General features: G+C 71.7%; 50 protein-coding genes (2 of these 50 running past the window's edge). 18 read left to right on the top strand and 32 right to left on the bottom strand.

Annotation, left to right across the window (positions count from 1 at the left end):
- The 5 genes from ACU610_RS01710 to ACU610_RS01690 all read right to left on the bottom strand — a co-directional run.
- A protein-coding gene (locus ACU610_RS01710) for a DODA-type extradiol aromatic ring-opening family dioxygenase (protein WP_446765998.1) crosses the window boundary here: on the bottom strand, positions 1–830 show its 5' portion. It extends 49 nt beyond the left edge of the window; only the first 830 of its 879 coding nucleotides appear in the window; its start codon is at positions 828–830; the stop codon falls past the left edge of the window.
- A gap of 168 nt (positions 831–998) precedes the next feature.
- Positions 999–1,394: a nuclear transport factor 2 family protein gene (locus ACU610_RS01705; protein ID WP_446765997.1), complete on the bottom strand. Its 396-nt coding sequence runs from the start codon at positions 1,392–1,394 to the stop codon at positions 999–1,001.
- A gap of 74 nt (positions 1,395–1,468) precedes the next feature.
- The gene (locus ACU610_RS01700; protein ID WP_446765996.1) at positions 1,469–1,678 is read right to left on the bottom strand and encodes a hypothetical protein; all 210 of its coding nucleotides are present in this window, start codon (positions 1,676–1,678) and stop codon (positions 1,469–1,471) included.
- A 505-nt stretch (positions 1,679–2,183) separates the two neighbouring features.
- Positions 2,184–3,134, bottom strand: coding sequence for an NADP-dependent oxidoreductase (locus ACU610_RS01695; protein ID WP_446765995.1), 951 nt, complete (start codon positions 3,132–3,134; stop codon positions 2,184–2,186).
- Positions 3,135–3,245: 111 nt separating this feature from the next.
- Positions 3,246–3,620 carry a DoxX family protein gene (locus ACU610_RS01690; RefSeq protein WP_446765994.1) on the bottom strand — a complete coding sequence of 125 codons (375 nt, stop codon included), beginning with the start codon at positions 3,618–3,620 and terminating at the stop codon, positions 3,246–3,248.
- Positions 3,621–3,737: 117 nt separating this feature from the next.
- On the opposite strand from ACU610_RS01690, the gene ACU610_RS01685 reads away from it, so the two are divergent.
- A complete protein-coding gene (locus ACU610_RS01685) occupies positions 3,738–4,241 on the top strand; it encodes a MarR family winged helix-turn-helix transcriptional regulator (RefSeq protein WP_446765993.1) in 504 nt (167 codons plus the stop codon).
- Positions 4,242–4,337: 96 nt separating this feature from the next.
- Here the strand turns inward: ACU610_RS01685 and ACU610_RS01680 are convergent, their stop codons facing one another.
- Positions 4,338–4,574 carry a hypothetical protein gene (locus ACU610_RS01680; protein ID WP_446765992.1) on the bottom strand — a complete coding sequence of 79 codons (237 nt, stop codon included), beginning with the start codon at positions 4,572–4,574 and terminating at the stop codon, positions 4,338–4,340.
- 646 nt (positions 4,575–5,220) lie between these two features.
- On the opposite strand from ACU610_RS01680, the gene ACU610_RS01675 reads away from it, so the two are divergent.
- Entirely contained in the window at positions 5,221–6,381 is a 1,161-nt protein-coding gene (locus tag ACU610_RS01675) for a serine hydrolase domain-containing protein (RefSeq protein WP_446765991.1), read from the top strand.
- Positions 6,382–6,411: 30 nt separating this feature from the next.
- On the top strand, positions 6,412–7,170 hold the full coding sequence (locus tag ACU610_RS01670) for an SDR family NAD(P)-dependent oxidoreductase (protein ID WP_446765990.1): 759 nt from the start codon (positions 6,412–6,414) through the stop codon (positions 7,168–7,170).
- A 172-nt stretch (positions 7,171–7,342) separates the two neighbouring features.
- On the opposite strand, the gene ACU610_RS01665 is transcribed toward ACU610_RS01670, so the two are convergent.
- The 6 genes from ACU610_RS01665 to ACU610_RS01640 all read right to left on the bottom strand — a co-directional run bounded on the left by ACU610_RS01665 (position 7,343) and on the right by ACU610_RS01640 (position 14,586).
- The gene (locus tag ACU610_RS01665) at positions 7,343–8,287 is read right to left on the bottom strand and encodes a sulfotransferase domain-containing protein (RefSeq protein ID WP_446765989.1); all 945 of its coding nucleotides are present in this window, start codon (positions 8,285–8,287) and stop codon (positions 7,343–7,345) included.
- Positions 8,288–8,461: 174 nt separating this feature from the next.
- A complete protein-coding gene (locus ACU610_RS01660; protein ID WP_446765988.1) occupies positions 8,462–9,034 on the bottom strand; it encodes a DoxX family protein in 573 nt (190 codons plus the stop codon).
- A gap of 44 nt (positions 9,035–9,078) precedes the next feature.
- A complete protein-coding gene (locus ACU610_RS01655; protein ID WP_446765987.1) occupies positions 9,079–10,155 on the bottom strand; it encodes a maleylacetate reductase in 1,077 nt (358 codons plus the stop codon).
- Positions 10,152–11,099: an intradiol ring-cleavage dioxygenase gene (locus ACU610_RS01650; RefSeq protein ID WP_446765986.1), complete on the bottom strand. Its 948-nt coding sequence runs from the start codon at positions 11,097–11,099 to the stop codon at positions 10,152–10,154. The genes ACU610_RS01655 and ACU610_RS01650 overlap by 4 nt, the downstream gene beginning before the upstream one ends.
- Entirely contained in the window at positions 11,096–12,871 is a 1,776-nt protein-coding gene (locus tag ACU610_RS01645; RefSeq protein ID WP_446765985.1) for an FAD-dependent oxidoreductase, read from the bottom strand. The genes ACU610_RS01650 and ACU610_RS01645 overlap by 4 nt, the downstream gene beginning before the upstream one ends.
- A gap of 146 nt (positions 12,872–13,017) precedes the next feature.
- Positions 13,018–14,586: an FAD-binding oxidoreductase gene (locus ACU610_RS01640; RefSeq protein ID WP_446765984.1), complete on the bottom strand. Its 1,569-nt coding sequence runs from the start codon at positions 14,584–14,586 to the stop codon at positions 13,018–13,020.
- Positions 14,587–15,242: 656 nt separating this feature from the next.
- Here ACU610_RS01640 and ACU610_RS01635 point away from each other — a divergent pair.
- Positions 15,243–16,055: an IclR family transcriptional regulator domain-containing protein gene (locus ACU610_RS01635; protein ID WP_446765983.1), complete on the top strand. Its 813-nt coding sequence runs from the start codon at positions 15,243–15,245 to the stop codon at positions 16,053–16,055.
- Between the two features lie 482 nt (positions 16,056–16,537).
- Here the strand turns inward: ACU610_RS01635 and ACU610_RS01630 are convergent, their stop codons facing one another.
- From ACU610_RS01630 to ACU610_RS01620, 3 genes are all read right to left on the bottom strand, one after another.
- Positions 16,538–17,698, bottom strand: coding sequence for an acyl-CoA dehydrogenase family protein (locus tag ACU610_RS01630; RefSeq protein ID WP_446765982.1), 1,161 nt, complete (start codon positions 17,696–17,698; stop codon positions 16,538–16,540).
- Between the two features lie 3 nt (positions 17,699–17,701).
- Positions 17,702–19,012: a CaiB/BaiF CoA transferase family protein gene (locus ACU610_RS01625; protein ID WP_446765981.1), complete on the bottom strand. Its 1,311-nt coding sequence runs from the start codon at positions 19,010–19,012 to the stop codon at positions 17,702–17,704.
- A 96-nt stretch (positions 19,013–19,108) separates the two neighbouring features.
- Complete coding sequence (locus ACU610_RS01620) at positions 19,109–19,648, bottom strand: MaoC family dehydratase (protein ID WP_446765980.1); 540 nt, start codon at positions 19,646–19,648, stop codon at positions 19,109–19,111.
- A 237-nt stretch (positions 19,649–19,885) separates the two neighbouring features.
- On the opposite strand from ACU610_RS01620, the gene ACU610_RS01615 reads away from it, so the two are divergent.
- Complete coding sequence (locus ACU610_RS01615) at positions 19,886–20,698, top strand: IclR family transcriptional regulator domain-containing protein (protein ID WP_446765979.1); 813 nt, start codon at positions 19,886–19,888, stop codon at positions 20,696–20,698.
- Positions 20,699–20,775: 77 nt separating this feature from the next.
- On the opposite strand, the gene ACU610_RS01610 is transcribed toward ACU610_RS01615, so the two are convergent.
- From ACU610_RS01610 to ACU610_RS01590, 5 genes are all read right to left on the bottom strand, one after another.
- Complete coding sequence (locus tag ACU610_RS01610; protein ID WP_446765978.1) at positions 20,776–22,881, bottom strand: hydantoinase/oxoprolinase family protein; 2,106 nt, start codon at positions 22,879–22,881, stop codon at positions 20,776–20,778.
- Positions 22,878–25,286, bottom strand: coding sequence for a hydantoinase B/oxoprolinase family protein (locus ACU610_RS01605; protein WP_446765977.1), 2,409 nt, complete (start codon positions 25,284–25,286; stop codon positions 22,878–22,880). The genes ACU610_RS01610 and ACU610_RS01605 overlap by 4 nt, the downstream gene beginning before the upstream one ends.
- 251 nt (positions 25,287–25,537) lie before the next feature.
- Positions 25,538–26,536, bottom strand: a complete 999-nt coding sequence (locus ACU610_RS01600; RefSeq protein WP_446765976.1) for an SDR family NAD(P)-dependent oxidoreductase — start codon at positions 26,534–26,536, stop codon at positions 25,538–25,540.
- Between the two features lie 37 nt (positions 26,537–26,573).
- Positions 26,574–27,899, bottom strand: coding sequence for a cytochrome P450 (locus tag ACU610_RS01595; RefSeq protein WP_446765975.1), 1,326 nt, complete (start codon positions 27,897–27,899; stop codon positions 26,574–26,576).
- 64 nt (positions 27,900–27,963) lie between these two features.
- On the bottom strand, positions 27,964–28,377 hold the full coding sequence (locus ACU610_RS01590; RefSeq protein ID WP_446765974.1) for a nuclear transport factor 2 family protein: 414 nt from the start codon (positions 28,375–28,377) through the stop codon (positions 27,964–27,966).
- A 407-nt stretch (positions 28,378–28,784) separates the two neighbouring features.
- Between ACU610_RS01590 and ACU610_RS01585 the strand changes: the two genes are divergently transcribed.
- The 5 genes from ACU610_RS01585 to ACU610_RS01565 are packed head-to-tail and all read left to right on the top strand — an operon-like array spanning position 28,785 to position 33,898.
- Positions 28,785–30,167 (top strand): MmgE/PrpD family protein, encoded by a 1,383-nt coding sequence (locus ACU610_RS01585; protein WP_446765973.1) that lies wholly within the window; start codon positions 28,785–28,787, stop codon positions 30,165–30,167.
- Between the two features lie 8 nt (positions 30,168–30,175).
- A complete protein-coding gene (locus ACU610_RS01580; RefSeq protein ID WP_446765972.1) occupies positions 30,176–31,375 on the top strand; it encodes an FAD-dependent oxidoreductase in 1,200 nt (399 codons plus the stop codon).
- Positions 31,376–31,387: 12 nt separating this feature from the next.
- Positions 31,388–32,170, top strand: a complete 783-nt coding sequence (locus ACU610_RS01575) for an SDR family NAD(P)-dependent oxidoreductase (RefSeq protein ID WP_446765971.1) — start codon at positions 31,388–31,390, stop codon at positions 32,168–32,170.
- A complete protein-coding gene (locus tag ACU610_RS01570; RefSeq protein WP_446765970.1) occupies positions 32,167–33,021 on the top strand; it encodes an HpcH/HpaI aldolase/citrate lyase family protein in 855 nt (284 codons plus the stop codon). Before ACU610_RS01575 ends, ACU610_RS01570 begins: the two co-directional genes overlap by 4 nt.
- Positions 33,022–33,043: 22 nt before the next feature.
- Positions 33,044–33,898 (top strand): SDR family NAD(P)-dependent oxidoreductase, encoded by an 855-nt coding sequence (locus tag ACU610_RS01565; protein WP_446765969.1) that lies wholly within the window; start codon positions 33,044–33,046, stop codon positions 33,896–33,898.
- 61 nt (positions 33,899–33,959) lie between these two features.
- Here ACU610_RS01565 and ACU610_RS01560 read toward each other — a convergent pair whose 3' ends face one another.
- Positions 33,960–34,961, bottom strand: a complete 1,002-nt coding sequence (locus tag ACU610_RS01560; protein ID WP_446765968.1) for a helix-turn-helix domain-containing protein — start codon at positions 34,959–34,961, stop codon at positions 33,960–33,962.
- Between the two features lie 628 nt (positions 34,962–35,589).
- On the opposite strand from ACU610_RS01560, the gene ACU610_RS01555 reads away from it, so the two are divergent.
- Complete coding sequence (locus ACU610_RS01555) at positions 35,590–36,678, top strand: IS110 family transposase (RefSeq protein ID WP_446765967.1); 1,089 nt, start codon at positions 35,590–35,592, stop codon at positions 36,676–36,678.
- Positions 36,679–36,793: 115 nt separating this feature from the next.
- Here the strand turns inward: ACU610_RS01555 and ACU610_RS01550 are convergent, their stop codons facing one another.
- The 4 genes from ACU610_RS01550 to ACU610_RS01535 form a co-directional block, all read right to left on the bottom strand.
- Entirely contained in the window at positions 36,794–37,756 is a 963-nt protein-coding gene (locus ACU610_RS01550) for a PDR/VanB family oxidoreductase (RefSeq protein ID WP_446765966.1), read from the bottom strand.
- A gap of 26 nt (positions 37,757–37,782) precedes the next feature.
- Entirely contained in the window at positions 37,783–39,108 is a 1,326-nt protein-coding gene (locus ACU610_RS01545) for a cytochrome P450 (RefSeq protein WP_446765965.1), read from the bottom strand.
- Positions 39,109–39,220: 112 nt separating this feature from the next.
- Positions 39,221–40,240, bottom strand: a complete 1,020-nt coding sequence (locus ACU610_RS01540) for an alpha/beta fold hydrolase (RefSeq protein WP_446765964.1) — start codon at positions 40,238–40,240, stop codon at positions 39,221–39,223.
- 44 nt (positions 40,241–40,284) lie between these two features.
- Positions 40,285–41,496, bottom strand: a complete 1,212-nt coding sequence (locus ACU610_RS01535; protein WP_446765963.1) for an FAD-dependent oxidoreductase — start codon at positions 41,494–41,496, stop codon at positions 40,285–40,287.
- Positions 41,497–41,779: 283 nt separating this feature from the next.
- Between ACU610_RS01535 and ACU610_RS01530 the strand changes: the two genes are divergently transcribed.
- The 3 genes from ACU610_RS01530 (at position 41,780) to ACU610_RS01520 (ending at position 45,465) form a co-directional block, all read left to right on the top strand.
- Positions 41,780–42,595, top strand: coding sequence for an SDR family NAD(P)-dependent oxidoreductase (locus tag ACU610_RS01530; RefSeq protein WP_446770682.1), 816 nt, complete (start codon positions 41,780–41,782; stop codon positions 42,593–42,595).
- Positions 42,596–42,757: 162 nt separating this feature from the next.
- Entirely contained in the window at positions 42,758–44,383 is a 1,626-nt protein-coding gene (locus ACU610_RS01525) for an FAD-binding oxidoreductase (protein ID WP_446765962.1), read from the top strand.
- A 131-nt stretch (positions 44,384–44,514) separates the two neighbouring features.
- Entirely contained in the window at positions 44,515–45,465 is a 951-nt protein-coding gene (locus ACU610_RS01520) for an alpha/beta hydrolase (RefSeq protein ID WP_446765961.1), read from the top strand.
- 38 nt (positions 45,466–45,503) lie between these two features.
- Here ACU610_RS01520 and ACU610_RS01515 read toward each other — a convergent pair whose 3' ends face one another.
- The 4 genes from ACU610_RS01515 to ACU610_RS01500 all read right to left on the bottom strand — a co-directional run bounded on the left by ACU610_RS01515 (position 45,504) and on the right by ACU610_RS01500 (position 47,423).
- On the bottom strand, positions 45,504–45,635 hold the full coding sequence (locus tag ACU610_RS01515) for a hypothetical protein (RefSeq protein ID WP_446765960.1): 132 nt from the start codon (positions 45,633–45,635) through the stop codon (positions 45,504–45,506).
- Between the two features lie 119 nt (positions 45,636–45,754).
- Positions 45,755–46,258 carry a MarR family winged helix-turn-helix transcriptional regulator gene (locus ACU610_RS01510; RefSeq protein WP_446765959.1) on the bottom strand — a complete coding sequence of 168 codons (504 nt, stop codon included), beginning with the start codon at positions 46,256–46,258 and terminating at the stop codon, positions 45,755–45,757.
- Positions 46,259–46,412: 154 nt separating this feature from the next.
- A complete protein-coding gene (locus tag ACU610_RS01505) occupies positions 46,413–46,871 on the bottom strand; it encodes a DUF6069 family protein (RefSeq protein WP_446765958.1) in 459 nt (152 codons plus the stop codon).
- Positions 46,872–46,967: 96 nt separating this feature from the next.
- Positions 46,968–47,423 carry a GtrA family protein gene (locus tag ACU610_RS01500; RefSeq protein ID WP_446765957.1) on the bottom strand — a complete coding sequence of 152 codons (456 nt, stop codon included), beginning with the start codon at positions 47,421–47,423 and terminating at the stop codon, positions 46,968–46,970.
- Positions 47,424–48,041: 618 nt separating this feature from the next.
- Between ACU610_RS01500 and ACU610_RS01495 the strand changes: the two genes are divergently transcribed.
- The 3 genes from ACU610_RS01495 to ACU610_RS01485 all read left to right on the top strand — a co-directional run bounded on the left by ACU610_RS01495 (position 48,042) and on the right by ACU610_RS01485 (position 51,121).
- Positions 48,042–48,617 (top strand): DedA family protein, encoded by a 576-nt coding sequence (locus ACU610_RS01495; protein ID WP_446765956.1) that lies wholly within the window; start codon positions 48,042–48,044, stop codon positions 48,615–48,617.
- Positions 48,618–48,827: 210 nt separating this feature from the next.
- A complete protein-coding gene (locus ACU610_RS01490; RefSeq protein WP_446765955.1) occupies positions 48,828–50,303 on the top strand; it encodes a phospholipase D-like domain-containing protein in 1,476 nt (491 codons plus the stop codon).
- Entirely contained in the window at positions 50,300–51,121 is an 822-nt protein-coding gene (locus ACU610_RS01485; RefSeq protein ID WP_446765954.1) for an HAD family hydrolase, read from the top strand. The genes ACU610_RS01490 and ACU610_RS01485 overlap by 4 nt, the downstream gene beginning before the upstream one ends.
- Positions 51,122–51,230: 109 nt before the next feature.
- Here ACU610_RS01485 and ACU610_RS01480 read toward each other — a convergent pair whose 3' ends face one another.
- From ACU610_RS01480 to ACU610_RS01470, 3 genes are all read right to left on the bottom strand, one after another.
- Positions 51,231–52,493, bottom strand: coding sequence for a diacylglycerol/lipid kinase family protein (locus ACU610_RS01480; RefSeq protein ID WP_446765953.1), 1,263 nt, complete (start codon positions 52,491–52,493; stop codon positions 51,231–51,233).
- 937 nt (positions 52,494–53,430) lie between these two features.
- The gene (locus ACU610_RS01475) at positions 53,431–54,150 is read right to left on the bottom strand and encodes a GntR family transcriptional regulator (RefSeq protein ID WP_446770681.1); all 720 of its coding nucleotides are present in this window, start codon (positions 54,148–54,150) and stop codon (positions 53,431–53,433) included.
- A 436-nt stretch (positions 54,151–54,586) separates the two neighbouring features.
- A complete protein-coding gene (locus ACU610_RS01470; RefSeq protein ID WP_446765952.1) occupies positions 54,587–56,059 on the bottom strand; it encodes an NAD-dependent succinate-semialdehyde dehydrogenase in 1,473 nt (490 codons plus the stop codon).
- A gap of 107 nt (positions 56,060–56,166) precedes the next feature.
- Between ACU610_RS01470 and ACU610_RS01465 the strand changes: the two genes are divergently transcribed.
- On the top strand, positions 56,167–57,084 hold the 5' portion of the coding sequence (locus ACU610_RS01465) for a fumarylacetoacetate hydrolase family protein (RefSeq protein WP_446765951.1). 624 nt of this gene lie beyond the right edge of the window; the window shows 918 of its 1,542 coding nt (coding positions 1–918); the start codon lies at positions 56,167–56,169; its stop codon lies beyond the right edge, outside the window.

Genomic DNA, 57,084 nt, shown 5'->3' with positions numbered 1-57,084 from the left:
AAGGCCGTCGTCACCGACTGTCCGGGCGTGGTGCCCGCACCGAGGGTGAGCAGCAGGGGCACGAAGTGGTCGGCGGTCGGGTGGGCGATCTCCGCGCTCGGTCCCTTGGCGCGGTAGTCGAGCAGGGCGTCGACATCCCTGCGGGCGATGGCGTCGGTGGCCCACTCGTCGAAGGCCTCGGTGTGGCCCCGCAGCTCCGGCCGGCGGAAGACGGCGAAGCTGTGGGTCATGAATCCCGACCCCATGACGAGGATGCCTTCCTCGCGGAGCGAGCGCAGGCGCCTGCCGAGCGCCAGCAGCGCCTCGGGGTCGAGGCCGGGCATGCTCAGCTGGACGACGGGCACGTCCGCAGCGGGGTACATGGCCATCAGCGGGATGAAGGCGCCGTGGTCCAGGCCCCGGTCGACGTGGTGGTGCACCGGCGTGCTGTCGCGCAGGGTCGCCACGATGCGCCGGGCGAGGCCGGTGGCGTCGGGGGTGGCGTACTGGAGCGTGTAGTAGCGGGGGTGGAAGCCGCCGAAGTCGTAGTACAGCGGCGTGCCCGCGGCGGTGCCGGAGATGGCGAGCGGGGCGTTCTCCCAGTGGGCGGAGACCACGACGATGGCCCGGGGCTTGGGCATGGACTGCGACCAGGTGAACAGCGAGTCCAGCCACCGCGGGTCGTCCAGGGTGGGCGGCGCGCCGTGGCTGACGAACAGCGCCGGCAACGGCCCGTCGTCGGGCGTCCAGGCCCGCTGGGCGCGCGCCTGGGGCAGGACCCGGGCGAGCAGGTCGTCGTAGGCGCCGGCGGGAATGGCCGGGTTCAGGATGTCGTGCAGCTGCTGGTTCATCGCGGTGCTCTGTCTCTCGGGCAGTGGGTGAGCGGCTGGTCCCAGGTGTGGCTGCTGGACCTGTCGGCGGTCGGGTGCTCGTCACTCGCCGTGCAGCCGGTGCAACTTACTTGCCACGGCAAGCATTTCCGCGCTCAGTGTGGCGTGGGACACTGTGGCGAGGTCGGGTCAGAACATCCCGTTGCTGTTGGCCGACTCGGCGGGGACCGGCTGCATCACGTCCCAGTGCTCGACGATCTGCCCGTCCTGGACGCGGAAGATGTCGACGACGGCCTGCCCCAGGTCCTCCGGGAAGAACGTCAAGATGTAGTGCAGGACGACCAGGTCGTCCTCGGCGATGGCCCGCTTGAGGTGGAACGACGCATCCGGCGCCTGTGCGAACAGGCCGCCGATGAGGTCGGGGAAGACGGCCGCGCCGTCCGGGGCGGTCGGGTTGTGCTGGGTGTATCCCGCACCCAGGTAGCGCTCGGCGGCCTGCGCGGGCTCGCGCTTGACGAAGGCGAGATCGAAGAAGTCGAGGACGACGCGCTTGGCGTCGGACCGGTTCGGCTGGTCGGTGCTCATCTGAGGTCCTTTCGGGTGTTCCGACTCGGTGGCGCCTGTGCCGACCCGTTCGCCCTGTCGCCGGCGGTACGGGGTCAGCGGGTCCCCTGGGCAGGTCGTCGTGGTCGGACCATCTGCAGCGAACGGATCGAGTTGCCGAACCAGGTGCCGTCCACGCCGGAGGTGGTGGCCCGTCCGGTGGTGGTGCTCGCCCCCATCGTCAGGAGCAGGGGCACGAAGTGGTCTGGGGTGGCGTGCGCGATGGCGTCGGCGGCCCACTCGTCGAAGGCGGCGGTGTGGCCCACCGGTCAGGGCCGGCGGAAGACGGTGAAGCGGTGGGTCAAGGCCCCGAGCCGATGACCCGGAGGTGTAGTAGCGCGGGTGGAATCCCCCGACGTCATAGAGCAGCGGCGTCCCGGCCGGGGACGCGGAGATGGGGAGCAGGGCCTTCTCCCAGTGCGCGCAGACGACGACGGCGCGGGGCTCGGGCACGCTCCGCGACCAGGTGAACGGGGAGTCCAGCCACCGGGCGTCGTCCAGGGTGGGCGGAGCGCCGTGGGTGATGAACTGGGCCCGGCGTGGGTCCGTCGTCGGGGACCCAGGCACGGTGGGCACGCGCCCCGGGCAGCACCCGGGCGAGCAGGTCGTCGTAGGCACCGGCGGGGACGGTGGGGTGCCAAGGGCCGTCGCTCAGGGCGGCCATCGGCGGCCTGCTCTCGGGTGGGCGGCCGATGACGGGCCGGAGGGGATGTGCCCGCCGCCGGGCGGGGTCGGCGCGCCTTGCGTCGACCCCGGCCGGCGACGGTGGTGTCAGCCCTCGACGGTGACGACGAGCTTGCCGCCGGCGCCGCCGGTGGCAAGCCGGCCCAGGCCCTCGGTGGCCTGCTCGAGGGGCAGGACGTCGGCGACGGTGACCTTCAGGTCCCCGGCGGCGGCCTGCTGGGCCAGCGGGGCCAGCACCTCGCGGGTCGGCATCGCCATCACGGAGGTGCCGGTGAGCCCGGCGGCGGACAGCGTGGCCTCGTCGGGCACCGCCGCGACACCGGCGACCTTGCCGCCGCTGCGCACGGCGGCGATCGGGGTGCCCGAGGGGTCCATGCCGTGCAGGCTGACCAGCGCGTCGACGCCGTCGGGGTAGGCGGCGCGGACCTGGTCGGCCACCGGGCCGGCGGTGTGGTCGATGACCCGGGACGCACCCAGAGCGGTGAGCCGCTCGGCGTCCTCCGGCTTGCCGGTGGCCACCACGGTCACGCCGCGGGCGGCCAGCAGCTGTACCGCGAAGGAGCCGACGCCGCCGGAGGCGCCGTTGACCAGCACGGTCTGGCCAGGCTGGGGGTCGATCGCCTCGATGGACTGCACCGCGGCCGCGCCGGCCAGCGGGAGGGCGGCGGCGGTGGTGAAGTCCAGCCCGGCGGGCTTGGGCGTGACCGTGGCGGCCGGCAGAACCGCGTACTCAGCCAGCGTGCCGGCCGAGATCGGCGGGGCCAGCAGCACGTGACCGAGCACCTCGTCACCGACGGCGACGTGGTCGACCCCGGCGCCGACAGCCTCCACCACGCCGGCGGCGTCGCGGCCGATGACGACCGGGTACTCGTGCGGCAGGCCCATCTGGGTGAGGAAGCCGGCGGCGATGGCGTTGTCGATGGGGTTCAGGCCGGCGGCCTTCACCCGGATCAGGACGGTGCCCTCGGTGGGCTCGGGGGTGGGCAGCTCGCCGAGCTGGGGCTGCTCACCGGCGGCAGGGACGTGCAGAGCGCGCATGACGGGGACTCCGTATCAGGTGGTGAGGATGGGGTGCACTCCGGCCACGGGAGGCCGGAACGAGTGGTGGTGGCGCTCGGCGGTCACTGTTGCGGTCGGCCGCCGACCGGCTCAGAAGGCGTACGGGCCGAACCGGCCCCAGGCCACGAACGCGGCCAGGGCGAGCAGCACGATGTTGACGACGATGTTCGGCGACTCCTTGCGGCGGGCGTGGGTCACCGCGGCGCCCAGCATGAGCAGGGCCAGGCCGGTCGCGGCGATCGGCACCAGCACCGGGACGATGCCCAGCGCGGCGGGCAGGATCAGGCCCACGGCGCCGAGGACCTCCAGCGCACCGATGCCCTTGACCGCGCCGTCGCTGAAGTCCTCCGTCCAACCCATGCCGGAGTCGGCGAGCTTCTTCTTCGGCTGGGCGAGCTTCATCAGCCCCGCGGCGAGGAAGGCGACGGCCAGCAACCCGGCCACGATCCACAAGACGACGTTCACGTTCTGACTCCTCGCGTGCTTTACTTGACGACGCAAGCGACAGTAGTCGCTCGATGCTTGCACCGTCAAGTGTTCTTGCCGGTGTGTCGCAGTGCTCGACAAGCGAGGAGAGGTGTCGTGGAAGCGGTCGAGGAGCCGCGGTGGTTGACCGCGGAGGAGCAGCAGACCTGGCTCGAGCTGATCGGCGTGCTCACCTGGCTGCCCGACGCCATCGACGCCCAGCTGCAGCGCGACGCCGGCGTCAGCCACTTCGAGTACCAGGTGATGGCGATGCTCTCCATGGCCCCGCAGCGCACCCGGCGGATGAGCGAGGTCGCCGCCCTGGCCAACGGGTCGCTGACCCGGCTGTCCCGGACCGTCGACCGGCTGGACAAGCGCGGCTGGGTCACCCGCCGACCCGACCCGGAGGACGGCCGCGCCACACTGGCCGTGCTCACCGACGCCGGCTGGGACAAGGTCGTCGCCACCGCCCCCGGCCACGTCGCCGAGGTCCGCCGCCTGGTCCTCGACCCGCTGACCAGGACCCAGGTCCGCCAGCTGCACGAGATCGCCACCCGGATCCGGCAGGTCGTCAACCCAGGCGGATGCCTCCCGACCCTGGCGACGCCGGACACCCCCTGATTCCCCGAGTGCCGACGTCCCGGTAGGGCGCCACCGTCCGCGCCGCCGTCATCCCGCCATCGGTGGCCACCGGTCCGCAGTCCCGGTCACCGCTGCTCAGTGCGTCAGCTGCCACTTGAGCACGACCGTGGCAGCGGCGACGACCGCCAGGACGAAGCCCGCCAGGAACACCCGGGTCGAACTGCGCTCCCCGGACACCCACGCCACCACCGAGCCCAGCAGGGCCAACCGGACGTCGACCAGCACGAGCGCCAGCACGAGCACCACGTCGGCGTCCAGGAGGTCCATCCACGCCAGCAGCAGCACCGTGATGGGTGCGCCGGCGGTCGTCACGATGGGGAGTGCATCCCGGATCTCCCGCCGGACAGCAGTCGTGTCCAGCGATCGGCCCTCGCGGACCCGCAGCCCCGACCGCCTCACCCACCGTGTGCGCGACGAAGGTCGAGACCCCCACCCCCAGCAGGTAGAGCACGCCAGTGGGTCCCCGCAGCTCGTCCGGGTGCAGTGCGATCAACGCCGCCATCACCAGGACGTTGCCGTACACGTAGGCGGACACGCGGCTCGCGACGTCCTCGCGGGGCAGGTCGTCCGGTCCACCTGCCCGGCCGGCGCGCCGCGGCAACCTGAGTCTGCTCACCTGGCCGGCCCGGTGACCGATCGGCGACCCCACACGTCAGACCCTCCTGGCCGCGGCAGCTACTCCCCGACCCCCGCCAGGATCGCTGCTCGTGGCTCCACGTGCACGCCCGTCCACGGACGCCCGGTCGGTACCGGTCGCTCACCCGGTTCCCGTGTCCGGTCGAGGTCACGTCGTGTCCGGTGGGTTGTGCGGCCAGTCGACCTGCCCGCCGGTCTGTTGTGGAGGGGTGCGCCGTCACATAGGCTTCGTGCGCTCAGCGAAATTCTGTGCGACATACGAGCCTGGCGCCCAGGTCGTTGCCGAGTCCCCGAGCCCCTGGGAGGGATGTCACCGATGGAGATGACGGATCCGGGAGAGGCCGGCTTCCACCCGCAGCGGCTGCAGCGGCTCGTCGAGTCGATCCAGCACGACGTCGACACCGGCTTCTACGACGGTGCCCAGATCACAGTCGGCCGAGCGGGTCACCTGGTGGTGGACGAGGCGATCGGCTTCGCCGACCGGTCGCAGGAGCGGGCGCTGCGGACCGACGACGTGCTGGTCCCCTTCTCGATCAGCAAGCAGCTCGTGGTCGCGACCGTGCTGAGCTTCGTCGAGCGGGGACTGCTCTCGCTCACCCAGCCGGTCGCGGAGGTCCTGCCCGACTTCGGAGCCCGGGGCAAGGGCTCCGTCACGCTGTTCCACCTACTCACCCACACCGGTGGCGTGCTCGCCGACGTCCCCATGCTCCCGGTCGAAGACCTGATCTCTCTCGAGCGCTTCACCGCCTACGTGTGCGCCTCCGCACCCGAGACCCCGCCCGGGCAGCGCGTCCTCTACTCGAAGCTCGGCGCCCACGCGGTAATGGCGTCCATGCTGGTGGCGGTCGATCCCGGCAAGCGCTCCTTCGACGCCATCGTCGCGGACGAGGTCCTCCGGCCGCTCGGCATGGACAGCACGACCCTCGGGCCGCCACCGGGCGATCGTTACCTGGCGCCCGTGGTGGCCCGCTACCGGCGTCCCGCGGGCATGTTCACCATCGAGGGCATCGAGGGCTCGGGCCACCTCATCACGGCGCCCGGCTCCCAGATGCCCGGTGCGGGCTACACCACGACGGCCGAGGACTTCTACAAGTTCGCCGATCTCCTGCGCGGCGGAGGGGTCCGGAACGGCTACCGGCTGCTCTCCCCCGCCATGATCGAGCTCGCCGCCCGCAACCACACCGGCGAGATGCCCAACTCCCTGCTGGACTACGCGCTCCAGATGCGCAACTGGCTGCCGTGGCCGGCATACCACGGGCTGGGGTTCTTCGTCCGCGGTGACGCTCTCACGCCCGGTCCGCTGCCCAACCTGGGCAGCAAGGGCACCTTCGGCGGCTGGGGCGCCGGCACGTCCTGCTTCTGGGTGGACCCGGCGCGGGACGTCTGCTTCACGCTCATCACCGTCGGCTCCCTGGAGGACACCGACCACCTACCCCGGACCCAGCGCCTCGGCGACATCGTCCTCGCGGCCCTCACCGACTGACCGGTCCTGATCCGAGCAGGAGGAGAAGAGATGAGACTCGAGGACAAGGTCGCCGTGGTGACCGGAGGTGGATCCGGTATCGGGCTGGCCTCGGTACGCCGGTTCGTTGCCGAGGGCGCACGCGTCGTGGCCGTCGACCGCGACGGCAATCGTCTGAAGGACTCCCTCGACGGTGTGGACGGCGCCATCGCGTTGGCAGGCGACGTGACCCGGAGCGCGGACCTCGACGCGGCGGTCGCGACCGCCGTCGAGGAGTTCGGCCGGCTGGACGTCCTGGTGACCGCGGCCGGCATCGCGCAGCCCAGCAGCCAACGGACAACCGAGTTCGGCGGTGACATCACGGAGATCAGCGACGCGGACTTCGCGGAGGTGGTCGAGGTCAACCTGTACGGGACCTTCTACGCGCTGCGCGCAGCGGTGCCGGCCATGCGGCGCAACGGGCCCGAGGGTGGTTCGATCGTGACGATCTCGAGCGTCGGTGCCCTCGCTCTCCTCCCGTTGGTCCTGCCGTACCCGGCATCGAAGGCAGGGGTCATCGGGATGACACGCGCCGCCGCGGCGCGACTGGCCGCGGAGAACATCCGGGTGAACGCCGTGGCCCCCGGGTCGACCGACACCCCGATGCTCGCGCAGAACGGGCCCGAGGCCCGCCAGGCGATCATCGACCTGGCCCCGATGAAGCGAATGGCGTCGGCCGACGAGATGGCCAACACCATCCTGTTCCTCGCCAGCGACGAGGCGGCGTTCTTCACCGGCCAGGTGCTCTCGCCCAACGGCGGGACCGCCTGACCGGCGGTCTCCCGTCCGCCGCCGTCGTCACCCGGGTCCTGCCCGGGCGGCGACGGCGCCCCGGTGCCCCACGTCGTCCGGCCGCCGCGTGCAGGACCCGTCGCATCTTCCGTCCCTGGGCGGCGGGTCCCCGCGCGCGGGGACCGCGTCGAACTGCAGCGGTCGGCCTCGGTCACCACTCGGCTCGGTAGACCTCCGCGTAGGGGAAGTCCGAGCCCAGCCGGTGCAGCGCCGACTCGCAGTGGTCATCGATGCGGCGGCGCTGCTCAGCGGTGAGCAACTCGGCCGACCCGCCGGCCGCGCCGCGGCGGACCATGCGGGTCTGCTGTGAGCCGAGGGGGGTGAACGGGCCGAGGTCGAAGCGCTCGCCCACCGCACGCATGGCCTCGAAGGTGCAGTGCGACCTGACCCGCTCCAAGGCTTGAGGGTCGAGGTCGACACCCATCAGGTCCGCGACCTGGCCGATGCCGCCGGGCAGGTCGGCCACGAGCTCCTCGTAGCGCAGGGCCAGGACGTTGGGCCGCTGGCGCTCGGCCCACCAACCGGCGACGTGCTCCGGCCACGGCCCTCCGGAGGGGGCGAACCCCTGTTCGCTGAGGAACAGCTCCACCCACGTGCTCACGCTGGGCATCAGCGGCCCCAGCGCGATGCCGCGGACGAAGTGGTAACTGGAGACCACCACGTCCTTGGGGTCGCGGATCACCACGACATAGCGCGCGGCGTCGGTCAACGGCGCCGCCTCACGAGGCAGGTGGGTCTTCACCGGGCGCAACCCGGTGGGAGCCTCGCGCCAGGTGGGCTCCTCCAGCGGGACCGCGACGGAGGTCTGGCTGCCGGGAGCGTCCGGCCACGGCGCCACGTCGTGGATGTGGTCGAACCGGCCGAGCCCGACGGTCGCGACCTGGTGGACGATCTGCAGCATCCAGTTGGTGCCGCTCTTCTCGTAGGTGGCGACTACGACGTCGTGCTCCCCGGGCAGGTACTCGCCGAAGTCGGCCGGTCGCGGGCCGAACCGACCGAGGACGGAGAGCAGCCGCACCCACAGTCCGAGGCGCTCGACCACCCGCAGGACAGGGCTGACGCCGCGAGCCACGGCCTGCGCTCGTGGGGAGGGCACCACCTCACCGTGCGGCCCGCGCCGGTTCGAGGCGGGCCGACCGCCGGCGATCAACCGGACGGAGCGGCCGCGGCCGATGGCCTGCCGTAGCCGTTCGCGCGCCGTGGCCACACCGTCTTCTGCATGGCCGTTGGGCACCGGCTCACTCCTGGGCGGACGGGATCTGCCGCAGCACTAGGCCCCGGCCGTCGTGGGGTCCCCCGCGGTGTCCTCCGGCGGAGCGGGCACGGCGGACGGGCCGGCAGCAGAGGTGACGCCCGGGCGGCCGCGGCGCGCGACCGCCATGGTGAGGAAGGACGTGGCCACCCCGGCGGCCAGCGCGGCGACTGCCACGGCCGGCCCCTTCCGCTCGATGCCCAGCACACTGTCCAAGGAGAGGTCACCGGCTCCGGTCTCGGCCAGCGCCGTCACCGCACCGATCAGGACGGCGTTGTACTCCCACCCGCCGTTGGCCGCCCACGGGCCGTTGGGCAGGTGCACCTTGCGGATGGCGGTGGTCATCACACCGGTGAGCGCGGACGCCGCGAGCGGCGTGGCCAACCCGGCGGCCAGCAGCGCGCCGCCGGCGGTCTCGGTGACCCCGGCGAGCGTGGCGTGCACCTTCGCCGGCCGCATCTCCAGCGCCTCCATCATGCCCTCGGTGCCGGCGCGTCCCGGGCCGCCGAACCAGCCGAAGAGCTTCTGTGTGCCGTGGCCGATGAACAGCCCGCCGATCAGGAGGCGTGCTCCCAGACGTCCGATGCTCATGTCTTCTCCTCGGATTTCAGTGGGGTGACCGTGCCGCGGCTGTGTCAGGAGCCGGGGCTGCCGGGCGACCGGCCGGACCAGGCCGCCTCGAGCAGTGCGGTGACGCCCTCCTGTGTCACCGGCCGCGGGTTCGCGTAGGGGTTGGCGACCGCGAGCTCCACGATGCGCGGGATGTCGTCCTCCTGCATGCCGAGCTCGGCCAAGGACCGCGGTGCGCCGAGCCGGCCGGCCAGCTCCCACAGCTCCCGGGCGGGGTCGGCGACGCCGCCGAGCGCGCGGGACAGGGCGGCGACCGCGTCGGGGGCGGCGGGCTGGTTGTAGGCCAGTGCGTGCGGCAGGACGACGGTGTGGGTCTGGGCGTGCGGGAGGTCGAGCGTGCCGCCGAGGGTGTGGCAGAGCTTGTGGTGCAGCGACATCGTCGTCGCTGCCAGCACCGCGCCGCACAGCCAGGCGCCGTACTGCGCCTCGCCGCGGGCGTCGACGTCGGATCCGTCGGCGACCACCCGGGGCAGGGCGGCGGCCAGCGCCCGGGTGCCCTCCTCGGCCATCAACGAGACGATCGGGGTCGCGTCGGGGGCGTAGAGCCCCTCGACGGCGTGGGCGATCGCATTCATCCCGCTGGTGGCCGACAGCTGCGCCGGGAGGCTCAGCGTCAGCTCCGGGTCGTAGACGACGCTCTTGGGCAGGACGCGGAGGTCGCGGCCGGTGCGCTTGGCGCCGCCTTCGGTCAGCCCCCACACCGGGGTCATCTCCGAGCCGGCGTAGGTCGTCGGGACGGCGATCACCGGCAGGCCGTGCTCCAGCGCGATGGCCTTGCCCAGGCCGACCGCCGAGCCGCCGCCGACGGCGACGCAGCCGTCGGCGCCGAGCTCGCGGGCGAGGTCCCGGGCCCGGGTGGCCACCTCGACCGGTACGTGCATGCGGGCCTCGGCCAGGACGCCGGCAGCTCGGTCACCCAGCGCGGCGGCGACCTCCTTGCCGGTCGCCTCCTGCTCGGGTGAGCACAGGACCAGGACGCGGGTCAGCCCCAGTGCCGCGACCTCGTCCGGCAGCCCGGCCAGGGAGCCAGGGCCGAACACCACGCGCATGGGCAGCGCGGAGTAGGTGAACGGCCGGATCACGACGGCGCTCCGGGAGCTCCGCGCACCACGGTCGGCTGCGCCTGCGCCGGCTGGGCGGCCGGCGGTGCCTGGTCGGCGCGCAGCAGGGAGAGGTCGAACGTGAGCGTCCGGAAGGGGTTGGGCAGCCCGAGGTCCGCGGCCCGGGCCGGGTCGTCGACCTCGGCCACGTCCCGGATCAGGCTCTCCTTGACGCCGAACACCGCGTCGGAGTCCAAGTAGGGGCTGTCGGCGACGAAGACGTGCGTGGTCACCGGCCGATAGCCCGGAGCCGCGACGATGAAGTGCAGGTGCGCCGGCCGGTTGGGGTGCCGGCCGGTGGACGACAGCAGCTGGCCGACCGGCCCGTCGTCGGGGATCGGGTAGTACCGCGGCACCACCGACCGGAACCAGAAGCGCCCGTCCTCATCGGCGGTGAACATGCCGCGCAGGTTGCCCGGCGGCTGGATGCCGGGCTGCTGGACGTCGTAGAAGCCGTCCTCGTTGGTCTGCCACACGTCCACCGATGCGCCGGCCAGCGGCTCGCCGTCCGGGCCGGTCACCTGGCCCGACACCAGGCAGGGGGTGCCCTTGCCGTCGAGCGCGATGTCCGCGCCGAGCTCCCGTACCGGGGACTCGACCATGTGGAACGGGCCCAGCACCGTCGACTCGGTCGAGGTGCCGCCGGTCCGGTGGTTGATCGTCTCCACCAGCATCGACACACCGAGGACGTCGGAGAGCAGGATGAACTCCTGCCGCACCTCGTTGCTCATGTGCCCGGTGCGAGTCAGGAAGTCGATCGCGAACCCCCACTCCTCCTCGCTCAGCTCCACGTCCTTGACGAAGGCGTGCAGGTGGTGGACCAGGGAGGTCATCACCTGCCGCAGCCGCGGGTCCGGGGTGTCGGCGAAGCTCCCCGCGACCACCTCGGCCGACCGCTCCTCGCTGAACAGCTCCCGGTCGCTCATGCCTGTGCCTCCTCGCCGTTGCGGTCCAGCACGGTCCGCAGGGCGCTCTCCAGCGCCGCCTCGGCCTCGGTTTCCGTTGCGGCGCCGGTCTGCCGGAAGGCGACGTAGTTGTCCGGGCGGGTGAGCAGTACACCGCCGTCGTCGATGCCGCGGACCCGTGCCCAGTCGCCGTACAGGTCGTCGTACTCCCGGCCGGGGCCGATGACGACGGCGGCGACGTCGATGCCCAGCCGCTCCCCCACCACCGAGGCCGCGCGCGTCCAGCTGTCGCCGCCGATGCCGGTGAACACCGTGAACCGGCCGCGCCCCCCCAGGTCCAGGGTGGAGACCTGGCGTCGGTGGTCGGTGGTCAGCCAGGCGTGCGGCAGCTTCGCACCGGGCCGCGACGAGGTGTGGGAGTACAGCTCCGGGTCCCGGACCGGCTGCTCCGGAGGGGTGCCGTCGGGTACCACCGCGGAGGACTCGTAGCGCTGGTCCATCTCCACGCCGTGGCAGTTGAACTCGTAGTCCTTGAACGCGATCGCCTCGCGCAGCGCGGCCCGCTGCTTCTCCGCCTCCGGCGTGGCGTCCTTGCGGGCGGCCATGTGCTCGACCATCCGCTCGGGGTCGGTGGTGTTCAGCAGACCGAGGGCGTCGAAGATCCGCGACGTGTCCGCGATGCTCTGGTTGGCCCGGTCGACGATCTGCCTGCCCACCGGCGCGCGCTCGGCCGAGTAGGTGTCCAGCAGCCCCGGACCGGCCTGGCCCTTGAGGACGGCGGCGAGCTTCCAGGCCAGGTTGTAGGAGTCCTGGATGGAGGTGTTGGACCCCAGGCCGTTCGACGGCGGGTGCCGGTGGACGGCGTCGCCGGCGCAGAAGACCCGGCCGGTCGAGTACCGCTCGGCGGACAGGTGGTTGACCGTCCACGCCGAGCTGGACGTGATCGTGACCTTCACCGAGTCGTCGCCGACGAGCTTGCGCACGATGGAGAGCGCGTACTCCTCGGTCAGGTCCGGTGCCGGGCCGTTGATGTCGTAGCCCCAGACGATCAGCCACTTGTGCCAGGGCCGGACCATCCGCACCAGGCCGGCACCGATGCCGCCGACGTCGGCACCGGGCTGCAGCACCCAGTAGAGGACTGACGGGCGGTCGGCGACCAGGTGGGACAGGTCGGCCTCGAAGACGATGTTGATGCTGCCGCCGACGCCCATCTGCCCCTGCAGCGGTAGGCCGATGTCGTCGGCGACCTGACTGCGCCCACCGTCGGCGCCGATGACGTACCGGGCCCGGATGTCGTACTCGTCGCCGCGCAGCCGGTCGCGCACGTGCACCGTGACGCCCTCGTCGTCCTGCTGCATCCAGAGGTACTCGGTGTCGAAGCGCACCTTCGCGCCACGGGACTGGGCGTTGTGCAGCAGCACCGGCTCCATCAGGTCCTGCGGCATGTCGCACATGCGCGAGGGGCTGGCCGCCGAGTAGTCGGCGAACCGGTCGGGACGGGTCCCCCAGCTGTGCAGGCGGCCCAGCTCCTCACCGGCGATCGAAGTGCAGTAGACGAGGTTGCCCATCAGCTCCTGCGGCACGGCCTCGGCCATCACCTCCTCCTCGACGCCGAGGTCGCGCAGCGCTTCCATCGTGCGCTGGTTCGTGATGTGCGCCCGGGGGGTGTCGGCCAGGCGGCCGTACTTCGTGATGACCGTCGTCTGCACGCCGTAGGTCGCCAGGGCCAGCGCGGCGGCGGAGCCCGCCGGTCCACTGCCGACGACGAGGACGTCGGTGTCGAGGTCTGCCATGGGTGGCTCTCCTTGTCGCTCGAGTTCCGTCTGATCCCGACCGTGGGGCTGGGCGGCCCTGCAGACAGTGACTTCTGTCGCTCCTGCGGTGAGCCGATCGGGGACCTTCCGGACCGCGGAGGCGGAGCTGCCTCCGTGGACACGGGTCAGCGGTCGTTGCCCCTCTCGGTCCCCTGGCTCCCCCAGACGCCGTAGCGCCCGGGCGAGAGGATGCCGCGTGGGTCGACCGCGTCCTTGATCTTGCCCAGGAACCGGTGGTAGGCGCCGTCGTTGAACGACAGATGGCCGGCGACGTCGTCCATGAAGTGCAGGTGGGTGCGGTAGGGCACGTAGCCCTGCTCGCCCAGCTCGTTGATCAGGTTGTGCGCCACCGACAGGGCGGCCTTCGTCATGTCCTCGTTCGTCTTGTCGAAGTTGATGCCCGTCACCACCGCCGCCGACCGGGCGCTGATCGCCAGGATCCCGATCTGCGCCAGGAAGCCGTTGGAGACCAGCGTGGTCCGGATGATGTCGACCACCTCGGTGACGACGTCGCCCTTCATGGGTGCCACCGGGGAGACCTCGACGTGCCCGACGAAGGGCGGGAACAGCTCCAGCAGGTCCAGGTGCGGGATGCCGATCTGCACCTTCTCGGTCTGGTTGGTGATCTCGCCGTACTGATCGGGGGTGTAGACGGGACCCTCGTAGACCGACGAGCCCGGGATGCGTGACCAGACCTGGAGGATCTTGGCCCGCTTGACCGCCATGACGTCAGGGTCGTCCCACAGGGCGATGCGCACCGACCAGCGGCCGAGACCGGTCTCCCGCCCGTGGTCGTCGAGCTGCTCGTCGGTCCAGGCGGTGCCCGGCTGCATCGGCAGGTCCTTGATGATGGTGCCGTTCAACGGAGCGCCGTAGAAGCAGGGAACGCCACGCACGAGGCCGGCCAGCATCAGGTCGCGGACGGCGTCGACCGCAGCGCCCAGATCGGTGTCGTGCTCGATGTTGAGCGAGAGGGTCTGGTACGCCTCGGGGGTCGGCTGGAGCCAGACGCCCATCTTGGTCACGATGCCCAGGTTGGACTGCATGAACAGCGGGTCCAGCACCGGTCCCACGCCACGCTTGTAGACGTGCCACGCCGGGTTCCCCGGCTGCGCCCCGAGGCCGGTCCGCAGCAGCTCACCGTCGGGCAGCACGACCTCCATACCGCACGCGGCGGAGAAGTCCTGGCCGTTGGCCATGTACGTGACGCCGTTGTCCAGGGAGTTGCCGACCAGGCTGCCCCAGCCGATGTCCGGCACGGACAGGCGCAGCCGGTGTCCGCCGGCTTCGAGCGCCTCGTGCAGGTCGAGCCAGCGGACGCCGGGCTCCACCACGGCATAGGCGAGCTCGTCGTCGATCTCCAGCACCCGGTCCATCCGCCGCAGGCTCAACTGGAGCGAACCCCCGACCCGGGGCGAGGCGCCGCCGTAGCCGTTGTTGCGTCCCTGTGAGCTCGTCGAGAGCGCCACGTCGTACTCGTTCGCCAGGCGCACGACCGCCTGCACCTGCTCGGTGCTCGCGGGCAGCACCACGGCCGAGCCGCGGTACGTGGAATCGCCCGGGATCCAGTAGGGGTCCTGGAACTCCTGCACCTGCTCGTCCTCGAGCAGGACGGCCTCGGTACCGAGCAGCTCCTGCAGCCGGGACACGAGCTCCGTCGGCAAGGTGACCCGGGCAGGCTCGAGCGCAGTCATTGTTGACCTCGTTTCCGGTGGTGTGCCGTCGAGGTTGGCACCGCGAGGCTGCCGTCGGTGCTGACTGGCGGATTCTGTCCGGTCCGTGGGCGGCAATGTGCTAGCCGACGTCGGGCAGCCGAGGCGGTCGCTGCGCCGACCCGCTCGCTCGGGCCGGAGGGCCGCTCACTGGTGGTCGGGGCGGCTTGGGAGCCGAGGGTCCTCGTGCGCGGGACCGCGCCGCTCAGCGTCGGATGCACGAGGGAGGGCGAGACGGCGTGGCGAAGCGCAGGGTCCCGGCCCACTGGGAGGCCACGCCTGCCTCAGCTCCTGGCCGCGCCTGAGCCCATCACCGCGCCCGGTACCCATGACGCCCTGAGCGCGCCTGGGGGAACAGGCCGGCTTCGACGCCGTGCACGTGACCGGGTTCAGGACCACGGCCTTGCTCATCGGGCGACCCGACGTCGGGCTCCCCGGTAGCGAGAGCGACGACGTGCGGCGGATCGTCTCGGCTGCGTCCCGGTGATCGCCGACGCGGACGCCGGTCACGGCGATGCGCTGGACGTGTTGCGCACCTGTAGCTCCACGAGCAGGCCGGCGTGGCCGGCCCCCGCTCCGGGTGAGTGACGTCGACGGCATTCCTGTTCGCTGACCGAACGCATTGCTAGGCTCGGGCCATGGACCCTGCACCTCCCCCTCGAAGCTCCTCGGACGGAGGCGAGCGTCTCGAGCAGCTCGAACGCGCGATGGCGGTGCTCGAGTCCTTCGACGGCGACCACCCCGCGATGACGCTGAGCGAGGTCGCGGAGCTGACCGGCATGACCCGCGCGGCGGCCCGGCGGATCCTGCTGACCCTGCGCTCCCTCGGCTTCCTGAAGTCCGACGGCCGGGAGTTCTCGCTCACGCCCAAGGTGCTCAACGTGGGCTGGAACTACTTCGCCTCCCTGGGGGTGGACGAGATCGCCCGCCCCGTGCTCGCCGACCTGGTCAAGCGGCTCAACGAGTCCTGCTCCATGTCGACGCTCGACCTGCCCAACGTCGTCTACGTCGCCCGGGTCCACCCGCAGCGGGTGATGACCATGGGTGGCGGCGTGGGCAGTCGCCTCCCGGCCTCCACCACGGCCGCCGGCCGGGTGCTGCTGGCCACCCTCGACGACGCGGCACTGGACGAGTACCTCGCCGGCCGGCCCCTGCGGCAGTACACGCCGCGCACGATCACCGACCCCGACCGGTTCCGGGCCGCGCTCGCCGAGGTCCGCGACCAGGGCTACTGCCTGGTCGACCAGGAGCTGGAGATCGGCCTGCTGGCCCTCTCGGTCCCCGTCACCGGCCGTGACGGCCGGACCAGCGCTGCCGTGAGCGTCTCTTCGAGTGCCGCCCGGATGACACCCGCCCACTTCCGCCGTGAGTGCCTCCCCCCGCTGCGCGAGGCCGCGTCCCAGATCTCCGCCGCGCTCTCCCTCTCCGACGCACGCAGCACCATCATCTGACCGAGGCACGCTGACCCATCCAGGAGTCGGACAGCTACGCGGCGGCCGCCGACGAACAGGCAGGTGCTCACACAGCCGCCGTGCGGCCTCCCCCGTCACCGGCGCGTCCGTCAGGCCGCGGGACAGCCATCCGGACCGGTTCACCGGCCCGGCGGGTGTCCGTCCGTAGCCCCGGGAGCGCGCAGTACAGCATCGGCACCGCGATCCCCCCGACCGCAATCCGTGCCGCCCAGTGTCCGGCGCCCGTGTGGACGCCGTTGCCGAAGCGGAGATGGGGACACCCGGGCCGCCGGAGGAGAGGACCGGGGTGGTGGGTCCGCCGGGTCGGACACCAGTCCTGCCGGCGTCCTCGGGCAGGCCACCCAGCCCCTGCGCATGGGAGCACAGCGGCCCACTCCACTCCGACGTCGTCGATCGGACCGGGTCGGCCCCGACCCCGTCGGTCCCGGGTGGACCGGGGACCGACGGGGGCGAGCGTGCCGTCAGCCGACGACGGTCGTGCCGCTGAGGAGCGACTTGGCCACCACGGTGCGCAGCACGTCGTTGGTGCCTTCCCCGATGCTCATCAGCGGAGCGTCGCGATAGAGGCGCTCGATCTCGTACTCGGAGGAGTAGCCGTAGCCGCCGTGCACCTTCATCGAGTCGATGGCCGCCTCGAGCGCGACGTCGGAGCAGAAGATCTTGGCCATCCCGGTCGGACCGTCGGCCCGGCCGAGGGTCAGCCGGCTCGCCGCCCAGTACGCCATCAACCGGGCGGCTTGGACGTTGGTGGCCATCTGCGCCAGCTTCAGCTGGATGGCCTGGAACTGGGCGATCTCCTGCCCGAACGCTTTGCGCTCCTGGGAGTAGCGCAGCGCCTCGTCATAGGCGCGCTGCGCGACGCCGACCGACCGGGCGGCGATGTTGACCCGCCCCCACTCCAAGGCGGACAACACCTGCTGCATGCCGCGCCCCTCGACGCCGCCGAGGAGGTTCTCCGCCGGCACCTGCGCCCCGTCGAGCAGCACCTCGCAGGACTCCGGCCCCTTGTACCCGACCTTGGGGATGTCCTTGAGCACCGAGTAGCCGGGCGTGCCCTGCTCCACCAGCAGCACGCTCATGCCCTTGTGCGCCGGGGTGGCGGTGGGGTCGGTCTTGACCATCACCGGCAGCGGATCGGCGAACCGGGCGTTGGTGATCCAGGTCTTGGTGCCGTCGACGACGTACCCGCCGTCGGTCTTGCGGGCGACGGTCCTGATCCCCTGGACGTCGGTCCCGGCGTCGGGCTCGGTGAGCCCCAGACCGGTGCGGCGCTTCCCGGTCGCGAGGTCGGGCAGGTACCTGGCCTTCTGCTCCTCGGTCCCGTGCATGGCGATCAGCCGGCAGGACAGCGAGTGGCTCCCCAGGACGCCGGCGACGCCCATCCAGCCACGCGCCAGCTCCTCGAACACGATCGCGAAGGCCACCGGGTCCAGGTCGAGCCCGCCGTACTCCTCCGGGACGGTGATCCCGAACAGACCCATCTCCTTGAGCCCCTCGACGATCTCCGTCGGGTACCGCCCGGCCTGCTCGTACTCGCGGGCGACCGGGATGACCTCCTTGTCGACGAAGTCCCGGAGGACACTGCGGAACTGCTGCTGGTCGTCGGTCAGTTCGAAGTCCATCTGTCACTCCACGGGGACGTCGGTGGTCGGGGTGTGCGCGGGCGCCGGGCGCCCGTCCAGGTCGGGGTCCAGATCCCCGAAGGCCCCGGCCGAGGCGAGGGCGCGGATCCGCTGTTCGTCGTAGCCGGCGACGGCACGCAGGACGCGGTCGGCGTCCTCGTTGCGGGCAGGTCCCCGGCGGTACGTGAGGGCGGCCGGGTCGCCGACCCGTACCGGTGAGGCCAGCGTGCGGACCCGGCCGAACCGCGGGTGCTCGGTCTCCACCACCAGACCGCGGGCAGCGGTGTGCTCGTCGGCCAGGGCGTCGGCGACGGAGTTGATCGGGGCGACCGGGACGCCGGCCGCGCCGAGCAGCTGGAGCCACTCGTCGACCGGCCGCTGGCGGAACCTGTCCTCGAGCAGCGGCAGCAGCGCCTCGCGGTGCCGCTGCCGCCCGCCGAAGTCGCTGAACCGCGGGTCCGCGGCGACCTCGGGCAGCTCGAGCGCATCGATCAGGAGCCGCCAGAACTTCTCTTTGGGACAGGCCACGACCAGCCAGCCGTCGGCTGCCTGGAAGTTCCCGAAGGGGACCAGCGACGGGTGCGCGGAGTGCCGCGTCCGCGCGGGGACGTAGCCGGCGTTGAGGTGCCACGCCGCGGGGTAGTTCAGCATCGTGACGGCCGTGTCGAAGAGGCTGACGTCGCAGTCCAGGCCGACGCCGTCCCGCCGGGCCGCGTGCACCCCCACCACCAGGGACAGTGCGGCCACGTAACCACCGGTCCAGTCCACGAGCGACAGCCCGGTCTTGGTCGGCGGCCCCCCGGGCTCACCGGTGAGGTCCATCCACCCCGCCAGACCCTGCAGCATGTAGTCGTAGCCGGGGCCGTCGGCTCGCGGCCCGGTCATGCCGAAGCCGCTCAGCGAGCAGCAGACGATCGCGGGGTTGAGGTGCTTGAGGTCCTCGTACCGGATGCCCATCTTCGCCGGGACGTCACCGCGGAGGTTGGAGAACACCGCGTCGCTGCCGCGCACCAGGTCCTCGAAGACGGCACGCCCGGCGGGTGAGCGCAGGTCGAGGGACACACTGGACTTGTTGCGGTTCAGCGCCTCGTAGAAGAGCGAGTCCTCGCCCTCGCCGTACGGGGGCACGTACCGGCCGACGTCCCCGCCGGACGCCGGGTCCTCGATCTTGATGACCTCGGCGCCCAGGTCGGCCAGGTGCAGCGTGCCCCACGGACCGGCGCCGTACTGCTCCAGGGACACGATGCGCACGCCCTCCAGCGGCCTCGGGCGTCGTGTCGCGGGTGCCTCCTCCGCGTCGGTCGGTCGGGTCACGGCCACCGCGCTCCTCTCGATTGACTGGACTTCGCTTCACGGACAACAGGTTGGTGCGACCACGGCAGGCGGCGTGTGGGCTACAGCCGCTCCGGCTCAGGCGGTCAGCGGCTTCTTCCCGCGCGGGAAGACGCTCCGCGCGGCCTCGGCACCCCTCTTGTGGACGTAGAAGGTCCGGCGGAAGGACAGCACCTCGTCGCCGTGCTGGTTCAGCGTGCGCGTCTTGATGGTGACGATGCCCGCTCGGGGGCGGCTGCCCGACTCCCGCTTCTGGAGCACCAGCGACTCGGAGAAGAGCGTGTCGCCGGCGAACACGGGATGGGTGAGGACCAGACCGTCGAGCCCCAGGTTGGCGAACGCGTTCTGGGTGGTGTCGGTGACCGACTGCCCGATGGCGATCGCGATGGTCAGTGTGGAGACGACGAGCGGGCGGCCGAACTCCGACGCCTTGCCGACCTCGGCGTTGAAGTGCGACTGGTTGGTGTTCATGGTCAGCAACGTGAACCATGTGTTGTCCGCCTCGGAGACGGTGCGCCCCAGCGGGTGCTGGTAGACGTCCCCCGGCTGGAAGTCCTCGTAGAAGCGTCCCTCCCACCCGGGTCGGACGGTCGGGGTCACGTCAGCGTGCTGCGTCATGCGGGAACCGTTCTCCTCTTCTGCGGCGACGGGTCCGCGCAAGGACACCGAAGTTCGCTGACCGTACATTCGTGCGCTGAGGTTAGTCCCGTAGCAAGGGGGGGTCAAGGTCGGACCGTCCCGCTCGGGACGTGGCGCGGTCGGCACCCGCGCGGCACGCCGCTGTCCCAGGCGGCCACCGCACGACTCCGCGGCCGAACCGTGTTCGCTCACCGAACACGCCGCTAGGCTCTGGCCATGGACACTGCCTCCCGTCAACGCCAGGCGCCGGACGGTGGCGAGCGACTCGAGCAGCTCGAGCGGGCCGTGGCCGTGCTGGAGTGCTTCGACAGCACCCATCCGGCGATGACGCTGAGCGAGGTCGCGGAGCTGACCGGCATGACCCGCGCGGCGGCCCGGCGGATCCTGCTGACCCTGCGCTCCCTCGGCTATCTGAAGTCCGACGGCCGGGAGTTCTCGCTCACGCCCAAGGTGCTCAACGTGGGCTGGAACTACGTCGCCTCCCTGGGGGTGGACGAGATCGCCCGCCCCGTGCTCGCCGACCTGGTCAAGCGGCTCAACGAGTCCTGCTCCATGTCGACGCTCGACCTGCCCGACATCGTCTACGTCGCCCGGGTCCACCCGCAGCGGGTGATGACCATCGGTGGCGGCGTGGGCAGTCGCCTCCCGGCCTCCACCACGGCCGCCGGCCGGGTGCTGCTGGCCGCCCTCGACGACGCGGCACTGGACGAGTACCTCGCCGGCCGGCCCCTGCGGCAGTACACGCCGCGCACGATCACCGACCCCGACCGGTTCCGGGCCGCGCTCGCCGAGGTCCGCGACCAGGGCTACTGCCTGGTCGACCAGGAGCTGGAGATCGGCCTGCGCGCCATCTCGGTCCCCGTCACCGGGCGCGACCACCGGACCGGCGCTGCCCTCAGCGTCTCCTCGAACGCGGCCCGGACGACGCTCACCCATCTCCGCCGCGAGTGCCTCCCCCCGCTGCGCGAGGCCGCCGAGACGATCTCCGCCGCGCTCTCCCTCTCCGACGCACGCAGGACCGTCCTGTGACCGACGGCTGCTGACCGGACTCACGGGGCCGGCAGCTCCGCTCGACCACCACCCGTCCGTCACCGTGCGCCAGCCCGCTACACCCTGAGCACCAGGTTGCCGTACTCGTCGCAGGTGACCCACTGCCCCGGGCGGATGACGACGACCGTGTCCGGCAGCTCGACCAGCATCGGCCCGTCGAGCCGACCCTCGAGCCGCCCACCGGAGACACGCAGCACCGGCGTCTCCACGCGGGCCCGCTCCTCGGCCCAGTAGACCGGCCGGGAGGTCCGCTCGACGTCGGTGGCACTGGGCGCCCGGGCGATCCCCGGACGGTCCACGATCCCGCGCGCCCGGAGTACGAAACCGGTCAGGCTCACCCCGCCGGCCAGGTGACCGGAGCCCTCACCGTGCAGGTCGTCGTAGAGCCGGGCGAAGTCCGTCCCGATGCCCTCGACGGCCACCTCGTCGAGCGGCTCCCCCGAGATGGGCACCTCGATGGTGTGCAGCTGGGTGGTGTACTTCATCCGCACCGACCGGTCGATCGCCACTTGGCCGCCCTCGAAGCCCTCGGTGGCGAGGATGCCGCGCGCCTGCTCCTCGAGATCGGCCAGGACCGTGTTCATGCGGTCCGGGTCGACCGGCATCCGGTGCTGCTCCCAGCGCTGGACGACGTGGATGACGTCGGCCACCGTGGCACCGTAGGCCGACCATGCCGAGGCCATGTGCAGCATCGGCACGATCACCTTCCGTACCCCGACCCCACGAGCCACGGCGCCGACGTGCACCGGGCCGCCTCCGCCGTAGGCGAAGACCGTGTACTCGCGCGGGTCGAAACCGCGGAGGATGCTCATCCGCCGCAGCAGGTCGGCCATCTTGGCGTCGATGATCTGGTTGATGCCCGCCGCGGTCTCTTCGAGCGACAGGCCCAGCCGGTCCCCGAGCGCTCCGACCGCCCGCTCGGCCGCCGCGACGTCGAGCTTGCGCCGCCCGTGCAGGAAGTTGTCGGGGTCGATGACGCCGAGGACGACGTCGGCATCGGTCACGGTCGCCTCGGTGCCCCCGTTGCCGTAGCACGCCGGCCCCGGCATCGCCCCGGCCGAGTGCGGCCCGACCTGCAGCCCCCCGGCCGCGTCGAGCCAGGCGATGCTGCCCCCGCCGGCGCCGACGGTGTCGACGTAGACCATCGGCAGCGACACCTCGAAGCGCTCCAGCAGCGAGACGTCGCGGACGTCCGGCGTGAGCCCGCGGATGACGCTGACGTCGAAGGACGTGCCGCCCATGTCGGCCACCATGAGGTCCGGCTCCCCGAGGGCCGCCGCCACGTGGGCACTGCCCAGCAGACCGCTGACCGGCCCGGAGTGCACCGTGCGCACCGGCGCGACCTGCGCCTCGGCCTCGGTGATGGCACCGCCGGCGCACTGGGCGTAGAGGATCCGCCCGGCGTAGCCGCGCCGCCCGGCCTCCTGCTCGATCCGCTGCACGTAGTCCTTCATCAGCGGGCCGATGTAGGCATTGACGACGCCGGTCATGGTCCGCTCGTACTCCCCCACGAAGGAGGACACGGAGCTGGCCGCGGTGACGAAGATCTGTGGATGACGGTCGCTGATCAGCTGGACGGCCCTGTCCTCGTGGGCGCTGTTGCGGACCGACCACAGGAAGCTGACGGCGATGGCCTCGACGCCAGCGGCCACCAGCTCGTCGGCGGCGGCGGCGACCTGGGATTCGTTGAGCGGCACCACCACCTCGCCGAGGTAGTCGATCCGCTCGTCCACCTCCCGGATCAGGGCGCGGGGCACGACGGGCTCCGGCTTGTCGCTCCGCGGGAGGTCCCAGATGTGCGCGCCGTCGACGCCGGCCAGCCGGCCTTCGGCCTTCATGATGAGGGTGACGTCACCGTGGCCCGACGTGGTGATCAGGCCGACCTTGGCACCGCGGCGCTCGATGAGGGCGTTCGTGCCCGTCGTGGTGCCGTGGACCAGGAGCCGGCACCGGGCGAGCGCGTCGTCGAGCGACAGACCGAGCCCCGTCGCGGCGTCCTCGATGGAGTCGAAGAACCCACGCGCGCGGTTGTCCGGGGTCGTGGGCGACTTGCCGGGCCGCGCGGTCCCGTCGGGGAGGACGATCGCGCAGTCGGTGAAGGTGCCCCCGATGTCGACGCCGATCACGAGGTCCTGATCGTCGGCGGACTGCGTCGCGGTCATGCGTGACCCTCCTGGGCGGTCGAGAGCGTCGTGAGGTCGATGCGGACGTCGTCGCGCGGCGGATCCTCGGCCCGGCAGAAGTCCTGACCGAGGAGCCCGGCGCACGAGGGGCAGAAGTACTGGCGCAGCAAGATGGTGTCGTCCCCGAACAGGGCCGGGTCCACGTACATCCGGCCGTCCACCTCGTGCGGCGGCCGCTGGCTGCTCGCCGCCCCTGACAGGTAGGGGGCCTCGGCCGGTGCGAGCCAGGCCCTACAGTCCGAGCAGGTCCAGCAGAACGCGCCCTCGACGGACGAGAGGTCGATGCCTCCTGCCGCGCCCGTGAGGACGGGCACGACGTCGCCCACCGGCACCTCGCGCGGCGGCACCGTGGCACCGGCCAGCCGCTCCGACCTGATCTCGGCTCTGCGGCGATCGGTTGCCGCCGTATCGAGCGAGCCGGCCGCGTCGACCACGACGCCGTAGAACCGGCGCGCGGCCTCGACGCTGGTGCGCCCTCCGGCGACGTCGCGCGCCACCCGCTCGGGTTCCCGCAGCAGCGGATCGCCGTATCCCCCACCGCCGTTGTACTCGATCAGGACCGCGTCACCCTGTGGGAGAGGCATCAGCGTGGCCTGGGGGTGCAGCCGCTCGAACGCGTCGATCTCGGCCCGGATCTGCTCGCGGTCACCAGGGAGACGGCCGGCGGCCATCGCCTGACCGACGGCGCCCCCCGTCGTCCGGAAGAAGTTGCCGGCGAGCGCGAAGTACCCACCTGCCAGGCCGCTGGCGAGGTTGGCGCTGGGCTCCACGAACACCATCTGCGCATTGCTCATGAACGACTGCGGGTGCGGCACCCACGCCGCGCCGACCCCGTTGCCTCCACGCCAGCGGCCGGGCCCGCCGCTGTCCTGGACCTCGCGCCGGTACAGGACCAGGCCCACGCCCTCCTGCTCGCTGGACTCCACGTTGCCGGCGGAGGTGCCGAGCATGAACCAGGACCCTGCCGAGTCGACCCCGTCCTTGTGGGGGAAGGCTCCGATCGCACCGGCGAGGAGCGCCCCGTGCGTCGAGGCCGGCGGCGCCACCAGGGAGAAGTCGGGATTGAGCCCGAAGCCGATGTCGGCCATGGCGACCGAGAGGCCCCCGGACGCCGTCGCGCGCTGACGGAGCTCCGGTGGCGCGGCGAGGACCATGGAGCTCGCGCACAGCCCGGCCAGGTTCATCGTCACGAACACGCTGTGCAGTGCCGAGGTGGCGGCCGGCGGGTTGGCGCAGTTGCGGGTCCCGAACGTCGGCTGCATGAGGACGTGGTCCGCGATGCCGGCGAAACAGCCTTGCTGGTCCCAGGCCAGGGCGGCGGCGAGCGCGGAAACCGCCGCGGAGCGCAGTACCGAGTACGTCGAGTTCCCCGGTCCCGACTGCGGCGAGGTGCCCTCGTTGCTGCAGATGACGTGCCGGCCCCGCTTGGTGAGGGTGAAGACCTCCTGGTGGCTCTCGCGGTCGACGCCGAGCGCCCCCGTGACATAGAGGCGGCGCGACCACGTCCCGTCGGGGATCCTCTCGAGCCGGTCGCCGACCACACGGGAGGCCTCCGCGATCATCTTGCGCATCACGCCCTTGACCGTGGCAGCGCCGCGCTCCTCCACCAGCCCGGCCACACGGGCGACCATCGCGCGCACGCCGGCGATCCCGCTCTTGACGTTGAGACGCAGCGTCTCGGGGTCCCGACCGTGGTGCACCCAGAGGTCCAGGACGTCGGAGCGGAGCGTCCCGGCATCCACGATCTTCACGGGCGGCGTGGCGGCGCCGTCCTCGTACATGTCTCGTGCGTGCACCGCCCACCCGCCGGGATCCACTCCCCCGAGGTCGCCCATGTGCAGGGCGTTGTAGACCCAGGCGAAGAGCTTCCCGTCGACGAACACCGGGCCGAAGACCGCGGTGTCCGGCTGCTGGCCTGCCGCCACGTAGGGGCTGTTCTGCAGGAAGACGTCTCCCTCGGCGATCCCGGGCGACTCACTGCGGTTCTCCAGCGTCCACTTGACGACCAGATCGGCCAGGGTCGAGAAGAACTGGATGGTCGGGCTGACGACCACCGCTTCCCCGTCCTCGGTGAGCAACGCCGTGGCGAAGTCCTTCGAGTAGATGACCGGGGCGGAGCCGGTGGTCCGCTGGATGATGTCGCCGTGCTCGAGGTTCTGGTGCCACATCCGCGACCGGAGCACCTGGTAGGTGATCGGGTCGACGTCGAGGTCGGCCTCGGTGTGCAGTGCGAGCGCGGGATCGATGGTCAGCTCGGGGCGCGGGATGTAGGACCGGCGGAGCCCGTCCCACGGCCCGTCCCCGAGCCGGTCGAAGTCGGCCTGGGGGTTGCGGACGACGCCGTCGTCGGTCGCGTAGCGGAAGGCGCTCAGGAGTTCCGTCATGTCGGTGTCCTCGTCGCAGGTCGCGCTCGGTCAGGAAGTGTGGTCGAGGCTCCGTGGGACCGACGAGCCCGCGTACTCCACGGCCTCCTCCCACGACGCCCGCCGGGCGATCAGTGGCGGTACTTCGTGATCTCCGTCGGCCGGTCGACCGTCAGCGTGCCGACGAGCCGGTCGTCCTCGCGGTGGGGAGCGAGCAGGCCCCGCTCGTGCCGGTCCTCCACGACGACGATCTCGTCGGCATGGGGCGGCGCTCAGGCGCCGGCGGGGGTGGGTGCGGGCAGGGCCTCGCCACGTTCGACGGCGGCGAGCGCCTCGAGGACGGCGTCCCCGGGCTGGGGCTGGACGTACCGGGTGGAGGGCGCGATGGCGTAGCCGCGGTCGTTCCGGTCGACGTCGGACAGCGCGGCGGACAGGCTCTCGATCGTCCACTGCTCGCCGTCGTTGTTCAGGTGCGTGCTGGCGCTGAAGCCGCTGAACACGAACAGGTCGTCACCCTCCACGCCGAAGACCCGACCGGTGAACGAGCACGCCGGCGAGGCCAGGTAGGTGACCACCGCGGACACGTGCTCGGGGGCGATGCGGTCGAAGCCCTCGTGCACGGGTGCCACGACGTCCGCGAACATCGGCACGGCCTCGGTGAGCCGGGTCCGCGCGATGGGGGCGATCGCGTTGACCCGGACGCCCAGCTCGGCGAGGTCCCCGGCGGAGGTGAAGGTCAGCGCGAGCACGCCGGCCTTCGAGACGCAGTAGGCAGGGGTACCGGGCATCGGGTTGGTCCCGGCCGGGGAGCTGGTGTTGACGATGGCCCGTCCGGCCTCGGCGCCGGCCTGACGCCAGTGCGCGGCGGCCCAGTGCGTGACCGCCGCGGTCCCGGTCAGGTTGATGCCGATGACCCTGTTCCAGTCCTCGCCGGTCTCCTGGTCGATCGGGGCGAACCGGCTGATGCCCGCGTTGTTGACGACGATGTCCAGACGCCCGAAGGCGGACAGCGCGGTCTCCACGACGCCCTTGGCCCCGTCCCAGTCCGAGACGTCGGTCGCGTCCTGGACCGCCTGCCCGCCGGCTGCCTCGATCTCCGCCACGACGGACGCGGCGAGCTGGGTGTCGCGCCCGGCGCCGTCCATGCTGACACCGATGTCGTTCACCACGACGGCGGCCCCGGCCCGGGCCAGGGCCAGGGCGTGGGTCCGCCCCAGGCCGCGCCCGGCCCCGGTCACGATGGCCACCTTGCCCTGCAGAACTCCGCTCACGTCTTCTCCTCGTCCGGTCCGGGTTCCGAGCCCGGTGTCAGCCGTTCGCGCCGGCCGGTACCGGAACGTCCCACGCGACCACCAGCCCGCTGAGGACGCTCTGGACCGCTGTGCCCCACATGCGCTGGACCTCGTGCCCCGGGACTCTCCGGGCGTTCGGCAGCTGGTCGAGCAGGGCCTCGATGGCCTGCCGGGTCTCGACCCGGGCCAGCATGGCCCCCATGCAGGAGTGGCTCCCCTTGCCGAAGCCCAGGTGCCTGAGGGCGTCGCGACGGCGCGGGTCGTACTCCTCGGCGCGCTCCCACACCGACTCGTCGCGCCCGGTGGACCACACGTGCACGGCCAGCAGCGAGTCCTTCGGGATGGCGACGCCGTCGAGCTCCGTGTCGGGGACCACTCGGCGGTAGGTCATCCGGCCGACGTGGTCGTGCCGGAGCTCCTCCTCGATCATCGTGTCGAGCATCGTGCGGTCGGCATCGGCCTCGCGCCACAGCGCGCCCCCGTCGTCGAGCATCCGCATGACCATCTGCGCGATGAGGTTCACCGTGGTGTCGCCACCGGCGATGATGGACAGCAGCACGACACCGAAGACCTCGGTGTCGGTGAGGGCCTGCTCACCGTCGACCGTCGCGGTGATGAGGTCGGTGAGGAAGTCCCCCTGACCCCTCGGGTTCCGGCGCCGGTCGTCGATCATGTCGAGCGCAAAGCGGCGGAACTCCGCCTGCTCCCGGCCGAGCTCGACCAGCTCGGCATCGGTGACGGTCGGGTCGCCGAACACCCGCATGCACTCCGCGACCCACCGGTGCAGGTCGTCCTCGTGGGCCCTGTCGATCCCGAGGATGGAGAGCATCAGCCGCATGGGGATCTTGCGCGCGTAGGCGGGGATGAGGTCCGCCTCACCGGACGCCTGGAACTCGGCGATGGTCTCGTCCGCGACCCGGCGGCACAGGTCGGTCGCGCCGAGGGCGTTCCGGCGCATGAACGGCACCTGCGCGAGCTTCCGCACCCGCGGGTGGGTGGTCGAGTTCTGGAACGGGGCGATGGCGTCGGTGGCGAACCCGTCCGGGAGCAGCTCCCGGAGCTCGTCGGGCATCGGCCGGTTGATGAAGGGGATCTGCGCGAAGGTCTCCTGGTCCATGAAGACCTTCGCGACGTCCGCGTGCCTGGTCACGATGTATGCCCCGAGCTGGGGGTTGAAGAAGACCGGCGCCTCGCGGCGGGAGAACGCCATCACCGCGGACGGGTCCGCGATCTGGGCGGGCTCGAGGGGCTCGAAGCCGTGCAGCACCGGGCAACCGCCGGGGCCGTCGTGGGTGATCCTCAGTTCAGGCTCTGCCCCTGCGGCTGCCTGGGTGTCGGTCATCGGTCGCTCCTCGTCTCGCTCGGCTGGGTCGGTGGACGTCGCTGCGGCCGGTCGTCCGGGCTCATCAGGACGCCGGCATGACGCGTTCGAACAGCATTGCCATGTGCTGGGTGTCCATGTACTCGCGATCGGTCCGGACCAGCCCGTCGACGACCTCGTACACGTGCACGTAGCGGTTCTCGTACTCCGTTCCCTCGTGGAACCTGCCGCTGCCACGCACCTCGGCCACGACCCAGTCGCCCTGGGCCACCACGTGGGTGACCTCCAACTGCGGGCTGTCGGCGTCGAACACCGTGGCCACCAGACCCGGCAGCGCGGCCAGGGTGGTCGCCTTGTCCATCGGGGCGGCACCGGGCAGGTGGTAGCTCTGCAGCTCGTAGGTCAGGTCGGGGTGCAGCAGCTCGCCGAAGCGGTTCCAGTCCTTCTGGTTGAGGGCCTCGATCAAGGCGCGGACCGTCTCCTCGTTGCCACCGGCCATCACTGACGTACTCCTCACTCGTGGTCTCGTCCGGGTGGTGCGACGACGCTCGACGAGCCGAACCCGGCCAAGAACCGACGGCATGCACCCGAGACGTCCCCGGCACCACCGTGGACGGGGACCACGGCCGCTGCGGGCGGTCACGATGCCCGCGCGCTCTGGTCGCTGATGGAACAACTCTTCGCTCAGCGCACATTATGTGGGCGACACCACTCGGTCAAGGGTCCGCGACGCGCGCTGCTCCCGCGTGGAGCGGGCACCTCCTGTCGCACCGGAGGTGCATCCGTGGGCGGTCGGCGACGGGTCACGAACCCGCGGCCGCCCAGGGTCTTGCTGTGACCGTTGCAACGCCCCGGCGCCCGGTATACGTTGACAGCACAACTGGGCGGCTAGCGAACGGAGCCGGTGTGGGCACGCAATCCGAGCGACTCAGCGACTTCGTCGCACAGCTGAAGATCGAGCAGATCCCCGAGGCCACCGTGCAGCACGCGCAGCTGCACGCGCTGGACGCCCTCGGCTGCGGCGTCGCGGCGTACGCCTTTGGGGAGGCGTCGTACACCCTGGGCGCCGTGCGCGAGATCGGCGGACACGGCACGGCCACCGCGATCGGTGCCACGGACCTCACTCCGGCCGACGCTGCGTTCGTCACCGGCACGCTGTGCCACGCGCTGGACTTCGACGACACCCACCCCAACTCAGTGGTGCACGTCAGCGCCGGCGTCGTCCCGGCCGCCATCGTCGCCGCGCGCGTGGCTGGCGCGACCGGTGCCGACCTGCTGGCTGGGATCGTCGCCGGCAACGAGGTCTCGATCCGTGTCGGCAACGCGGCGGGCGGCACGTTCCACGCCCGCGGCTTCCACCCGACCGGGGTGTGCGGCGTCTTCGGGGCCACCGCAGCGGCATCCCGCGCCCGTGGCCTGGACGCCGTCCAGACGGCCAATGCGCTCGGGATCGCCGGGAGCATGGCATCGGGGCTGCTGGAGTTCCTCTCCGACGGGTCCGAGACCAAGCGGCTGCACGCGGGCTGGGCGGCGCGCTCCGGACTGACGGCCGCGGCGCTCGCGGCACACGGGGCGACCGGACCCGCGACCGTCTTCGAGGGCGCGCGCGGCTACTACGCAACCTACGTGCACGGTGCGGACAGCGACCTGGGCAACCAGGTGGGCGACCTGGGCAACCACTGGGTCACCGACGAGATCGCCTACAAGCCCTACCCGGCCTGTCACTACACCCACGCCGCGGTCGACGCGCTGGCCGAGGTGCTCGCCGCGAACCCCCTGCGAGCAGACGAGGTCACGTCGATCGTGGGGTTCACCACCGAGACCGGAGTCGCGCTGGTCAGCGAGCCCGTCGCCGACAAGGTGCACCCCCGCACGGCCTACGACGCCAAGTTCAGCCTGCCCTACTGCCTGGCCACCCGCCTGGTCACCGGCAGGCTCGACGTCGGCTCCTTCACGGAGGACGCCATCGCCGACCCGGAGGTGGCCGCGCTCACGCCGCGGATCGGCTACGAACTGCGGCAGTACAGCGCGAAACCCGACTCCTTCGGCGGGGGCGTCCGCGTCGAGACGGTCGACGGCCGGGTCCTCGAGCACGAGTTCCGCTACCAGCGAGGCGGTGCGGAGAACCCCTTGAGCACCGACGACGTCCTGACGAAGTTCCGCACGAACGCCGGGTACGGCCTCCCGTCCGAGCACGTGGCGACCCTCGAGCGGTCGACGCTCCAGCTGGCCGGGCTGCGCGACGTCTCCTACCTCGACGTCCTCGCCTCGGCGACCGAGCGAAAGTGAGTTGCCCCGTGCAGCACAGCGACGTCGTCATCGTGGGCGCCGGTCCGGTCGGCGTCCTCAACGCCCTGGGCCTGGCCCGGACCGGGCTGAGCGTCACGCTGCTCGACGCCGAGCCGGCCATCGGTCAGGCGCCGCGGGCGATGGTCTACCACTGGTCGGTCCTGGAGGGCATCGAGCGGCTGGGCCTGCTGGAGGCCGCCAAGCGGGTCGGGTTCACCAAGCAGGACTACTCCTGGTACGTCTACGCGACCGGCGAGAAGATCGACCTGAGCGTCGGCGTGCTCGAGGGGCTCGTCCCGCACCCCTACAACCTGCACATGGGCCAGCACAAGCTCGCCGACATCGCGCTGCAGGAGCTCGGCAGGTTCGACAACGCCTCCGTCAGGTTCGGCACGAGGGTCACCGGCATCACCCAGGACGACGACGGCGTCACGGTCACCGCCGAGGGCGCCCAGGGCACCGAGCAGCTCCGCGCCTCCTACCTGGTCGGAGCCGACGGTGCCAGCAGCACGGTGCGCAAGTCCCAGGGGCTGGCGTTCGAGGGGATGACCTGGCCGGAGGTCTTCGTCGCCACCAACGTCCGCTACGACTTCGAGGCGCACGGCTACGCGCGGTCCACGCTGCAGATCGACCCGACCTACGGCGCGATCATCGCCAAGATCGACAACACCGGTCTGTGGCGGGTCACCTATGCCGAGCACCCGGACACGCCCGAGGACCAGATGGGCGACCGCATCCCCCAGTGGTACGAGAAGCTGCTGCCGGGCGACGAGGGTTACGAGCTCGACGCCTACCGCCCCTACCGCATGCACCAGCGCGCCGCCTCCAGCATGCGCGCGGGACGGGTCCTGCTCGCCGGTGACGCCGCCCACGCCACCAACCCGACCGGCGGTCTGGGCCTGACCTCGGGGCTCTTCGACACCTTCGTCCTCTACGACGCCCTCGCCGCGGTCGTCAAGGGGACCGCGGACGAGTCGGTGCTCGACCGCTATGCCGAGGAGCGTCGGCGCACCTTCCTGGAGATCGCCTCACCGCGCGCCAGCGCCAACAAGCAGCTCCTCTACCACACCAGCGACCCCGTCCGGCTGGAAGCCGAGCTGTCGAAGTTGCGGGCGATGGCCGCCGACGAGGACGCCCAGCGCACCAACTTCATGTTCACCAAGCAGCTGGAGACGGCACCGCTGGTGCAGCCGGTCGCGACGGTCTGAGGGGGACGCGCCGTGGCCACCCTGCAGGACAAGGTCGTCGTCATCACCGGCGCCGGCCGGGGCCAGGGGCTGGCGGAGCTGCACAAGGTCGCTGCGGAGGGCGGCGTGCCGATCGCGGTCGACCTGGAACTCGGGGACGAGGCCAGGTCGGTCGCGGCGCTCTGCCGGGAGGCCGACGTCAGCGACCCGCACACCTGGGCCGAGCTCGCCGGCAGCCTCGCGGAGACCCACGGCCGCGTGCACGGCCTGGTGAACAACGCCGCCATCGGTGCGCGCCAGCGGCTGCTCGAGGTCTCGGCCGAGCAGTGGGACCGGGCCCTGGCCGTCAACCTGACCGCGCCGTTGCTGGCCATGCAGGCCCTCGTGCCACTGATGACCGACGGTGGCTCGGTGGTCAACGTCAGCTCGGTCGCCGGCCTGACCGGCATGCGCACGACGGCGTACACCGTCAGCAAGTGGGGGCTCCGCGGCCTCTCCGCACTGGCCGCGAACGAGCTGGGCGACCGCGCGGTGCGCGTGAACACCGTCTTCCCCGGCTACATCGACACTCCGTTGGTGCGGCAGAACCCGGAGAGCTTCCGGCTCGCCTCACTGGCGCAGATCCCGCTCGGACGGGTCGGCGAGGTCACCGACGTCGCACCCCTGGTGGCCTTCCTGCTCAGTGACGACGCCAGCTGGATCACCGGCGCGGAGATCGTCGTCGACGGCGGCCAGACCTCGCACGGCGGGACGCGCCTGCTCGTCGGCCCCTTTCCCGCGGCCGGGGACACCGTGACCGGGCACGGGGCCGAGTGAACGCCCCGCTCCCCCGGTCCCACCTCTACGTGCCCGGCAACGCCGGCACACGGCTCGGCAAGGCCTGGGCCAGCGACGCGGACGCCGTCATCGTCGACCTCGAGGACGCGGTACCCGTGGCCGCGAAGCCGTCAGCACGGCTGGACGTCGCCGAGTGGCTGGCCGCGACCGCAGCCGAGCGCGTGGGCACCAGCCGTGAGCTGTGGATCCGGGTCAACGCCGGCGCGGAGGGGCTCACCGACCTCGACGCCTTGGCCGGCGCAGCCGGGGTGACCGGGCTGGTGCCGGCCAAGGCGACCGTGGCCGACCTGCAGACCCTCGCCACCGAGCTGGACCGGCGCCGCCTGGACTGGCGGCTGAGCCCGCTGCTCGAGACACCCGGCGCCGTGCTGGACGCTCGCGTCATCGCAGCGCTCCCGCGCGTCCTCCGGCTCCATCTGGGCGAGTACGACCTCTGCGCGTCCACCGGCACCCAGCCCGGGGCGGACGAGGCCGAGACGGCCTGGGCACGGTCCTGGGTCGTCTTCGCGAGCAGCGAGGCCGGCATCCACCCTCCGGTCGCCCCGGTGTCGACGGTGGTGCGGAACGAGGAGGTCTTCGCCGCGTCCACCGAACGAGCGGCGCGCCAGGGCTTCGTCGGCCGGGCCTGCATCCACCCGGCGCAGCTGCCGACCGTCCACGCGGTCTTCACCCCGAGCCCCGAGGCGGTCGCCCGGGCAACGGCGCTGCTCACGGCGTACGACGCGGCGATCGCCGCCGGCTCCGGGGCGTACGTCGACCAGGACGGTCGCATGGTCGACGAGGCCGTGGCCCGAGCCGCACGGCGCACGGTCGCGCTCTCGCGCAGCTGACCCGGACACCAGGAGGAACGGTGTGATCAAGGAATTCCGGAACCGCGTGGCGGTCGTCACCGGCGGCGCCAGCGGCATCGGCTTCGCGCTCGCCCAGCGGTTCACCGCCGAGGGGATGAAGGTCGTGATCGCCGACATCGAGGAGCGGCCGCTGCAGGAGGCGGTCGCCGCCCTGGGTGCGGACGGCGCGCAGGTGCACGGCGTGCGCACCGACGTCTCCCGACTCGAGGACGTCGAGGCGCTGGCCCAGGCCACCCTCGACCGCTTCGGCGGCGTCCACATCGTCTGCAACAACGCCGGGGTCGAGAGCGGCGCACCGTTCCTGGACATCCCGCTCGCGACCTGGGAATGGGTGCTGCGGGTCAACTTCTGGGGGGTTCTCTACGGCTGCCGCACGTTCCTGCCGCTGCTGCGGGAGCAGGGCGAGGGGCACATCGTCAACACCGCCTCGACATCGGCGTTCGCCACCGGCCTCCCGACGTTCGGGCCGTACTCGGTCTCGAAGTTCGCCATCCTCTCCCTGTCGGAGAACCTGGCGATCGAGTTGCGCAGCGCCGGCGAGCCGATCGGGGTGTCGCTCCTGGTGCCCGGCATGACGAAGTCCCGCATGCCCGACGCCGAGCGGAACCGGCCGGAGGGGACCACCATCTCCGAGTCCCCTGAGCGACGCAGGGTCCTGGACATGATCCGCGGCGCGATGGAGGGCAACGCGCTGGACCCCTCGGTCACTGCGGACCAGGTCGTCGAGGCGATCCTGCACGACCGGTTCTTCATCCTCACCCACCCGGAGGAGAGCCTCGCAGCGCTTCGGGCCCGCCTGCGCGCGATGGAGACCGGCGAGCCGCTGGCGGTGCGCAAGCCCTCGGGCGCGCAGTGACCCGCCGCTCCCCCCGGTTATCCTGACCCCAGATCCGCGGTCGCCGGCCCGAGCCGCGCCCTCATCCCGCCGCGCGCTCCCAGCCGTCGCACGCGCCGCCGTCGAGCACGTCCCGCGGCGAGACGCCGAAGCGCTGCTTGAAGACGCGCGCGAAGTACGACTGCGAGCCGAAGCCACACTCCCGGGCGACCTGGCCCACGGAGCGCCGGCCCGGGGAGGTCAGGCTGGCCTGGGCCCGCTCGAGACGCTCGTCGGTGATCCAGCGAGCCACTCCCCCGTGCCGGCTGAAGATGCGCGAGATCTGCCGTTCGCTGACCCCCAGGGCGGCGGCGACCCGGCTCGCCGACAACGTCGGGTCCGCCAGGTGCTGACGGATGAAGATGCCTGCTGCCTCGAACTGAGACTCCGGGTCGCCGGCGCGCGGCCCGATGACCATCTGGCCGAGGAGACGGAGGGCGTCGTCCTCGAGGCCGCGGAGGTCCGTGGGGTTCGTCCTGTGCAGCGCCTCCTGCATCAACCGCACGAGAGCGGAACCGGCGGCATGACCGCTCGCGCGCACGGAGAGGTCGAAGACCTGGCGCGCCGGTGGCACCCCGGCGTGCACGACGTCCCGGTAGAGGGGTTTCGGGATCGTCAGCAGCAGTTGCTCGCCCTTCGAGTACCCGCGCATGGACGGGACGTCGGTGTCGGTGAGGACTGCCTGCTCCGGCCGCAGCGTGACCACACCGTTGCCGTCGTAGATGCAGATCTCCCCCGACACCACCACGGTGAGCAGCATCGCTCCTGCCGGGCGGCGCCGGATCTCCCGCAGCGTCCGCTCGACCACGTGGGCTCCCGCCGTGATCCGCGCCAGCCGCAGGCCACGCGTCTGCACGTTCCACTCACTGGCCTCGAGGCCCTCGTCCGTGAACGTCCGGCAGGTCATCGCCACGAGAGCGCGCGCGTTGTGTTCCTCCCACAACTCCAGGCGACGCGACGCGGGCACACCGAGGGTGGTGAACGACGCCCGCGGTGCCCGGCGAGCTGCCAGGCGGTCCCCGGGCAGCGCCTCAACCGCGGTCATGGGTCTGCCCCTCGTCCAGGCGGGCGACCCCGACGGTGAGGCACCGGAGCTGGCTGGCCCCTTCGTTGCGTGCGGGCGACGAACAGGACAAGACCGCCTCCGTTGGCTGAGACTCGAACCGTCACGGCAAGACCAAACGCGTACGCAGAGAGCACCGATGTGCGTTCAGCGACCAAAAGCTAGCTCGGCCGGGGCTGTGACGTCAACCGCAGCCGGGCCGGTCGACGGAGTCCCCGAGGACGCCCGATCGCCGAGCGGCCCGTCGGGTCGGCCTTCGATCACGGCGCGGACCGTCCCCCGGCGTCAGCGGCCACGACGCCCATGCCTCCATGCCTCCCCGTGCGCTGTCGCTCGGGGGCCCGCCGGGTCACCGGGACGCCGCCGCTCGTGTGGCCGTCTGACAGTGAGGATGTGGGCGAGCCCCGCGGCGGTCGTTCCTGACCCACCGTCTGACTGACCTCGGGTCCTCAACGGGATCTGTCGGTTCGGTCTGCTGCGGGGCTCGCTGCACTCACCGGTCGAGGGTGCGTGACCTCATAGGAGCTTGTGCCAGCAAGCACCCGTCACTGTCTTGTCCGCTCGCTCGGCGGTGCGTGCCGCCCTTACCGGTCGAGTGAGAAGGACGGCGATGACCACGATCGCAGACCCCCACGCCACTGCCCAGATCGCCGCCGAGGACCGGCCGGTGTTCGGCGGGGTGGACACCCACGCCGACACCCACACCGCCGCGGTGATCGACGCCGCGGGACGGCTACTGGCCTCTGGGTCGTTCCCGGCCACTCCGGCCGGCTATGCGGAGCTGGCCGACTGGCTGGCCGGCCACGGCCGGATCCGGGTCGTGGGGGTGGAGGGAACCGGGGTCTACGGCGCCGGGCTGGCCCGTCACCTCGCCGGCCGGGGTCTGCGGCTGGTCGAGGTCGACCGCCCGGATCGCAAGACGCGCCGGTTCGCCGGCAAGTCCGATCCGATCGACGCCGAGGCCGCCGCCTCCGCCGCACTGGCTGGCCGATCCACCGGGACGCCGAAGGCCCGCACCGGACCGGTCGAGGCCGTGCGTGTCCTGCGGGTCGCCCGGCGCAGCGCCATCGCCGCCCGCGCCGAAGCTCAGACCCAGCTCAAAGCCCTGCTGGTGACCGCTCCGGAGCCGCTGCGCGGCCAGCTACGCGGGCTGACCACCCGCCGGCTCCTGACCGCCTGCGCCGCCCTGCGGCCCGATCCGGTCCAGCCCAGCGATCCCGTCCAGGCCACCAAGACCGCGCTGCGCACCCTGGCCCGCCGCCACGCCCGGCTGACCGAGGAGATCGACGACCTCGACGCCCAGCTCGGCCCCCTCGTCGAGCAGGTCAATCCGGCGCTGGCCGCCGCGAACGGCGTGGGCCCCGACGTCGCCGGCCAGTTGCTGGTCACCGCCGGAGACAATCCCCAGCGGCTGCGCTCCGAGGCCGCCTTCGCCGCCCTCTGCGGCGCCTCTCCGATCCCGGCATCGTCCGGACGCACCCACCGTCACCGACTCAACCGCGGCGGCGACCGACAAGCCAACGCCGCCCTCTACCGCGTCGTCCTCTGCCGCCTGCGCTGGGATCACCGCACTCAGGCATATGTGCAACGACGCACCGCAGAGGGCCTGTCCAAGAAGGACATCATCCGCTGCCTCAAGCGATACATCGCCCGTGAGCTCTACTTTCTACTACTCAGCTCGTCCGCCTCAGCAGCTTGACGATCCATAGGAGCATCCTGGACGGTGACGGGACAGAGCACGGCGGTGCCGAGTGGGCCGCCGGCCGACCCGTCGCGGGCGGGAGCGGTCCGGTGGTCCCGCCGGGCTCCGGAGCTCAGAGGTCGAGGACCAGCCGAGGGCCGGCCGCCCGGGACACGCAGATGAACATGGTGTCGTTGGCCGCCTGCTCGGCCGGGGTCAGCAGCGAGTCCCGGTGGTCGACCGCGCCGTCGAGGACCGGGGTCTCGCAGGTGCCGCACGTCCCCTCCTGGCAGGACGAGAGCACGCCCACACCGGCCTCCTCGACCACGTCGAGGATCGATCGCTCCGGCGGCACGGTCAGCGTCATCCCCGACCGCGCCAGCTCGACCTCGAACGCGCCAGCGAGCACCGGCGCACCGACGTCCTTCGGCGCGAACCGCTCGACGTGGAGCGCTCCCGTGGGCCACGTAGAGCAGTGCTGCTCGACGGCGGTCAGCAGCGGCTCGGGCCCGCAGCAGTAGACGAGCGTGTCCGGCCGGGGACTGCCGAGGATGCTCTCGAGGTCGATGAGCCCCACCTCGTCCTGTGGGTGCAGGGACACCTGGTTGCCAGTGGCCTCCTCGAGCGAGTCGAGGAAGGCCATCGAGCGGCGGCTGCGCCCTCCGTAGTGCAGCTCCCACACCGCCCCGGCTCGCTCAGCAGCGGTGAGCATGGGCAGGATGGGCGTGATGCCGATGCCGCCGGCGATGAACAGGTACCGCGGACTCGGCAGCAGCTCGAAGTGGTTGCGGGGTCCCCGGACCTCGACGGTCGCCCCCTCGTGCAGGGCCTGGTGGACGTGCTCGGAGCCCCCGCGGCTCACCGGCTCGCGCAGGACGCCGATCCGCCACACCGAGCGGTCGGCGGGGTCGCCGCACAGTGAGTACTGGCGGGTGAGACCGCCGGGCAGCCGCAGGTCGATGTGTGCCCCCGGCGACCATGCCGGCAGCTCCCCGCCGTCCGGCTCCCGGAGGTCGAGGACGACGACGCCCTCGGCGAGGGTCCGGCGCAGCCCGACCTGGAGGCGCAGGTCGACCTCGTCGTGTGTGTTCTGCATTGCAGCCCTCCTGGCCAGCTAGCCCGCTACGCCGTCGTACCGGCCCGCTCGGCCACGTCCCACGCGACGACGAGACCGTCGAGCACACTCTGGATCGCCGTGGAGAAGACGCGCCTGACCTCGTGGCCGGGCACCTTCCGGGCGTTCGGCAGCCCGTCCAGCAGGGCCTCGATGGCGTGGCGGGTCTCGACCCTCGCCAGAGCCGAGCCCATGCAGGAGTAGGCGCCCCGGCCGAAACCGAGGTGTCTGGCGACGTCCGGACGGCGCGGGTCGAACACCTCCGCGGACTCGAACACGGCCTCGTCGCGGCCGGTGGACCACAGGTGGACTGCGACGACCGCGCCCGCCGGGATGGCGACGCCACCGATCTCGGTTGCCACGTTGCACGTTCGGTAGACGAGGCGCCCGACGTGGTCGTACCGGAGTTCTTCCTCGATCATGCCGTCGATCAGCGTGCGGTCGGCGTCCGCCTCGCGCCAGAGTGCGCCGTCGCGGTCGAGCATCCGCGTGACCAGTTGCGCGATGAGGTTCACGGTGGTGTCGCCGCCCGCGATGATCGACAGCAGTACGGCGGCGAAGATCTCGTCGTCGGAGAGGCTCGGTTCGCCGTCGTCACTCGTCGCCGTGATGAGGTCGGTGAGGAAGTCCCCCTCGCCCCGCGGGTTCCGTCGCCGCTCCGCGATCGCGCCCAGGGTGAAGCGGCGGAAGTCCGCCTGGTCCCGGCCCATCGCGACCATGTCGGCGTCGGTGACGGTCGGGTCGCCCATCATGCGCATGACGCCGACCACCCACCGGTGGAGGTCGTGCTCACGGGCCCGATCGAGGCCGAGGATCGCCAGGATCAAGCGCATCGGGACCTTGCGGGCGAACGCGGGGATGAGGTCCGCCTCGCCGGCGGACCGGAACTCCTCGATGGTCTCGTCGGCGACGCGGCGGCACAGCTCCGCGGCGTCCCGGGCGTTCTGACGGACGAACGGGACCTGCGCCAGCTTGCGCAACCGCGTGTGGTTCGCCGGGTCGTTCCAGTTCGTGATGGCGGCGGTCACGAACCCCTCGGGCAGCACGTCCCGGAGCTCCTCGGGCATCTCCCTGTCGATGAACGGGGCCCGGCCGAACGCCTTCCAGTCCGTGACGACCTTCACCGCGTGCGCGTAGCTGGTGACGATGTACGCCCCCAGCGCAGGGCTGAAGAAGACCGGCACCTCGCGTCGGGAGAACGCCGTCACGGCGGCCGGGTTGGCGATCTGCGCGGGCTCGAGGGGCTCGAAGCCGTGCAGGACCGGACAGCCCCCAGGGCCGTCGTGGGTGATCGTCAGCGATGGCTCCGTCGCTGGTGCGTTCGAGGTCTCCATCACTTGCTCATTCCTGGCTCGGCTGTACGAGAGCTGGCAGTCGGCCCGGCTCGTCAGGACTCCGACACGTGGGCGGATGCGACGTCGTCGACCGGTGCCGCGGAGCGGCCGGTCATGACGACACGCGCTTCCCGAGCCAGTCGAGGACGACCTGGAGGACCTCACGGTTGTTGAGCTCGAGCATCATGCCGTGCCCGTTGCCCAGCACACCGTGGTCCTCCAGCCGCACCGAGTCGGCCTGACAACCGGCCTGCTGGAGGAAGGCGAGGAGGTGGTCGTCGAACTGGCGGAACACGGAGTTCGGCGACGTCACCACACCGATCGGCACCTGCGCCAGGGAGGAGAGCCGGCGGGCCGGCTCGGCCTGCAGCGTGCGCGGAGGTCCCCCCGCCACGTCCTCGGTCACGAGCTGGAGCTCCGTGGGGTCGGCGGCCGGCGGGTCGTAGGTCAGCGGCGCGCTGGCCAGTCCCCACGACAGCGTGGCACCCGACGGGTGGGGAGCGAAGGGCGGGCCGACGGTCTCGATCGCGACCAGTGCCTTCACGAGGGCCGGACGGGCGTCCGCTGCCAGGTACCCGGCCGGGCCGCCGGCCGAGTGGCAGACGACGATCGCCGGCCCGATCTGGTCCAGCAGCGTCGCCAGCCGCTGCTGCTCGACCTCGTGCATGACGGCCCAGTCGGCCAGCATCGGGCCGAAGGAGGCGGTGACCTGCTGCACCCCGGGGTCGTCCGGAGTGCGGCCGACCGGCCACTGGGTGTGCGTTTCCGCGTGGGCATCCGGGGCGAAGATCGACAAGAACATCTCCGCCGTCAGTGCGGGGATCGTGGGACCGAACACCGCTGGGTCGTGCGGCGAGCGACCGTGACCGGGCCGGTCCACCACGTAGACGGTGAACCCCTCCTCCACCAGCTGCTGGGCCCACCCCGGGCGGCCGTCCGGCGTGGCCAGGTAGTCGGTGGCCTGACCGCCCCCACCGTGGACGAGGAGGACCGGGTAGGGCTGGGTCGTCGTCTCGGGCGCGAGCCGCTCGACGTACATCGGCCCGAAGCTGGCCGTGCCCATCGGCGTCTGACGGGGCTCCCCCGGGATCCAGAAGCCGTCTCGCGTCACCGTGCGCTGGGGCGGGGTCATGATCGGTCGCCTCTCGTCTCTGTCACTGGCACGGGCGGGTCATCTCATCGCCCGCTGGTTGCCGCGGCGGGCCGGTCGACCAGCGAGGGCGTCTGGCACGGCTGGCTGACCCGGAGCGCCTGCAGGGCGATCGCCGGGTCGGCTGCCGCTGCGCGCAGCGTCCCCAGCGTCTGGTCCAGCCGGTCCCTGTCCGTGGAGTTGAAGACCAGGGTCTTGAAGTCGCTCGCGCGGGGGGATGCGTAGTCGAGGAACACCTGTCGCCGCTGGGCGGCGTACTCGTCGAGCACCGTGTCCTCGACGGTCCCGGCAAGCACCGCGGCCAGGGCCTCGGACAGCACGTACGAGTCGAACAACCCGCTCGTCAGCCCCAGGCCGCCGATCGGGTTGGTGATGTGGGCGGCGTCCCCGGCGAGGAGCAGCCGCCCGTGACGGAAGCTGCGGGCGGCCCGTTGGTGCATCGTGTACGGCGAGTACTGGACCATCTCGTAGTCGGCGCCGGCCGGCAGCAGCTTCGTGAAGAACTCTGCGATCCGGGCGGGGACGGTCTCGGCCGGCAGGCCACTGTCCTCGTGGAAGGTGATCCGCCACAGGTCGTCCGTGTCGATCCTGGCTATGATGCCGCCCATCACGGGGTCGACCACCATGTTCGAGCCGGCGTACCCGAGGCTGGCGAAGTCGTAGCGCACGTTCACGGCGATGAACCGCTCCGGCCACGTCGTCCCCTCGAAGCCCAGGCCCGCCATCGTCCGCATCGGGCTCGCGGCCCCCTCGGTGCCGATGACGTAGTCGGCGCGGTACGTCGTCAGACGGCCCTCGACGAATGCGGTGACCTCGATGCCGGTGTCGTTCTGGGTGAACCCGGTCACCAGCGCGCCGAACACCACCCGGGAGTCCGCGTGCCGGCCCAGGTGGTCCAGCGCGATGTCGGCCAGCCGGTCCTGGCCGAGGTGCACGTTGTAGGCGAACGGCTCGTGCCCCTCGAAGTTCCCCAGGTCGAACCGGATCGCCTCCTGGTTCGCGTAGTCCCAGAAGGCCAGGTCGGCCACCCGGACCCCGGCCGCCTCGACGTCGTCGAGGAGGCCGAGCTCGGCGAGGCCAGGGAGGACGCCGTTGTGGTAGACCATCGCGCGCGGCGAGCGGACGATGGCCTGCTCCCGCTCGAGCACCGTGACGGCGACACCGCGCCGGGCCAGTCCCAGCGCCGTGACGAGGCCGATCGGCCCCGCCCCCACGACGATCACCTGCGGCTGCTGCACGACCGCACCTCCCACTTCCTCGGATCGGTCACGCGAGGGCGGGACCGGACTGCGGGACGACTCTCTCCCGCCGTCGCGCCTGCGCCGGCCCGGTGGCGGAATTGGACAAGTCGCTGGCGGGAAGTGACGCAGGACACGTGGACGGGCCGGCGAGGTGTGGCTGGCAGGCCCCGGTTGACGGGCCGGAGTGGCGCCTCCTACGTTCAGCGAACAATCGAGCGCTGACCGAACATCGGTCGGGCGACTGTTCGACCCCTCAGACAGGAGACGACCGTTGAGCGGCATGAAGGACCTCGAGGAGAAGGTCGCGGTCGTGACCGGGGGCGCCTCCGGCATCGGGCTGGGGATCTCCCGGCAGTTCCGCGCCGCCGGGATGCAGGTGGTGATCGCCGACATCGAGGAGGCCGCCCTCCAGCGTGCGGCAGCCGAGATCGGTGCGCTGGGCGTGCGGACCGACGTCCGCGACCCGGCCAGCGTGCAGGCGCTGGCCGACGCGACCATCGCCGAGCACGGCGCCGTCCACGTCGTCGTGAACAACGCGGGGGTCGGGCCGATGGCGCCCATCGCGGACCTGCAGTTGTCCGACTGGCAGTGGATGCTCCAGGTCAACCTGTGGGGCGTCATCCACGGCGTCCACGTGTTCCTGCCCCTGCTGAAGGCGAACGCGGAGGGCGGGCACATCGTGAACACCGCCTCGATCGGCGGCCTCGTGCCCGGGCCCGGCCTGGGCGCCTACAACGTCTCCAAGTACGGGATCGTCGCCCTCACCGAGACCCTGGCGATGGAACTGGCAGCCGAGGGCTCCGCGGTCGGCGCTTCGGTCCTCGTGCCGGGGACCGTCCGCACCGCGATCTCCAACAGCACGCGCAACCGCCCGGGGGACGCGACCGGCGGAGCGCTGGCCGATGTCGACCTCGCGGCGGGTCCCGACCTCGGGATGACGTGGCTGGAACCCGACGACGTGGGCCGCATCGTGATCGACGGCATCGCTGCAGGCGATCTCTACATCGTCACCCACCCGGAAGGCTGGCCGATGGTGGCCGGTCGGCACCAGGCGATCGCGGATGCGTTCGCCGCGGCCGCCGCTGCCCGCGGCTGAGTCCTCCACCGGAGTCGCCGTCGGTGTGACCGCCGGCGTTGACCGACACCAGGAGCCGCCGTACGGTGAGCGCACTTGCGCTCGGTGAGCGCACTACTTGGCCGACGACGGGTTCATGGTCGTCGACGGCGACGCTGCTGCCCCGCTCCCAGGAGAACACCGATGTCGACCGATCTCGCCCCTCAGGGCGCCACGCCGGCCCGCCACCTGCCGCCGGGCGTCGAGCCTGAGCAGTTCGACCGTTTCCTCGCCCAGCTCGCCGACGTGCTCCCGCCCGAGCGGGTGCTCACCGGCGAGGCGGAACTGCGGGAGTACCGCGACCCCTACGCCTACGCCGACTGGGACGACTACACGGCTTCGGTCGCCGTCCTGCCGACGAGCACCGAGGAGGTGCAGGCGGTGGTCCGGGCGGCCAACGAGCACCGCATCCCCCTCTACACGCACAGTCAGGGCCGCAACAACGGATACGGGGGTCCTGCTCCGCGCGTCCGCGGCTCGGCCGTGATCAGCCTGCGCGAGATGAACAAGGTCTTGGAGATCAACGAGGACCTGGCCTACGCGGTCGTCGAGCCCGGCGTCCGGTGGTTCGACCTCTACGACGCCCTCGACGCAGGGGGCCACCAGCTGTTCGCCTCGATCGCGGACCTCGGCTGGGGCAGCGTGGTCGGCAACTCCATGGACAACGGCATCACGTACGGGCCGCAGGGTCAGGACTTCGGTGCGCCGTGCGGGATGGAGGTCGTCCTCGCCGATGGCTCGCTGCTGCGGACCGGCATGGGGGCGATGGAGGACAACAAGACCTGGCACCTCTACAAGCGTGGTCTCGGGCCGGTCCTCGACCCGCTGTTCATCCAGTCGAACTACGGCATCGTGACCCGGATGGGCGTCTGGCTCCACCCGAAGCCGCAGGTGATGCACCCGTGGTTCGTGAAGGCGGACCGCGAGGAGGCCCTCGGCCCGCTGCTGGACACCCTCCGGCGGCTGCGCCTCGACGGCACGATCCAGGGCATCCCCTCCATCCGCAACACCCTGCTCCTGGCGTCGGTGCTGACCCGCCGCAGCGAGTGGACCGACTCCGGGGCACCGCTGGACGACGCGACGATCGACCGCATCGCCGAGGAGACGGGGATCGGGCGCTGGTCCGGCCGCGGCTCGCTGTGGGGCGACCGGGTGGTGGTGGAGTACAACTTCGCGAAGGTGAAGGCCGCCTTCGAGCAGATCCCCGGGGTCGAGGTGACCGGTGAGCTCATCGAGTTCGCCGACGTCGCGGACCGGAAGCACTACGCCGAGCGCATCGTCGGCGGCGTGCCGAACATGGACATCTACAACGTCGTGGGCTGGTACGGCGGCAGCGACAACGGCGGGCACATCTCCTTCTCCCCCGTTGTCGCGCTCACCAGCGAGGACGGCGTGGAGGCCAACCGCTTCCTGCGCGACCTCATCGAGCGCGAGGCCGGCCTGGACTACCAGGTGGCCATGTTCAACGTCAGCGCTCGTTCCATGGTCAACGTCGTCATGATGATCTTCGATGCGTCGGACGAGGCCCAGACCCGACGGGCGTACGACGCCTGCAAGCTCATGGTCCGGGAAGCGGGCAAGCGCGGCATGGGTGAGTACCGGGCACACCTGGACTTCATGGACCTCGCGTCCGACCAGTTCGCCTTCAACGACCACGCCTACCGCCGCTTCGTTGAGAAGATCAAGGACGCGGTCGACCCCAACGGCATCCTCGCCCCCGGTCGGCACGGCATCTGGCCGGCGTCCATGCGCCTGCGCACGGACGCCTGAACCGCTCGCGCTGGCCGGCCGTTCCGGTGGTGACGTCGGTCATCGCCGGGGCGGCCGGCCGTTCGGCCTCCGCCCCGGGTGCCCGGGACCGGGGACGCCCCCCACCACACCCGACCGAGAGGCACGTCGCCATGAGCTCTCACCTGACCAAGGTCACCGACGCACTCCAGGCTCGCTTCCTCTCCACGGTCGCCACCCGACTGGTCAGGGCGCCCTCCATCTCTCTAACGAGTCGCGACGTCGCCGCGCCGGAGACCGTCATGGTGCCGACCCGGCACGGTGACGTGCGGTGCTTCGTCACCAGGGCGGCCGCGGACGCACCCCTCGCCGCCGGCGGCACGGCCCCGCCGGTGCACGTCCACCTCCACGGCGGCGCCTTCCTGGTCGGGGCGCCGCGACAGGACGACCACCTGGTCCGCGGCATCGCCGGCGAGGTCGGCGCCACGGTGGTCAACGTCGACTACTCCACCTGGCCCAAGGCGCGCTACCCGCAGGCCCACGAGGAGTGCTACGACGTCCTCCGGTGGGTGCAGAGCTCCGGGACCGCCATGGGCTGGGACGGCGAACGGGTCTCGATCAGCGGTCTCAGCGCCGGCGGCAACCTCGCCCTCGGCGCACTCGAGCTGGCCCGGCGCAGTGGTGACCCAGCGCTTCGCGCGGGCGTCCTCATCGTGCCCGCCGTCGACCAGACCGTCCCGCCCGAGCAGTACACCTCGCCGCTCCCGCCGTCTGCCGGCAAGGCCCACACCCCGTTCGTGAGCCCGCGCCTGGTCCGCATGGTGCGGAACTACTACTTCGCCGACGCCTCGCGCCGCGCGGAGCCCCTGGCCTCCCCGTTGCGGAACGACGAGGGGATCGCCGCCCTCCCTCCGCTGCTGGTGGTCACTGCGGAGCAGGACTCGGTACGTCCGCAGGACGAGCGCTTCGTCGACAAGACCCGCGCCAAGGGCGTGCCCATGACGTACCACTGCGCCAGCGGTGTCGACCACGGCTTCCCGCAGAGCTCGAAGAAGCAAGACGAGCCCGCCGTGAGAGAGCTCGCGGAGCTCATGCGGGTCCACCTGACCGAGAACCTCGCCTGAGCGGTCGGCGCACAGACGTCCTGGGCCAGGCGCTGACGTCAGTGGCGGACGGACGGCTGCTCGCCCGCCACCGTCGCCGCCGTGTTCGACCACCCGGACGGGGCGTCCTTCGCCGCCACCTCGGCGGCGAGCTGGTCGACCCTCGCGCCGAGGCGAGTGAACGGGGACATCCGGGCCCGTCCGTTGCGGCACGAGGACGACCCCCAGGTCGGGCCGGCGTCGGCAACTCGCCGCCCGGCACCTGTCGGGGAGCATCCCCCGCGCCAGGCGCTCGTCGAGCCCGGCCGGGTCAGGGGGTGTCCGGTACCGGCAGGGTGGGGCGGGAGCCGTCGGGCTGGGCGACCTGCCGGATCCGGGTGGCGATCTCGTCCAGCTGACGCACCTGGGTCCTGGTCAGCGGGTCGAGGACCAGGCGGCGGACCTCGGCGACGTGGCCGGGGGCGGTGGCGACCAGCTCGTCCCAGCCGGCGTCGGTGAGCACGGCCAGTGTGGAGCGGCCGTCCTCCGGGTCGGGTCGGCGGGTGACCCAGCCGTGCCTGTCCAGCCGGTCGACGGTCCGGGACAGCCGGGTCAGCGACCCGTTGGCCAGGGCGGCGACCTCCTTCATCCGCCGGGTGCGCTGCGGGGACATGGAGAGCATCGCCATCACCTGGTACTCGAAGTGGCTGATGCCCGCGTCATGCTGCAGCTGGGCGTCGATCGCGTCGGGCAGCCAGGTGACCATCGCGCCGACGGCCAGCCAGGTCTGCTGCTCCTCCGCGGTCAGCCACCGCGGCTCCTCGACCGCTTCCACGGCACCTCTTCTCATGTGACGGTGCAGACCTCTCGGCCACCGATCCGGCGGTGTGGTCGATGACAGCCCACGAGCATGATCGAGCGCTGGCTGCTTCGGGGTCGACTGCGGCTCCGGGCGGGCCTGCCCGACCACCCGGCCCGCCCGCGTCGGATCAGTCGGTGGCGGGCAGGAACCGCTGGTAGGCGGGGACGGCGACCGCTGCGGTGGCGACGTGCATGGCCATGAGGGCGAACACGGCGGGAACGCTGGTGCCGGGCATCGAGTCGGCGGCGAGCAGCAGGAGGTCCGGGATGAGGGAGACGACGACCACCGTGGGGACCAGCCGGTGCATCAGCCGCGCCGGGTGGGCACTGCGCCGCGTGAGGAGCCGCCACCCGATCGCGCCGACGACGGTGCCGACGACCGTCCACATCAGGACGACAGGCGCGATGAGCGGCTGGAAGTCCGGTGAGGCGGCCAGCGGACCGCGGGCGATGGCGGCGATCACGGAGTTGACGACCGCGGAGCCGACCGCGGCCACCGCGATCGCGGCGGCGAGCGGGTGCCGAGCTCCGGAGGGTGCGGTCGACTCCGGGGCGCTGGGCGTGGTGACGGCGGGGCTGCTGGTCATGGCGTGCTCCCTCGAACAGGGACGGGCGGATCCGGACAGCGGGATCGCGTCCGGCGGTGGGTCGGGAGTGGCGGTGCGTCAGGAGTGGCGGCGGGCTCAGGCCAGGGCCAGGGCCGGGGCGGACGGCCGGAACAACCAGCGCAGTGCGGCGAACCGGACGAGCCCGATCGCTGCGGTGACGGTGGCGATGACCGCCAGGTCGGTGAGCGCACTGCCCGGACCGGCCACGGCGTCCCACCCGTACAGCGCGAGGCCGGTCAGGACCATCCCGGCGACGACGAGCGCGCCGCCCTCCGCCTGCGCGGCCTGCCAGGTCACCCGCTCGCCGGCGTGGAAGGTCAGCCGGCGGTGCAACTCGTTGGCCAGCACCGAGGAGGCGATCGATCTGGCGACCATGGCCGGCTGCTCGCCGAACCCGGCCAGGGCCAGGAACAGGAGGGCGTACACCGCGCTCGAGAGGCCGCCGACGACGACGAACCGGGCGAACTGGGCCGACCCCGCATCGCTGCGCAGCCGGTCGACGAGCGATCGGCTGCTGTGGACGACGTTCACGAAAGGCACCCCTCGAGCAGTAACTTGAAGATGCAAGTAAACCTAGACGGCTTTTACTTGCTGTGTCAAGCATCTACGGGTCGGTGCCACGTTGTCTCCGCTTCGGGCCGTGTCGACGAGGGGCCGTGTCGACGAGGGACGGTGTCGACGAGGGACGGTGTCGACGAGGGACGGTGTCGACGAGGGGCGGTCGGCGCGGGATTCACGGAAGGCCCGACGGACTCGAGGCCCCGTGCTCCCAGCCCGTGCGTGCCGCTGCAGCGGGCGGAGCCTGCCGCTCGTCCTCGGGGGTCACCCGTCAGGCGTCAGGGTCAGCTTCGGCACGTGCTGAGATGCGTGTGCCGGGCGCCCAGATGGTCGACGCCCGTCATCCGGCGACCGAGCCAGCGGCCCCGACCAGCATCGACGTGAACCACTCCTGCCGTGTTGCTGTTCGGGACGGCACCGCTCGCCGGCCGACTCGTGCACGTCTGGCAGCCCTCGTCGTGCTCGAGCGGAGCAGGAGTTCGAAGCTTGCCGAGCCGGTCCCCGTCCGTCCGGTCGTCCCGGAGCCGGACGAAGGCTTCGACCGTAGGGTGACCCAGTGCGTCGCCCGTGCTCGCCTGGTGAGACCGGCCGGTGGCCGCCACGAGCGCCGACGTCGTGACCTACGTCGTGGTGTTCGTCACCGTGGCGATCGGTGCGCTGCTGCCCGTCGTCCCCACCGGAGCTGCTGTCGGGGCCGCTGCGGCGCTGGCGGTGACCGACGGCTCCCTCGTCGGATTGCTGCTCGTGCTCGTCGCCGCGGCGGGCGGCGCGCTGCTGGGCGACGCCGCGCTGTTGGCCGTGCTCCGCTGGGGCAGCGGGCCGATCCGCCGGTGGTACGCCCGCCGGGTTCCCCCGGAGAAGCAGCAGACGGAGGAACAGCGCCTGCGCCAGCGGCCGGTGTTGGCGCTCGTCCTCTCGCGCCTGGTCCCCGGCGGCCGGATCCCGGTCATGCTCGCTGCGGTGGTGACCCGGCAGTCGTGGCCCTGGTTCCTCGCCGGTGACGGGATCGCCGTGGTCGCCTGGGCGGTCCTGTACGCCGGCCTCGGTGCCGTCGGGGGCGCCGTCTTCGACGAGGAGTGGCAGGCCGTCGCACTGGCGGTCATCCTCGTGCTGGTCATCGGAGTCGGACCGGACCTCGTCAAGCGGACGGTCCGCAGCCTGCGGTAGGGCTTCGGCTCGCTGCGGGCGAGGCAGCCCCCTTGCACGATCGGCGTCGCGCTGCCGGGGCCGGGACGCCGCACCAGGAACGCCCGGCCGAGCGAAAGGGACCTCGTCATCGCCACAGCCGCCTCGCTGGAGGAACTGGCACGGCGTTACCTGCCGCCGTCCACGCCCGACAACCCGGTCTTCACCGGCGACTCGACCTGGGACGCGGTCGTGGACGGAGTGGAGTACTTCAGCCAACTGCACGCCGGCCTGTCGGCCGCGGGCCCTGGAGACTCCGTGTTCCTCTCCGGCCTGCACATGGATGCGGACACGGATCTCACGGGACGAGCGGTGGGAGAACCGGGTCACCAGGCGATCGCGGATCTGCTGGCGGAGAAGGCGGCCGACGGAGTCGACGTGCGGGTGCTGCTGACCGGAGCGGTCTTCAGCGGCTCGCTGCCCTGGCCGCGCGTCGGCCCCTTCCGGGACAATGTCTTCACCGCACGTGCGATGCGCGGGTGGCTCCCGGCCGATCGGCCCGAGGTGCTCGCCCCGCCGCTGCGGGATCGCGTGCTGCTCGACTGGTCCGGAGCCGGCATCGGCTCCAACCACCAGAAGCTGGTGCTGCTGCACGTCGGCGGACAGCTCAGCGCGTTCGTCGGTGGCATCGACCTGGTCAGCAGCCGCTACGACGCGACGCCGCACGACCGGTTGCGGAGCGAGGGACAGCGGTGGGGGTGGCACGACGGTGCTGCTCGCATCACGGGCCCTGCGGCCGCGAGGGTGTGGGAGAACTACCGGCTGCGGTGGCAGGAGACCGCCACGCTGCCGCGGCGGTACATGTACCTGCCGCCGGCGTCACTCGTGGTGCTCAACCCGCCGCTGCACCCGATGCAGGTGCCACCGGCGCCCGCGACCCCGCCGCGCTCGGCGGAGGGCAACGCCGTCCAGGTCCTGCGCTCGTTCAGTCCGTGGAAGATCGACGAGTGGTTCGGCCTGAACAGGGTGCGCTGGACGACGCTGCCGCACGGGGGCGTCCAGGAGGTCTACCGGACCCTCGCCACGGCCATCGCGGGGGCTCGCCGCTACGTGTACCTGGAGGACCAGTACTTCCACGAGATGCCCGGGGGCCGACGGCGGCTGGAGCTCTACGAGCCGTTGCGGCAGGCCGCCGCTCGTGGGGTGAAGGTGATCCTGGTCGGTTCCGGTCGGAAGGACCCAGCCGACGGCGGTGTCGACCAGCTCAAGCGCACGGTGACCCGCGATCTGCGGCACAAGGTCATCCGGCGGCTCCCGCCTGCGCAGCGGAGCAACGTCGTCATGCACCGCGTGCAGCACCTCACCGTGCACACGAAGCTGGTGCTGGTCGACGACGCCTTCGCCTGTGTCGGGTCGGCCAACTTCTTCAGCCGCTCCATGGCCGGCACGGACAGCGAACTGAGCTGTGCCCTGGTGACCGACGGGACCGCCGTCCGCGACCTCCGTGTCCGCCTGTGGGCCGAGCACCTGCGCACCTCGGTCCCCGCGCACCTGCGCCCGGCGCTGGAGGACCTGGACGTCGCCCTCGGCATCTGGCGCTCGCAGTGGTTGCCGCCCGGTGCCGATCCGGAGACCTGGCAGCGAGCCGGGAGACCTGTGGGCTTCGCGCCCGCCGAGCAGGTTCTGGTGCCGGTGACCCCGTACCACCGCTCCGAGGAGACCTCGTGACCGTGCCCGTCGGACGCCCGCACGTGGATGACGGCGGGCCGGCGCCCAGGACCGCAGCGTTCCTGGTCCTGGACCGGACGCTGATCAGCGGGTCCTCGCTGTCCCTGTTGTTCCGTGACCTGAGGGACCGGGACGTGTACTCCATCGGAGAGGCCCTGACCCTCACCGCCCGTCATGTGGCGGAGGTCTTCTTCGGTGGACGGGAGCAGCAGAGCGCCCGGCTGCGCCGAGAGACGATGGCTGCCGTCACCGGCCTCAGGAGCGCCGACCTCGAGGACTGGAGCCGGCGCCTGGCGACGCAGGAGGTGCTCCCGAGGGTGTATCCCGACGTGGCCCGCATCATCGCCACGCATCGCGCCGCCGGCGACCTGGTCTACCTGGTGACCGCCAGCCCCATCGAGCTGGCGCGGCCGGTCGCCGCGGCCCTGGAACTCGACGGCGCCCTCGGCACACGGGCCGAGACGGACGGGAACGGCTATTTCACCGGTCGACTCCCGGACGGCTTGATGCACGGCCCAGTGTCGCTGGCCGCCGTTCGGGTACTCGCGGCCGAGCAGGGCATCGGGCTGGAACGCAGCCACGCGTACTCCGACTCCTATGACGATCGGGACCTGCTCGCCGCGGTCGGGCATCCCCACGCGGTCAATCCCGAGCCGCGGCTGCTCGAAGGGGCGGTACGACGAGGCTGGGCCGTGCACGAACTCAGGCCCGCCCGCCGGCAACTCCTCGTCGGTGTCCCGCCCGTCGTCCCGGTCGGCGGCCTGATCAGCTGTGGCGTCGCCATCGGCTTGTCGCTCGGCCGACGCCGCCGGCAGTGACCGAACGCGGCTGACAGCCGCGGGAACCCGCGCACGGCCGCGCCTGGAAGCCGAGCAGCCCCGCCCGGCCACCCCCCGGCCGATGCCTGAGACCAGCGTGCCGGACGGCTCAGCGCTCGAAGAGCGTGCCGACCGACGGTTGGTAGGCGATCAGGCTACGAGGGAGTTTCTTGTAGACGACCTCGGCGGGGCCGAGGGCGATCTCGCCGTCACTGGCCAGCAGGCCGGGGCCGTCCGGTCGGGTGATGTGTACATCGACCGGGTCGTCCTCGATGTAGAGGCGGCTGTAGCCGAGTCGGCCGGTGAGGATGGACAGGGCCAGCCGCAGCAGCGGCGCGCGGCCGGCCACGGTGACCATGCGCAGGTCCAGCCGCCCGTCGTCGAGTCGGGGACGCCAACTGGGGGCGAACCCCTGCGGCTGGTACCGGCCGTTGCCGATGAACATCATGGCCACGTCGTGCTCTTGCCCGTCGACCGCCAGCCGCAGCGGTCGTTGCTGCCGAACGGCGGACCACAGTGCGATGACCGCGGCCGCGGGCTTGCCGACCCGGGCCTCCCAGCGTTCGCGGGTGGCGACGAACGCGGGATAGCTGCCCAGGCTGGAGGTGTTGAGGAACAGCCGCTCTCCAGCCAGGCCGACGTCGATCCGGACCGCCGTGCCACGGCGCAGCGCCGCCAGCGCGTCGGCCATCCGGTCGATCCCGAGATCGGCGGCGAAGTGGTTGAACGTGCCGCCGGGAAGTACCAGCAGGGGCAGGGCCGCATCGATGGCGACCTGCGCCGCGGCGCCCACGGTGCCGTCCCCGCCACAGACACCGAGCACCTCGGCTCGTCGGGCGGCCTCACGGAACTCGCCGGGCACGTCGGCCCCTGGCTGCAGCGTCACGATGTCGGCAGCGGGTAGCGCGCTGCGCACGGCCTCGCCCAGTCGGCCGCCACGGCCGCTGCCGGAACGTGGATTCACGAGGATGACGACACCAGCGCCGTCCGGACGGGGCGGCTGCGGCGCCGGGCGGGGCCGGACCGTGCGGACGGGGCTGGGTGTCCGGGAGGGGAAGAGTCGGCTGCCGGTCATGGCGACCGCGCCGCCCAGTGCGCCACCCGCGAGAACCTCGCCTACGTCGCCGGCACGCAGCCGGCGCCGCAGGAGGGTCACCGCGAGGCCGGTCGTCGGCAGCCCGAGCACCGGCTCGGTCGTCCCGACCCCGACGACGAAGGCGGCAGCCGCGGCAGCGTGCCGGGACGGGGACCCGGCGACGGTCCGGGTGTGCGAGAGCAGTGCCCTACCGAACCGGCGTGGCCGGCGCTCGGCGCCCGAGCCGGACCGCTGGAGCAACGCGTCCGTGGCCACCACCGAGGCCAGGCCGCGCATCGCCGCTCGGCGGCCCCGGCGCCTACCTGTGGCCGCCAGCAAGGCCGAGATCAGCCACCATGCAGCCGACGGCCCGAGCCGGCCGTGGAAGAGCGCCGCAGGGGCCTGCCGCGCGGCCGCCTCCCGGACGGACTTCACTGTGACCCCAGCAGGGTGAGGACGACTTGCGACGCGGTGTCACTGCTGCGCCCAGCTGGGCCAACGGCCCTGGTTGATCTCACTGCGCTGATCCGGCAGTTCTCCGTCCTCGCAGCTCGTCGCATCGTTCCTGACCACGCTCCTATACCTTCGGCCGCCGACCTCCTGACCGACATCCGGAGGATCATGACGCTAGGTCGACGTCCTCACCGGGACAAGCGCACCCCGCGATCACCACACCACGGAGTCTCGGGACCCTGTAGCCCCGAACGTGCGAAGTCAGTTCGTCGACGGTCGCTGCTGTGCATCCTGCGCAGGTCAAGTCATCTGCGGGGCGCCCACGAACGGAGGCGACCTGTCCCGGACGAGGAGCAATGGCGGTCAAGCGCGCCCCGTTGGACTCCCGCGGCGACAGGCCGGAGGCTGCCTTCAAGTTGGAGCCGTAACCCGTGCGTGAGGTCGTTGAAGTCCTACTCGCACAGGTGTTCACCCGCGGGACCCTTCAGGTCAAGAGCCCCAGGTGTCCTGTTGTCGGGGCCTGTGGTGCCGTCCCGATACCCGTCTGATACTTCGCCGCGCTCGCACCGGCCCGGCCGCCGCCTGGCCGCCAATGCCGGGGTGGACGTACTGGTAGACGGTGAGCGTGATCAGGGCGTACTCGGTGGAGAACACACACGGCCCGTCGAAGGCTCGTGCTGCGACGGTTGAGCCGCCAGGTAGCACAACCACTTCTCAAAGAGACCGGTGACGGCGCAGTGGCGGGTGGCTGAGTGGGCCAGGACCCAGACCCGGGTTCCCCCTAGCGGATGCTGCCGCCCCGCGTCATGCCCCCACCGGCCGTGTGCTGCCCTTCTCCTCCGGCCCGGGCGCTCAGGAAAGCCTCCAAGGTCGCTGTGCGGTGCCGCCGCGCAGTGAGCTCGATCTCCACCGCGTCTGCTCCCCGCTCGATCACCTCGAGGATCTCCTCGTGTTCAGCCACGCTGGCGGGTGGCCTTCCGGGGACGAAGCCGAAGATGGAGTCACGCAGCGCAGCCAACCTGCTCCAGCCACGCCCGACGAGATCCTGCACATGCGGATTCGGACAGTGATCGAACAGCAATGAGTGAAACGCCCGGTTCATCTCCGTGAAGCGATGCGGGTCGAAGTCATCGAGGCATGCCCGCATCTGGTCGTTGACCTCGCGCGCTGCAGCGATGGTGTCCGGGGACAGCAGTGGGGCGGCCAATGCAGTGGCGTACCCCTCGACGAGGGCCAGCGTCTGCATCGTGTGGATGTACTCCGCCTCATCGACGAGGGCGACCTGTGCTCCGACGTTCTTCACGAAGGTGACCAGGCCCTCGGCCTCGAGTAGCCGGACCGCCTCACGGACGGGCACCACGCTCACTCCCAGCTCGCCGGCGATCTGAGCCAGCACGAGCCGATACCCCGGCGTGAAGTGACCGCTCGTGATCTGCTCACGGATCCACTGATACGAGAGCTGGACCTTGCTCGGCGGCACATCCGCGACAGCGTTCACCATCACCCAGGAACGTCCTCACGGACGACGATCGCGGCCACGACGTAATGATATACGAAATTCACCGCGGGCAGTTCGCCCCGTACGCGTCTCCGGGGAGTGCTCTAGCAGCCCTTCGCGCTGATCGGCGAGTGCCGTCGCGCGGCGGCTGCCGCTGTCGTGAGACCGAACACCATCGCGGTCGCTCCCGACCGGCTCCGGCTCGCCGACGTGTCCCAACTGCGCACCGGGCCTCGCTCTCCATGGCCAGCGCGCCCTGCGGGGTCCTGGATGAGCCGACTGGTCACCGGCCGGCGGAGAGGAGAGCACCGGTGCCCAGTGCCCAGCGAGGTCGCGATTGGGTGCGAAGAGACCCGAGCATGGCCGCCGAGTACGCCGTCCGGTCGTAGAGGCGACGGACGGTCAGTTCCGCCATCCGCCGCCGCTGTGACCGCCCCACTCAGGCGAAGGGGTCTCCGGTCAGCGTGTACTTCGTCTGGAGGTACTCCTTGATGCCTTCCGCGCCGCCCTCGCGGCCGAGGCCGGAGAGCTTCCACCCACCGAAGGGAGCGGCGGCGTTGGACAGGACTCCGACATTGAGGCCCATCATCCCCGTCTCGAGGCGATCGATCATTCGCTGCCCGCGGGCGAGGCTCTCGGTGTAGACGTAGGAGACGAGGCCGTACTCCGTGTCGTTGGCGAGGCGCACCGCCTCGTCCTCGTCGTCGAAGGGAACGATCGCGAGCACCGGGCCGAAGATCTCCTCGCGGAGGAGGTCCGATCCGAACGTGACGTCGGAGACGACGGTGGGCTCGTAGAAGGTGCCGGGACCGGCGACCGACTTCCCCCCGGTCCGCAGTGTCGCGCCCCGCTCGACCGCATCGGTGACGAGCGCGTCGGCCTTCGCCACGGCCCGGTCATCGATGAGCGGCCCGATGACAACGCCGTCTTCCGTGCCCCGACCGATGCGCATGGCCTTGACACGCTCGGTCACCCTGGCCGCGAACTCGTCGGCGACGGAGCGATGCACGAGGAAGCGGTTGGCGGCCGTGCACGCCTGGCCGATGTTTCGGAACTTCGCCGCGAGGGCCCCGTCGACAGCCTTGTCGAGGTCGGCGTCGTCGAAGACCACGAACGGCGCGTTGCCACCCAGTTCCATCGAGGTGCGCAGCACGCCCTCGGCGGCTTGCGCCAACAGTTTCTGGCCGACCGGGGTGGAGCCGGTGAACGACAGCTTCCGCAGCCGCGGGTCGCGGATGATCGGCTCCGACACCTGGCCGGAGTTGCTCGTCGTGATCACGTTGACCACGCCCTTCGGTAGCCCGGCGTCCTGGAGCAGCTTGACCAAGTAGAGCGTCGTGAGCGGCGTCAGCTCCGCCGGCTTGATCACGACGGTGCAGCCCGCTGCGAGCGCCGGGGCGATCTTGCGGGTGGCCATCGCCAGGGGGAAGTTCCACGGGGTGATCAGGTAACACGGACCCAGCGCGTGCTGCGAGACGATCATTCGGCCGGTGCCTTCGGGGTTCGGCCCGTAGCGGCCCTGGATCCGCGCCGCCTCCTCGCTGAACCACCGGACGAACTCGCCCCCGTAGGCGACCTCGCCCCGGGCCTCGCCGAGCGGTTTGCCCATCTCGATCGTCATCAGCAGCGCGAAGTCCTCCTTGCGCTCCTGCAGCAGGTCGAAGGTGCGGCGGAGCAGCTCCGCCCGCTCCCGGAGGGGTGTGCGCGACCATGCGGGGAAGGCTGCGTGGGCAGCATCGAGCGCCGACTTGCCGTCGGCGACGGACGCGTCCGCGATCTCCTTCACGACTTCGCCCGTAGCAGGGTCGAACACCTTCAGCGTCCTGCCGCCCTCGGCAGCACGCCACTCGCCTCCGATGAACAGTCCATCGGGCACATCGGCCAGCAGAACGGATTCGCGGCTCTCGCTCATGGCAGCGTTCCTTCGTCGTCGGACTTCCCTGTCGTGAAGTCGCTGGGGGTGGCTTGACCGGTCCAAGGGGACCATATACGATTTCAGATACGATCCAAGGGGAGCGAATGACGACTCACATCAGCAACGAGGCGCACGCTGTGGACCCACGTTTCGCGGGCCTTCCCAGTCGGCCAGGGAAGATCATCGCCGTCCATCTCAGCTATCCGTCACGCGCCGACCAACGCGGCCGGCGGCCGGCTCATCCTTCGTACTTCCTCAAGCCGTCGAGCTCGGTGGCGGCATCCGGCGGCTCGATCGAGCGTCCCGAGGGAACCGAACTCCTTGCCTTCGAGGGCGAGGTCGCGCTGGTCATCGGCGAGCCGGCCCGCCGGGTGTCGGCCGGTGACGCGTGGTCGCACGTCGCGTGGGTGACCGCGAGCAACGACTTCGGCCTGTACGACCTGCGCGCGAACGACCGTGGGTCGAACGTCCGGTCCAAGGGCGGCGACGGCTTCACCCCGATCGGTCCCGAGCTCATCGACGCGCGGATCGTGCCCCCTGATGCGCTCCGCGTGCGCGTGTGGGTGAACGGCGAGATCGCCCAGGACGACACCACCGCCGGGCTGCTCTTCACGTTCCCGCAGATGGTCGCCGACCTGTCGCAGCACTTCACCTTGGAGAGCGGGGACGTCATCCTCACCGGCACGCCCGCGGGTTCCTCCGTCGTGGCTCCCGGGGACGTCGTCGAGGTCGAGGTCGACGCGCCGGGCGTGGCCGGTGCACCGAGCTCAGGACGGCTCGTCACCACGGTGGTCCAGGGCACGGCGTCGTTCGACGCCTCACTCGGGTCGCTTCCCGCGGTGGACGACACACAGCGCGCCGAGGCGTGGGGGTCGCGCGAGGCCGCCGGACTCCCCGCTGAGCCGATCGCCTCCTCGGCGGCCTCAGCCCCCGGCGTCCTGACCCCGGAGCTGCGGGCGAAGCTGGAGAAGGCACCCGTCGCCGGCCTGTCCCAGCAGCTGCGCAAGCGGGGTCTGAACGAC

The organism is Geodermatophilus sp. URMC 61, from assembly GCF_052931555.1.
This window is presented reverse-complemented; position numbering and strand designations above follow the sequence as displayed.

Excerpts from the sequence above, each read along its gene's own strand:
- ACU610_RS01705 (WP_446765997.1), bottom strand. The coding sequence starts at position 1,394 with ATGAGCACCGACCAGCCGAACCGGTCCGACGCCAAGCGCGTCGTCCTC.
- ACU610_RS01695 (WP_446765995.1), bottom strand. The coding sequence starts at position 3,134 with ATGCGCGCTCTGCACGTCCCTGCCGCCGGTGAGCAGCCCCAGCTCGGC.
- ACU610_RS01675 (WP_446765991.1), top strand. The coding sequence starts at position 5,221 with ATGACGGATCCGGGAGAGGCCGGCTTCCACCCGCAGCGGCTGCAGCGG.
- ACU610_RS01670 (WP_446765990.1), top strand. The coding sequence starts at position 6,412 with ATGAGACTCGAGGACAAGGTCGCCGTGGTGACCGGAGGTGGATCCGGT.
- ACU610_RS01660 (WP_446765988.1), bottom strand. The coding sequence starts at position 9,034 with ATGAGCATCGGACGTCTGGGAGCACGCCTCCTGATCGGCGGGCTGTTC.
- ACU610_RS01650 (WP_446765986.1), bottom strand. The coding sequence starts at position 11,099 with ATGAGCGACCGGGAGCTGTTCAGCGAGGAGCGGTCGGCCGAGGTGGTC.
- ACU610_RS01645 (WP_446765985.1), bottom strand. The coding sequence starts at position 12,871 with ATGGCAGACCTCGACACCGACGTCCTCGTCGTCGGCAGTGGACCGGCG.
- ACU610_RS01640 (WP_446765984.1), bottom strand. The coding sequence starts at position 14,586 with ATGACTGCGCTCGAGCCTGCCCGGGTCACCTTGCCGACGGAGCTCGTG.
- ACU610_RS01635 (WP_446765983.1), top strand. The coding sequence starts at position 15,243 with ATGGACCCTGCACCTCCCCCTCGAAGCTCCTCGGACGGAGGCGAGCGT.
- ACU610_RS01630 (WP_446765982.1), bottom strand. The coding sequence starts at position 17,698 with ATGGACTTCGAACTGACCGACGACCAGCAGCAGTTCCGCAGTGTCCTC.
- ACU610_RS01620 (WP_446765980.1), bottom strand. The coding sequence starts at position 19,648 with ATGACGCAGCACGCTGACGTGACCCCGACCGTCCGACCCGGGTGGGAG.
- ACU610_RS01615 (WP_446765979.1), top strand. The coding sequence starts at position 19,886 with ATGGACACTGCCTCCCGTCAACGCCAGGCGCCGGACGGTGGCGAGCGA.
- ACU610_RS01610 (WP_446765978.1), bottom strand. The coding sequence starts at position 22,881 with ATGACCGCGACGCAGTCCGCCGACGATCAGGACCTCGTGATCGGCGTC.
- ACU610_RS01605 (WP_446765977.1), bottom strand. The coding sequence starts at position 25,286 with ATGACGGAACTCCTGAGCGCCTTCCGCTACGCGACCGACGACGGCGTC.
- ACU610_RS01595 (WP_446765975.1), bottom strand. The coding sequence starts at position 27,899 with ATGACCGACACCCAGGCAGCCGCAGGGGCAGAGCCTGAACTGAGGATC.
- ACU610_RS01590 (WP_446765974.1), bottom strand. The coding sequence starts at position 28,377 with ATGGCCGGTGGCAACGAGGAGACGGTCCGCGCCTTGATCGAGGCCCTC.
- ACU610_RS01560 (WP_446765968.1), bottom strand. The coding sequence starts at position 34,961 with ATGACCGCGGTTGAGGCGCTGCCCGGGGACCGCCTGGCAGCTCGCCGG.
- ACU610_RS01555 (WP_446765967.1), top strand. The coding sequence starts at position 35,590 with ATGACCACGATCGCAGACCCCCACGCCACTGCCCAGATCGCCGCCGAG.
- ACU610_RS01550 (WP_446765966.1), bottom strand. The coding sequence starts at position 37,756 with ATGCAGAACACACACGACGAGGTCGACCTGCGCCTCCAGGTCGGGCTG.
- ACU610_RS01545 (WP_446765965.1), bottom strand. The coding sequence starts at position 39,108 with ATGGAGACCTCGAACGCACCAGCGACGGAGCCATCGCTGACGATCACC.
- ACU610_RS01540 (WP_446765964.1), bottom strand. The coding sequence starts at position 40,240 with ATGACCCCGCCCCAGCGCACGGTGACGCGAGACGGCTTCTGGATCCCG.
- ACU610_RS01530 (WP_446770682.1), top strand. The coding sequence starts at position 41,780 with ATGAAGGACCTCGAGGAGAAGGTCGCGGTCGTGACCGGGGGCGCCTCC.
- ACU610_RS01525 (WP_446765962.1), top strand. The coding sequence starts at position 42,758 with ATGTCGACCGATCTCGCCCCTCAGGGCGCCACGCCGGCCCGCCACCTG.
- ACU610_RS01520 (WP_446765961.1), top strand. The coding sequence starts at position 44,515 with ATGAGCTCTCACCTGACCAAGGTCACCGACGCACTCCAGGCTCGCTTC.
- ACU610_RS01515 (WP_446765960.1), bottom strand. The coding sequence starts at position 45,635 with ATGTCCCCGTTCACTCGCCTCGGCGCGAGGGTCGACCAGCTCGCCGCC.
- ACU610_RS01505 (WP_446765958.1), bottom strand. The coding sequence starts at position 46,871 with ATGACCAGCAGCCCCGCCGTCACCACGCCCAGCGCCCCGGAGTCGACC.
- ACU610_RS01480 (WP_446765953.1), bottom strand. The coding sequence starts at position 52,493 with ATGCGCGGCCTGGCCTCGGTGGTGGCCACGGACGCGTTGCTCCAGCGG.
- ACU610_RS01475 (WP_446770681.1), bottom strand. The coding sequence starts at position 54,150 with ATGGTGAACGCTGTCGCGGATGTGCCGCCGAGCAAGGTCCAGCTCTCG.
- ACU610_RS01470 (WP_446765952.1), bottom strand. The coding sequence starts at position 56,059 with ATGAGCGAGAGCCGCGAATCCGTTCTGCTGGCCGATGTGCCCGATGGA.